The 55,159-nt window shown below is 53.1% G+C and carries 61 protein-coding genes and 2 tRNA genes (2 of these 63 only partly in view); 25 read left to right on the top strand and 38 right to left on the bottom strand.

Going from position 1 to position 55,159, the window contains the following annotated elements:
* From BMZ14_RS02335 to BMZ14_RS02240, 19 genes are all read right to left on the bottom strand, one after another.
* Positions 1-312 carry the start of a hypothetical protein gene (locus tag BMZ14_RS02335; protein ID WP_074794149.1) on the bottom strand. It extends 723 nt beyond the left edge of the window, so 312 of the gene's 1,035 nt are visible here — the first part of the coding sequence; its start codon is at positions 310-312; its stop codon lies off the left edge, out of view.
* The gene (locus BMZ14_RS02330) at positions 303-689 is read right to left on the bottom strand and encodes a hypothetical protein (RefSeq protein WP_074794147.1); all 387 of its coding nucleotides are present in this window, start codon (positions 687-689) and stop codon (positions 303-305) included. Before BMZ14_RS02330 ends, BMZ14_RS02335 begins: the two co-directional genes overlap by 10 nt.
* On the bottom strand, positions 689-1,816 hold the full coding sequence (locus BMZ14_RS02325; protein WP_143071858.1) for a phage major capsid protein: 1,128 nt from the start codon (positions 1,814-1,816) through the stop codon (positions 689-691). The genes BMZ14_RS02330 and BMZ14_RS02325 overlap by 1 nt, the downstream gene beginning before the upstream one ends.
* A 625-nt stretch (positions 1,817-2,441) precedes the next feature.
* Positions 2,442-2,714, bottom strand: coding sequence for a hypothetical protein (locus tag BMZ14_RS02315; protein ID WP_074794143.1), 273 nt, complete (start codon positions 2,712-2,714; stop codon positions 2,442-2,444).
* Positions 2,715-2,830: 116 nt separating this feature from the next.
* Positions 2,831-3,214 (bottom strand): hypothetical protein, encoded by a 384-nt coding sequence (locus BMZ14_RS02310; RefSeq protein WP_074794141.1) that lies wholly within the window; start codon positions 3,212-3,214, stop codon positions 2,831-2,833.
* Entirely contained in the window at positions 3,211-4,251 is a 1,041-nt protein-coding gene (locus BMZ14_RS02305) for an AAA family ATPase (protein WP_074794140.1), read from the bottom strand. Before BMZ14_RS02305 ends, BMZ14_RS02310 begins: the two co-directional genes overlap by 4 nt.
* Positions 4,251-4,673 carry a hypothetical protein gene (locus tag BMZ14_RS02300; RefSeq protein ID WP_074794138.1) on the bottom strand — a complete coding sequence of 141 codons (423 nt, stop codon included), beginning with the start codon at positions 4,671-4,673 and terminating at the stop codon, positions 4,251-4,253. Before BMZ14_RS02300 ends, BMZ14_RS02305 begins: the two co-directional genes overlap by 1 nt.
* Positions 4,673-4,888: a helix-turn-helix transcriptional regulator gene (locus tag BMZ14_RS02295; protein WP_074794136.1), complete on the bottom strand. Its 216-nt coding sequence runs from the start codon at positions 4,886-4,888 to the stop codon at positions 4,673-4,675. Before BMZ14_RS02295 ends, BMZ14_RS02300 begins: the two co-directional genes overlap by 1 nt.
* A 94-nt stretch (positions 4,889-4,982) precedes the next feature.
* Positions 4,983-5,717, bottom strand: coding sequence for a hypothetical protein (locus BMZ14_RS02290; protein WP_074794134.1), 735 nt, complete (start codon positions 5,715-5,717; stop codon positions 4,983-4,985).
* A 95-nt stretch (positions 5,718-5,812) separates the two neighbouring features.
* On the bottom strand, positions 5,813-6,064 hold the full coding sequence (locus tag BMZ14_RS02285; protein WP_143071857.1) for a hypothetical protein: 252 nt from the start codon (positions 6,062-6,064) through the stop codon (positions 5,813-5,815).
* Complete coding sequence (locus BMZ14_RS02280; protein ID WP_074794130.1) at positions 6,054-6,335, bottom strand: hypothetical protein; 282 nt, start codon at positions 6,333-6,335, stop codon at positions 6,054-6,056. Before BMZ14_RS02280 ends, BMZ14_RS02285 begins: the two co-directional genes overlap by 11 nt.
* Entirely contained in the window at positions 6,335-6,583 is a 249-nt protein-coding gene (locus BMZ14_RS02275) for a hypothetical protein (protein ID WP_074794128.1), read from the bottom strand. The genes BMZ14_RS02280 and BMZ14_RS02275 overlap by 1 nt, the downstream gene beginning before the upstream one ends.
* 87 nt (positions 6,584-6,670) lie before the next feature.
* Positions 6,671-7,918, bottom strand: a complete 1,248-nt coding sequence (locus BMZ14_RS02270; RefSeq protein ID WP_074794126.1) for a tyrosine-type recombinase/integrase — start codon at positions 7,916-7,918, stop codon at positions 6,671-6,673.
* A gap of 163 nt (positions 7,919-8,081) precedes the next feature.
* Positions 8,082-8,155: transfer RNA gene (locus BMZ14_RS02265), tRNA-Cys, on the bottom strand.
* A 137-nt stretch (positions 8,156-8,292) separates the two neighbouring features.
* A tRNA-Gly gene (locus tag BMZ14_RS02260) sits at positions 8,293-8,367 on the bottom strand.
* Positions 8,368-8,436: 69 nt separating this feature from the next.
* Positions 8,437-9,009: a CDP-diacylglycerol--glycerol-3-phosphate 3-phosphatidyltransferase gene (gene pgsA / locus BMZ14_RS02255; RefSeq protein ID WP_074794124.1), complete on the bottom strand. Its 573-nt coding sequence runs from the start codon at positions 9,007-9,009 to the stop codon at positions 8,437-8,439.
* Positions 9,010-9,198: 189 nt separating this feature from the next.
* Positions 9,199-11,016, bottom strand: a complete 1,818-nt coding sequence (gene uvrC, locus BMZ14_RS02250) for an excinuclease ABC subunit UvrC (RefSeq protein ID WP_074795466.1) — start codon at positions 11,014-11,016, stop codon at positions 9,199-9,201.
* 8 nt (positions 11,017-11,024) lie between these two features.
* Positions 11,025-11,213 (bottom strand): tautomerase family protein, encoded by a 189-nt coding sequence (locus tag BMZ14_RS02245; protein WP_074794122.1) that lies wholly within the window; start codon positions 11,211-11,213, stop codon positions 11,025-11,027.
* Positions 11,214-11,215: 2 nt separating this feature from the next.
* Positions 11,216-11,905 (bottom strand): uracil-DNA glycosylase, encoded by a 690-nt coding sequence (locus tag BMZ14_RS02240; RefSeq protein ID WP_074794120.1) that lies wholly within the window; start codon positions 11,903-11,905, stop codon positions 11,216-11,218.
* Between the two features lie 55 nt (positions 11,906-11,960).
* Here BMZ14_RS02240 and efp point away from each other — a divergent pair, with 55 nt between their 5' ends.
* Positions 11,961-12,530, top strand: coding sequence for an elongation factor P (gene efp, locus BMZ14_RS02235; RefSeq protein WP_256208326.1), 570 nt, complete (start codon positions 11,961-11,963; stop codon positions 12,528-12,530).
* 23 nt (positions 12,531-12,553) lie between these two features.
* Here the strand turns inward: efp and BMZ14_RS02230 are convergent, their stop codons facing one another.
* Complete coding sequence (locus BMZ14_RS02230; RefSeq protein WP_256208325.1) at positions 12,554-13,792, bottom strand: OprO/OprP family phosphate-selective porin; 1,239 nt, start codon at positions 13,790-13,792, stop codon at positions 12,554-12,556.
* Positions 13,793-13,882: 90 nt separating this feature from the next.
* Positions 13,883-14,017 (bottom strand): hypothetical protein, encoded by a 135-nt coding sequence (locus BMZ14_RS15345; protein ID WP_256208324.1) that lies wholly within the window; start codon positions 14,015-14,017, stop codon positions 13,883-13,885.
* A 42-nt stretch (positions 14,018-14,059) separates the two neighbouring features.
* On the opposite strand from BMZ14_RS15345, the gene BMZ14_RS02225 reads away from it, so the two are divergent.
* The 3 genes from BMZ14_RS02225 (at position 14,060) to BMZ14_RS02215 (ending at position 15,883) form a co-directional block, all read left to right on the top strand.
* Entirely contained in the window at positions 14,060-14,392 is a 333-nt protein-coding gene (locus tag BMZ14_RS02225) for a hypothetical protein (protein ID WP_074794114.1), read from the top strand.
* A gap of 252 nt (positions 14,393-14,644) precedes the next feature.
* A complete protein-coding gene (locus BMZ14_RS02220) occupies positions 14,645-15,028 on the top strand; it encodes a hypothetical protein (RefSeq protein WP_074794112.1) in 384 nt (127 codons plus the stop codon).
* A gap of 132 nt (positions 15,029-15,160) precedes the next feature.
* Positions 15,161-15,883 (top strand): Kazal-type serine protease inhibitor family protein, encoded by a 723-nt coding sequence (locus tag BMZ14_RS02215; protein WP_074794110.1) that lies wholly within the window; start codon positions 15,161-15,163, stop codon positions 15,881-15,883.
* Here BMZ14_RS02215 and BMZ14_RS02210 read toward each other — a convergent pair.
* On the bottom strand, positions 15,861-16,829 hold the full coding sequence (locus tag BMZ14_RS02210; protein ID WP_256208323.1) for a DMT family transporter: 969 nt from the start codon (positions 16,827-16,829) through the stop codon (positions 15,861-15,863). The two genes, BMZ14_RS02215 and BMZ14_RS02210, sit on opposite strands and share 23 nt — an antisense overlap.
* Positions 16,830-16,915: 86 nt before the next feature.
* Between BMZ14_RS02210 and BMZ14_RS02205 the strand changes: the two genes are divergently transcribed.
* The 3 genes from BMZ14_RS02205 (at position 16,916) to BMZ14_RS02195 (ending at position 19,720) form a co-directional block, all read left to right on the top strand.
* Positions 16,916-17,926, top strand: a complete 1,011-nt coding sequence (locus BMZ14_RS02205) for a tetratricopeptide repeat protein (protein WP_256208322.1) — start codon at positions 16,916-16,918, stop codon at positions 17,924-17,926.
* A 236-nt stretch (positions 17,927-18,162) separates the two neighbouring features.
* Positions 18,163-18,963: a PEP-CTERM sorting domain-containing protein gene (locus tag BMZ14_RS02200; protein ID WP_074794104.1), complete on the top strand. Its 801-nt coding sequence runs from the start codon at positions 18,163-18,165 to the stop codon at positions 18,961-18,963.
* 190 nt (positions 18,964-19,153) lie between these two features.
* Positions 19,154-19,720 (top strand): DNA-3-methyladenine glycosylase, encoded by a 567-nt coding sequence (locus BMZ14_RS02195; RefSeq protein ID WP_074794102.1) that lies wholly within the window; start codon positions 19,154-19,156, stop codon positions 19,718-19,720.
* A 93-nt stretch (positions 19,721-19,813) separates the two neighbouring features.
* Here the strand turns inward: BMZ14_RS02195 and BMZ14_RS02190 are convergent, their stop codons facing one another.
* Together BMZ14_RS02190 and BMZ14_RS02185 are read right to left on the bottom strand one after the other, a co-directional pair.
* On the bottom strand, positions 19,814-20,455 hold the full coding sequence (locus BMZ14_RS02190; protein WP_074794100.1) for a response regulator: 642 nt from the start codon (positions 20,453-20,455) through the stop codon (positions 19,814-19,816).
* An 18-nt stretch (positions 20,456-20,473) separates the two neighbouring features.
* Positions 20,474-21,850, bottom strand: a complete 1,377-nt coding sequence (locus tag BMZ14_RS02185) for a cache domain-containing protein (protein WP_074794098.1) — start codon at positions 21,848-21,850, stop codon at positions 20,474-20,476.
* A gap of 205 nt (positions 21,851-22,055) precedes the next feature.
* On the opposite strand from BMZ14_RS02185, the gene BMZ14_RS02180 reads away from it, so the two are divergent.
* The 3 genes from BMZ14_RS02180 (at position 22,056) to BMZ14_RS02170 (ending at position 25,401) form a co-directional block, all read left to right on the top strand.
* Positions 22,056-22,820: a glycine-rich domain-containing protein gene (locus BMZ14_RS02180; RefSeq protein WP_074794096.1), complete on the top strand. Its 765-nt coding sequence runs from the start codon at positions 22,056-22,058 to the stop codon at positions 22,818-22,820.
* 290 nt (positions 22,821-23,110) lie between these two features.
* Positions 23,111-25,186 (top strand): carbon starvation CstA family protein, encoded by a 2,076-nt coding sequence (locus tag BMZ14_RS02175; RefSeq protein ID WP_074794094.1) that lies wholly within the window; start codon positions 23,111-23,113, stop codon positions 25,184-25,186.
* A gap of 14 nt (positions 25,187-25,200) precedes the next feature.
* Positions 25,201-25,401 (top strand): YbdD/YjiX family protein, encoded by a 201-nt coding sequence (locus BMZ14_RS02170; protein WP_074794092.1) that lies wholly within the window; start codon positions 25,201-25,203, stop codon positions 25,399-25,401.
* A gap of 173 nt (positions 25,402-25,574) precedes the next feature.
* On the opposite strand, the gene BMZ14_RS02165 is transcribed toward BMZ14_RS02170, so the two are convergent.
* Positions 25,575-28,094: a TonB-dependent siderophore receptor gene (locus BMZ14_RS02165; RefSeq protein WP_256208321.1), complete on the bottom strand. Its 2,520-nt coding sequence runs from the start codon at positions 28,092-28,094 to the stop codon at positions 25,575-25,577.
* A gap of 646 nt (positions 28,095-28,740) precedes the next feature.
* On the opposite strand from BMZ14_RS02165, the gene BMZ14_RS02160 reads away from it, so the two are divergent.
* Positions 28,741-29,349 (top strand): PEP-CTERM sorting domain-containing protein, encoded by a 609-nt coding sequence (locus BMZ14_RS02160; RefSeq protein ID WP_074794090.1) that lies wholly within the window; start codon positions 28,741-28,743, stop codon positions 29,347-29,349.
* Between the two features lie 94 nt (positions 29,350-29,443).
* Here BMZ14_RS02160 and BMZ14_RS02155 read toward each other — a convergent pair whose 3' ends face one another.
* Positions 29,444-31,561 carry a TonB-dependent siderophore receptor gene (locus BMZ14_RS02155; protein WP_074795462.1) on the bottom strand — a complete coding sequence of 706 codons (2,118 nt, stop codon included), beginning with the start codon at positions 31,559-31,561 and terminating at the stop codon, positions 29,444-29,446.
* A gap of 118 nt (positions 31,562-31,679) precedes the next feature.
* On the opposite strand from BMZ14_RS02155, the gene BMZ14_RS15215 reads away from it, so the two are divergent.
* Complete coding sequence (locus BMZ14_RS15215; protein ID WP_074794088.1) at positions 31,680-31,871, top strand: hypothetical protein; 192 nt, start codon at positions 31,680-31,682, stop codon at positions 31,869-31,871.
* A gap of 87 nt (positions 31,872-31,958) precedes the next feature.
* Here BMZ14_RS15215 and alkB read toward each other — a convergent pair whose 3' ends face one another.
* From alkB to ada, 3 genes are read right to left on the bottom strand one after another with little or no spacing between them, the layout of a single operon-like run.
* Positions 31,959-32,621, bottom strand: a complete 663-nt coding sequence (alkB, locus tag BMZ14_RS02145; RefSeq protein ID WP_074794086.1) for a DNA oxidative demethylase AlkB — start codon at positions 32,619-32,621, stop codon at positions 31,959-31,961.
* Between the two features lie 5 nt (positions 32,622-32,626).
* On the bottom strand, positions 32,627-33,376 hold the full coding sequence (locus tag BMZ14_RS02140; protein ID WP_074794084.1) for a 2OG-Fe(II) oxygenase: 750 nt from the start codon (positions 33,374-33,376) through the stop codon (positions 32,627-32,629).
* A complete protein-coding gene (gene ada, locus BMZ14_RS02135) occupies positions 33,373-34,476 on the bottom strand; it encodes a bifunctional DNA-binding transcriptional regulator/O6-methylguanine-DNA methyltransferase Ada (RefSeq protein ID WP_074794082.1) in 1,104 nt (367 codons plus the stop codon). Before ada ends, BMZ14_RS02140 begins: the two co-directional genes overlap by 4 nt.
* 547 nt (positions 34,477-35,023) lie before the next feature.
* Between ada and BMZ14_RS02130 the strand changes: the two genes are divergently transcribed.
* The gene (locus tag BMZ14_RS02130; RefSeq protein WP_074794080.1) at positions 35,024-35,227 is read left to right on the top strand and encodes a hypothetical protein; all 204 of its coding nucleotides are present in this window, start codon (positions 35,024-35,026) and stop codon (positions 35,225-35,227) included.
* A gap of 148 nt (positions 35,228-35,375) precedes the next feature.
* On the opposite strand, the gene ahr is transcribed toward BMZ14_RS02130, so the two are convergent.
* Positions 35,376-36,383, bottom strand: coding sequence for an NADPH-dependent aldehyde reductase Ahr (gene ahr, locus BMZ14_RS02125; RefSeq protein WP_074794078.1), 1,008 nt, complete (start codon positions 36,381-36,383; stop codon positions 35,376-35,378).
* Between the two features lie 151 nt (positions 36,384-36,534).
* Between ahr and BMZ14_RS15340 the strand changes: the two genes are divergently transcribed.
* From BMZ14_RS15340 to BMZ14_RS02090, 8 genes are all read left to right on the top strand, one after another.
* Positions 36,535-36,666, top strand: coding sequence for a hypothetical protein (locus tag BMZ14_RS15340; protein WP_256208320.1), 132 nt, complete (start codon positions 36,535-36,537; stop codon positions 36,664-36,666).
* Positions 36,667-36,708: 42 nt separating this feature from the next.
* A complete protein-coding gene (locus tag BMZ14_RS02120) occupies positions 36,709-37,527 on the top strand; it encodes a c-type cytochrome (protein ID WP_074794076.1) in 819 nt (272 codons plus the stop codon).
* Positions 37,528-37,535: 8 nt separating this feature from the next.
* The gene (locus tag BMZ14_RS02115) at positions 37,536-38,927 is read left to right on the top strand and encodes a cbb3-type cytochrome c oxidase subunit I (RefSeq protein WP_074794074.1); all 1,392 of its coding nucleotides are present in this window, start codon (positions 37,536-37,538) and stop codon (positions 38,925-38,927) included.
* Positions 38,899-39,744 carry a CbbQ/NirQ/NorQ/GpvN family protein gene (locus BMZ14_RS02110; RefSeq protein WP_074794072.1) on the top strand — a complete coding sequence of 282 codons (846 nt, stop codon included), beginning with the start codon at positions 38,899-38,901 and terminating at the stop codon, positions 39,742-39,744. The genes BMZ14_RS02115 and BMZ14_RS02110 overlap by 29 nt, the downstream gene beginning before the upstream one ends.
* 127 nt (positions 39,745-39,871) lie before the next feature.
* Positions 39,872-41,920, top strand: a complete 2,049-nt coding sequence (locus tag BMZ14_RS02105; protein ID WP_074794070.1) for a nitric oxide reductase activation protein NorD — start codon at positions 39,872-39,874, stop codon at positions 41,918-41,920.
* A 16-nt stretch (positions 41,921-41,936) separates the two neighbouring features.
* Entirely contained in the window at positions 41,937-42,614 is a 678-nt protein-coding gene (locus BMZ14_RS02100) for a DNA-3-methyladenine glycosylase family protein (RefSeq protein ID WP_083396583.1), read from the top strand.
* A 216-nt stretch (positions 42,615-42,830) separates the two neighbouring features.
* Positions 42,831-44,288 (top strand): amino acid permease, encoded by a 1,458-nt coding sequence (locus BMZ14_RS02095; RefSeq protein WP_074794069.1) that lies wholly within the window; start codon positions 42,831-42,833, stop codon positions 44,286-44,288.
* A 41-nt stretch (positions 44,289-44,329) separates the two neighbouring features.
* Positions 44,330-44,830 carry a hypothetical protein gene (locus tag BMZ14_RS02090; RefSeq protein ID WP_074794068.1) on the top strand — a complete coding sequence of 167 codons (501 nt, stop codon included), beginning with the start codon at positions 44,330-44,332 and terminating at the stop codon, positions 44,828-44,830.
* A gap of 299 nt (positions 44,831-45,129) precedes the next feature.
* Here the strand turns inward: BMZ14_RS02090 and BMZ14_RS02085 are convergent, their stop codons facing one another.
* The 3 genes from BMZ14_RS02085 to BMZ14_RS02075 are packed head-to-tail and all read right to left on the bottom strand — an operon-like array spanning position 45,130 to position 47,827.
* Positions 45,130-46,050 carry a metal ABC transporter permease gene (locus tag BMZ14_RS02085; protein ID WP_074794067.1) on the bottom strand — a complete coding sequence of 307 codons (921 nt, stop codon included), beginning with the start codon at positions 46,048-46,050 and terminating at the stop codon, positions 45,130-45,132.
* On the bottom strand, positions 46,051-46,839 hold the full coding sequence (locus tag BMZ14_RS02080) for a metal ABC transporter ATP-binding protein (RefSeq protein ID WP_074795459.1): 789 nt from the start codon (positions 46,837-46,839) through the stop codon (positions 46,051-46,053).
* A 16-nt stretch (positions 46,840-46,855) separates the two neighbouring features.
* Entirely contained in the window at positions 46,856-47,827 is a 972-nt protein-coding gene (locus BMZ14_RS02075) for a metal ABC transporter substrate-binding protein (RefSeq protein WP_074794066.1), read from the bottom strand.
* 289 nt (positions 47,828-48,116) lie between these two features.
* Between BMZ14_RS02075 and BMZ14_RS02070 the strand changes: the two genes are divergently transcribed.
* The 4 genes from BMZ14_RS02070 (at position 48,117) to BMZ14_RS15330 (ending at position 51,664) form a co-directional block, all read left to right on the top strand.
* Positions 48,117-50,261 (top strand): TonB-dependent receptor, encoded by a 2,145-nt coding sequence (locus tag BMZ14_RS02070; protein WP_256208319.1) that lies wholly within the window; start codon positions 48,117-48,119, stop codon positions 50,259-50,261.
* Between the two features lie 162 nt (positions 50,262-50,423).
* Positions 50,424-50,885 (top strand): nickel-responsive transcriptional regulator NikR, encoded by a 462-nt coding sequence (nikR, locus tag BMZ14_RS02065; protein WP_074794062.1) that lies wholly within the window; start codon positions 50,424-50,426, stop codon positions 50,883-50,885.
* A gap of 30 nt (positions 50,886-50,915) precedes the next feature.
* Positions 50,916-51,194, top strand: a complete 279-nt coding sequence (locus BMZ14_RS15335; protein WP_256208317.1) for a carbonic anhydrase — start codon at positions 50,916-50,918, stop codon at positions 51,192-51,194.
* A 23-nt stretch (positions 51,195-51,217) separates the two neighbouring features.
* Positions 51,218-51,664, top strand: coding sequence for a carbonic anhydrase (locus BMZ14_RS15330; protein ID WP_256208316.1), 447 nt, complete (start codon positions 51,218-51,220; stop codon positions 51,662-51,664).
* Between the two features lie 107 nt (positions 51,665-51,771).
* On the opposite strand, the gene yut is transcribed toward BMZ14_RS15330, so the two are convergent.
* The 5 genes from yut to ureC all read right to left on the bottom strand — a co-directional run.
* Positions 51,772-52,731, bottom strand: a complete 960-nt coding sequence (yut, locus tag BMZ14_RS02055) for an urea transporter (protein ID WP_074794060.1) — start codon at positions 52,729-52,731, stop codon at positions 51,772-51,774.
* 114 nt (positions 52,732-52,845) lie between these two features.
* Positions 52,846-53,499, bottom strand: coding sequence for an urease accessory protein UreG (gene ureG / locus BMZ14_RS02050; RefSeq protein ID WP_074794058.1), 654 nt, complete (start codon positions 53,497-53,499; stop codon positions 52,846-52,848).
* Between the two features lie 21 nt (positions 53,500-53,520).
* Positions 53,521-54,198: an urease accessory protein UreF gene (locus tag BMZ14_RS02045; RefSeq protein ID WP_074794056.1), complete on the bottom strand. Its 678-nt coding sequence runs from the start codon at positions 54,196-54,198 to the stop codon at positions 53,521-53,523.
* Positions 54,199-54,215: 17 nt separating this feature from the next.
* Positions 54,216-54,752, bottom strand: a complete 537-nt coding sequence (ureE, locus tag BMZ14_RS02040) for an urease accessory protein UreE (protein ID WP_074794054.1) — start codon at positions 54,750-54,752, stop codon at positions 54,216-54,218.
* Positions 54,753-54,760: 8 nt separating this feature from the next.
* Positions 54,761-55,159 carry the end of an urease subunit alpha gene (ureC, locus tag BMZ14_RS02035; protein WP_074794052.1) on the bottom strand. 1,308 nt of this gene lie beyond the right edge of the window, so the window shows 399 of its 1,707 coding nt (coding positions 1,309-1,707); its start codon lies beyond the right edge, outside the window — the gene reads right to left on this strand; its stop codon occupies positions 54,761-54,763.

Below are 55,159 nucleotides of genomic sequence, written 5' to 3'. Positions count from 1 at the left end.
CGCATGGACGCAAACTAGGTGCTTATATTCATCATTCGCCCCGCTCTTGAATATGGCGACAATGTCTGATCCTACCTTGGATTTACCGTATACATACCGATGCGGCGCCTCACTCGCAATGCGGGTGATCGTTCGCTCTTGTAATGTGTTCAGGAAATCTTCTCGGGCCTGCGCTGCCTTACGCTTAGCTTTCTTGGCGGCTGATTTTTGCTGGACCGCGCCGAATACGGTTGTGCCGATGGAAAGGGCTATGGGGGCGGCCATTACGATCCCTCCAATGATTGCAGGCATTGCCACTATCATCATTGGCATTTAAAGATCCTCCTGTTCAGTTTTCTGTTTTGTGGAAATGAAAAAAAGTGTAGGCGCCCGGAACCGGTCCCGGCACCAGGTCTGGCGCCGCCTGCGTTCTTGCGCGGCCCGCCACTCTTACCTTTCACTCCTGCCATTTGCTGAATTCTTTTTGAAATATGGGATTTTTTGTCTGCGTGAGGAGGGGCGCGGTGTCCAGGCACTGCTTCTCCAAACAAAACAATACCCCCTGCTTGGTAAAAACCCCCGGCTGTTAGGCCGAGGGTCTCTTTTGCCTGCCGCGCAACCAATGGAATGAAATTGCCGCAGGCTGTTGTGGTTTTCGCACTGGCCAACTGATCGGGCGCACTTACTGAAACACGCCAATTGAATTTCATTAGCTGGCGGCAAACTTCATCAGCTTGATTGCGCGGAAATCCCGCATACCGCCACCCACACGCTTTGTCGTGTAAAACAGTACGTGAGGTTTTGCAGTGAACGGGTCGCGAAGCATCGAGGAGTTGCGATCAAGAATCACATAGCCACGCTGAAAGTCTCCGAACGCGATTGAGAGGCTGTTCGCGGCAATGTCCGGCATATTTTCATCCTCGAATACCGGGTAGCCCAACAGCGTACCGGGCTGGCCAGCTTCTATGCCCTGCTTCCAGATGTAATCGCCGGCGGTGTTTTTAAAGGTCCGGATTTGCTCGATTGTGTTTGTGTTCATGGACCATTTGGCATTGACGCGATACCGCGGCTTTACCGAATGAACCAGGCTGATGAGCTTGTCTGAAGGGTTGCTTGCTGCGAACGCTCCGGATGCTCCGGAAGCCACATACTGCAGCGCGTTTTCCGCACGGGCGCCGTCCGCAGTGCTGGCAATGTCGTAGGTCAAAATGCCGCGCGGCTTGTTAACTCCATTGCCGTTGACGAACGAATCCCCTTCGCCTTCACCGAACGCCTCTACAACCTCCTCAACCAGCCACTCCTCGAGACCGAAATTGTTGTCATCGAGCAGATTCTGGGTAATTGCAGGGCTGGCGTATATTTCCCCCATCGGAGGAATCAATTTTACGAACGTCGGATTCCCGGTCTCTGGCCTGGCGGACTTCTCGCCCACCCATGAGTAAGCTGTGCCGCCCACGCTATGTAGCATCGAGAATTCCCCGGTAGTTACCGGGATAACGCGGGCTAGTTGCCGCATCGGCGAGAGTTCGCGTAACGCTTTTGAAATCGTGCCGTCGATCTCTTCAGGCACCAGATAACCGCCGCTCGGATCGTTGTTAACCGACATGGATTTAGCCTCAAGGTCGCGATCCTTTCCTGAGCGCATATAACCCAAAAATGCTTTTTTGTGCTCCAGGTCCTCAGCAGAGCCACCGCCGCCAATGTTCGGACGTCCGGCCTTCTTTGCAAATTCGTTTAGTGCGCTCTCCAGGTTCTCGATACGTCCTCCCTGGACTCTCTTGAATTCTTCGAATGCGTCGCCCTGTTTTTCCAGTAGTTCTTTTATCTCGTAATCCAACTTGTTAACTCCTTATATATGTCATAGAATTACTCTAAAAATTAGAGTATGTCTAAGTATATAAAGGATAATTCCCTGATTGGGCGTATCAGAGAATTACTGGTTTAGATTTAATTTACACCAAGTGAGTTTGTTGCGAAGGGTCTTGAATGTGAGCTGCTGCCGGCCGGCTCGCGGGTGATGGTATGTGATTATTTCCCAGACTCGATCCACTTTCTCAACCGGGCTTGCCGCTGTACCGTGCATCCCACGGCGCACAGCTTCAAGCTCCAGTTCCTCTAAAAGCCGATCGAACGTGAGGGGGGCGTCGATCCTGCCTGTAACCTTCAGAAGATATGCTTTTAACGGACCCGGCCTCTTTCCGACCCTGTGATGTTTCTGGAATGAGAGCCCCAGGCGTACCAGGGTGATAAGCTGGTCACGCTCTGGGCTCGGTGGTAATGCGGTCTCCAGGTAGCTGGTTATGTTCACTTTCCGTTGTCCAGCTCCGAGACCATTCTCTTTGCTTTGGACCTCGAATACCCGAGTTCCTTAATAAGCTGCTGTTCGATCTTTCTTTTCCGCAGCGCTTCAGCCCGGTTGCCACCCTTTCGCATGGCTTGCACGTAAATGTTTCCTCGTCCGCTTAATGGCATGTCTTATCCTGCGGCCGATAGGTTAATAACGGCTGCCCTCCAACGGCGTTGTTTTGCTGATCAATGGCGAAGAGCTTTAACTCGACAGAGTCAGACTGGACGACCAGCCGGATCTGGTCAAGCTCCAGCAGATCGTCTACCTCATCAGCTACATCAGGATGAAACCGGCGCAAGGCAATCATCATTAGTTCGGATACCTGGGCGGATGTGCGTCTTGCGTTCTCCAGGGTGGCCAGAATGCTTTTATCTAATTTCGAGTCCATTTTTTCTCCTTAAATTGATGCGGCTAAAAAACCTGTTTTTCTGAACTGCACGTGCGAATAAATGACTACCTGCGCGGTCTCCAGAGCTGCAGGCTAAGGAATGCATCTCCCCCTGCTTACTCATCAAGTATCTCTGCCTTGATCGCACGGAAGCACGTTAGCGCGCTATCGCAATCAGCCAACGCTCGCGTTAATGCCTCGGTATGTTCCTCCTCAGTAAAGCCATACGCTTCACCACAGAAACGAACCAATCTAACCAGCTCAGATCGCGCAACATCCACCCCTTGTTTTTGGTGAGCTTGTTGCGCGTCTTTTGGTGAGCTTGTTGCGTGGTTGTTGCATAGCTTGTTGCGTGCTAGATCAAGCAATGAGGCTGGTATAGGGGTAGGCTGTTGCGTGGTTGTTGCATAGCTTGTTGCGTCATTTATAGGTGGTTGTTGCATTGTTGCTTTGCTAGGAAATGAAATATGCAACAAGCTCTCTGTTAACTGTGCATTCATTCCCCTTTACTCCTTTTCTGGTACTGATTGCGGCCTCTGGTTGTGGTCTTCGTTTCCAGTAATCCCGCATCATCTGCCTTGCGCCAAGCCCTTAATACAGTAGAGCGGTTGAGCTCTAGCTCGATGGCTATTTCACTCTGGGATAGCCCGTCATTTGCAAGAGTGACTACACGATCAAAGGTTGAATCAGCGACGGGGCGCCATGCCCATGTACTCATGCCATGAGAATCTACGGTCAATTGCGCTTCGATGGGATCGACATCATTGCCGGATAGATGTCTAGCTTTCTCGTAATGAATTTCAAAGCAGGCGCCGGCCGCAGGGTCATAATCGGCTGGCCTCCGGAGGGAGATAACCACATCCAACAAATCCTCCCGCTTTGAAGTGCCCCGTTGCTGCCCGTTCTTTCCGCTGTGATGGATAAAGAGAATGCTTCGCCCTGCTTGCCGCTGTAGGAGCGCCCATTCAGAGACGCTCAGCCAGCTTTCCGCGTCGTTCTCACGGCCTCCACCTCGCACTAGGCAGGATAGGTTGTCTATCACTATCAACTCGGCATTTACACGCTCTGCGACCTCGCTGATCGCTTCCTGGCCGTCGTGGGTAGAAAGGTCAGGCATAGCCCCGTTCTGTAGGTCAGGGGTAACGATAGAAAGGAAGCCGGGGCCGGGCTCAACGCCGTTCGATGCAATGATTGCAGCTAGTCGCTCCTGCAGTGCTGGAGCAGGCATTTCCCCATCTACAAGCAAAACCCTTCTCGGTTTTTCTGCCTTCCAATTAAGGAAGGTGCTACCACAAGCAAGTGCGTAGCTGATTCCCAAATTGACGTGAGTTTTGCCGACGCCTCGCCATCCGTAAATCATGTTCAGGCTCTGGGTCATCAGCCAGGGCGCCATCATCGTATCTCTTGGTGGCAACTCCATTCCTATGAAGTCATGGAGGCCCACTACCCGCAATTGTGGCTTCATCACCTTGGCTAAAGCGGTAAACGCTGCTTTCGCTTCAGGTGTTGCCTCTACGGTTTCCATAGCTTTAAGCATCACGCGGCCTCCGCTATTTCAAGGCTTTGGTACGGCTTAAGGATCGCCCAAGCGTTCCCAGTACCGGCAAAGTCATACGCAAACGTCGCAAGGAAGCAGGGATTAACCTTAGCTATCTCCTGCGCGACCGCATCCACTCGATGCGCGTCTTTGTTGCGGTAGGTTATTTGAACAGGCAGGCCGGCAAGGAATCTGAATTCAATCTCTGCCGGGGTTACATCAGCGGGAATGATGATTCTTGGATAGGCTTTGGCCAGATCCCAATCGAAAGAAACCATGACGGTTTTGGCGGGAATTTTGCCTGCTTCCCTAATAGCCATAAACTGCTTGCCGTATGGTGGCAGTCGTTTATAATTCCGGTTCAGTTTGGTATCAAATCTCGCCTCGGTTGCCGCCGGGGCGTTTTCTTTTGGAGGGTTCATTACGCCCCCTTTCTCGAGTCCAGCCATTCCCGAACGGCATTAACTTCCCATGCCGTGATTCGTTCAGATAACTTTACTGGTGCTGGAAACTCCCCTGTTTTTACCTTTCTCCATAACGTAGCTGAAGAGAACGGTACGATGTCCGGTATAAGTTGCGACTGGCGAATGTAACCGCCGATCGGTAACTTGCCGAAGTTTGAAAAATTGTTTGCCATTCGGAACGCTCCTTTTAAGTGGTGTGAAACGTCATGTCGTTTCATAGTCGAATAATGCAGTTTTAACGCGAAAAGAAAGAGCGAAACCGCTACGCTATTCTTCCCTGTATTTTTGCATGCGTTTGTTGAAGCTTGACATTGAGTCTGAGTGATCTCGTGCTTGCCTGAGCCAGTAATCGACCCTGTCAATATGAAGCCCCCCAAGCTGGAAGACGGCTCGCAAGCACTCAGCAGCAAAACCGTTATTTGATACGGTGAAGCTAAGGTTGTTTTCCCAAAACAACCGTTCAACAGCCATTGCCGTGGATAATTCTTTCGGCAGTGAGTACCAGGGATAATCTTTGCCTGAGGTATTAAGGGGATGCTGTGGAAGCTCGGAAGCGGATTTTCTTAGCCCTAATGAAAAGGCTGTGATAGCGGAAATATTTGCTTCGCGCCAAGAGACGGCCTCCGCAGCGGCTTTAAGTCCAGAAGGAAAATCATTTGGCGTTCCTAAGGTTTTTGACATCTCATCTTTCGCTCGCCATGCAATGAAGCCAAGAGCCGCTGAGTCGAGATTTTTCAATTGCTCAAGAGCTCCTTCTAGGTGCGCCGCTAATGACTCAATACGCTCTCGCCTTCGCTGCTGACTTTCGGGCTGAAATTGCTCATAAAGAGGAATTGCCGAGGCGTATTGTTCGAGGGTGCGCAGAATAACAGTGACCTCAAACTCAACTTCAGCAGGAGATAAGTTCCGGCCCTTATGCGCGTCCCTGAAGAGCTTCGTAAGCCTATCGCGGGTCGTTTTATCAAAGCACAAGCGAGGCGCGTAACCGCTTGAATCTTCCATCCATCACTCCTTCGAAGTGCCTTCATTAAGACGCCACCCCAGGCGGTGAAGGTTTCCGCTTTTTGCCCCGTCGGGCTAGGGGTGGCTTGAACAATTTAATTGAATCGCCCTTTCAATTCCTCGTTGGTTTGAAGAGGATCGCCAATTGCGCTCATAATTACGCTATTGAGTTGTGCGACTCGCTTCAGTACTTCTTTGGTTGCCCAAACGGTTTCCGTAGTTTCGTCATTATCGAGCGCGCTGCTTATCAGTGTCACTAAAGCCGAGATTCCCCAAGTTGCCTCTAGTGCGATAAGTCCCCGATCGGCATCCTTCATCGCTGTTGTGTTTTCAGTTTTAGTCGCCATGATTAGCGGCCCTCTCGCATTCATCCAGAAGAGACAGGGATCCCTCGATACGCTCAACCAAATTATTCAATACAACTAGCAAGCCCTCTGCCTCGCGATTATCGAACGTTACAGATTCGCCAGCATCTAACTGCTTTGAAATCGTGGAAGCTAAAAAATGAGCGATAAAACTGGTCTGACAGATCGCCCAATTGGCTTCAACAAATTTATCTTTGAGCAATGACGTTGCGGGTGCCAGTCTGACAACTGGTGAAGAATTGCCCTTAGCCATTACGCCACCTCTTTTTCTGCTGTGCCGATGTCGGCCTTGCATTCTTGTAGCAGCCGCTCGGCTTTTTTAATACGACTGATTAAATCGTGCATCACGAAGAAAAACCCCGATAACTCGCCGGCTTCGAGCTTTACATCAACATTAAGGGACATGTCCTTAATGAACTCGGCGACGTGACCTGCTTCCATGAGCAAGTCCTGCGCTTCAGTGAATTTTTGGGAAACGGGTGTAGAATTGGCGTTAGCCATGATGCTTACCTCCTATCAAGGTTGCGTTGTGGTCAGGGGTGTCTGGTGCTGATACACCTTTCACCCCGCTTTATTGCCTGAAGTCCGTCAGGCCACGGTGTAACTCCTTCCAGCCCTGAGCTCGTCCAAATAATCCGCCCAGGCTTGCATCATTTCTCTGCGCTTCGGTAAATGCTCAGCGTAGTTGTATGCCGCGCTTACCTTGTTGCGTTCGGCATGGGCTAATTGCCGCTCGATCGCTTCGTGGGGCCATCCCTGCTCATGCAAAATGGTTGATGCCATGCTTCTAAAGCCGTGCCCCGTCATCTCGTTTTTTTCGTACCCCAGGCGTCGTAGAGCCGCGTTAACGGTGTTCTCACTCATTGGCCTGGAATAGCTTCTGACGCTGGGGAAAACAAACCTCCCCTCCCCTGTGTGAGGATGCAGCTCACGTAATATGGTTAGAGCTTGGCTTGATAGAGGTACAAGGTGTACTGCCTTCATCTTCATCTTGCCCGCTGCTATGCGCCACTCGGCGGCATCAGAATCTATTTCAGACCACTCTGCGTGGCGCAATTCGACTGGTCTTACAAAGACTAGTGGAGCGATCCTCAGAGCAGATTTCGTAATGAAGGATCCATCATAGCCATCCAACGAAAGCAATAAACCCCTTATCTTTTTTGGATCTGTAATACTCGCGTGATGCTTTTCCTTGAACGGGGTCAATGCCCCTTTCAGAACTAAGCTAAGGTCTGCTTGGGCTCTTCCGGTAGCAATGGCATAACGGAATATCTGCCCGCAATACTGCATTGCCCGGTGAGCAGTCGAGACAGTGCCACGCTTTTCTATCTTTTGAATTGTGCTTAGAAGGTTAGCGGCTGTTACTTGTGCTATTGGAGTATTACCTATCGCCGGAAAGATATTACGGCGGAGTATGCTTAAGATTCTAGCGGCGGTCTTTGGCTCCAAGTTAGTGGACTGCTTTTCATGCCACTCTCGAGCAACGGATTCAAATGTACTGGCGGCGAGTTCTTTCTCCTCACGCTTTCTAGCCTGTTTTATTGTGCCCGGGTCTATCCTTTGGGCCAGAAGTTGGCGCGCCTCCTCCCGAAGCTCGCGCGCCCCCGTGACCTTTCGTGTCCTGCCAGTTTCTTCATCTTTTTCGACGCGAGTGGCCAGTGGAACATCAGGATAAACTCCAAATGCCAATGTCTTCCTCTTGCCAAGGTAGCGGTAATCATATCGCCAGTATTTGCCCGCACTGTTAACCAGCAGATAAAGCCCGTCACCGTCAGTAAGCTTATATGGCTTATCCGCGGGTTTCGCGTTGCGAACGGCAAGATCAGAAAGAGGCATGACGGTATCTAAATTAAACGGTATTAGCTCTACCGTTAAAGATACCGTCAAGTATAACGGTATGTCAAGATATTAATTGATACGGTATGAGAAGTCTCTTTCGCGATTTTCCCTGTATTTACGCCATTCCTGGCATGTCTTGATACGCTAAGAGACGCTTTATTGGAGGCGGGGGTCGGAATCGAACCGGCGTCCACGGCTTTGCAGGCCGCTGCATAACCACTCTGCCACCCCGCCTTTGCTCTGCAACCTGAAATGGTTGCATTGCATCGTTGCAATGCAATAGCAAAAACTAAAAAGGGAAAACGGATTTCAGCACAGGCGCCTGACTGCAAACAATGGCCTCATGCTAACGGATCCATTTTCCCAATAACTGGAGCGGGAAACGAGGCTCGAACTCGCGACCCCAACCTTGGCAAGGTTGTGCTCTACCACTGAGCTATTCCCGCAAAAAAGCAATCTGGCATTATAAGGATGCTGCTATCTTTGTCAAGAAAGCGCAATATTTAAAACCGGCTTCAGCCATGTTTAATTGCCTGTGGGATCGCCACTTTAAGATAGTAGGCCATCGACCATAACGTCAGTATGGCGGCCAGATAAATCAGCCAGGTTCCCACTTCCTGCGGGTTGAAGTTTTCCCCTATTTTCTCGTGATACAACAGCAGCGGGATGGCCGCCATTTGTGACGTCGTTTTCAGTTTTCCCAGAAACGAAACCGCGAGATTTTTTCCTTTGCCGATTTGCGCCATCCATTCGCGCAATGCTGATATGGTAATTTCCCGGCCGATAATGATAAAGGCAATGAGCGCATCGAGCCTGCTCAAGTAGACCAGGACGATCAGCGCTGCGGCGACCATCAGCTTGTCGGCCACCGGATCAAGAAATGCGCCGAAAGCCGAGGTCTGGTGGAGCACTCTCGCTAGATATCCATCCAGCCAGTCGGTGATGGCTGCAACGGTAAAGATAATGGTAGCAATCAGGTTCTGCTCTGATTGGGACAACCAAGTGGGAGGAAAATAGAAGATGCCTACAAAGAGCGGGATCGCAAGTATGCGCATCCAGGTAAGCACGTTGGGCAGGTTAAAAGGCATAAGGATCACGGTATGCCATAAAGGTGCTGGGTCAAATAGGTGCAAACCTCCGCTTTGGATCGACTGCTTACCCTGCCTCGCCCGCCTCTTTTGGACACTTCTTCGTACTTAGACAATATTCCCCTGCATATCCGTGGATCTTGGTCCACGCGTTATGTTGCACCGGGAATGGCATTGCGCCCCTTGCAATCAATGCAATTCCCGGTAGATTTTCTCCGCCAGCGCACGGCTTATGCCATCAGCCTGCTGCAATTCTTCAATGCTGGCTGTCTGTACGCCTTTTAATCCGCCAAACCTGGCCAGGAGACTTTGGCGGCGCTTCGCGCCGACACCCCCGATTTGCTCCAGACTTGAACTGGTGCGAGCCTTTCCAAGCTTTGCGCGATGCCCGTAAATGGCGAATCGATGAGCTTCATCGCGAATCTGCTGGATCAGATGCAACCCCGGATGGTCTCTTGACAATTGTAACGGCTTTTCCTCCCCCGGGAAAATCAATTGTTCCAGCCCGGGCTTGCGCTCCTCGCCTTTGGCTACGCCCAACAGATTCGCGTCGTTCAACCCGAGCTCGACCAGAACCTCCTCGGCGGCGTTAACCTGCCCTCTCCCGCCGTCGATCAGAATCAGATCGGGAAGGCTTCCCTCCCCCTCGGCGACTTTATGGTAACGCCGGGAAAGGACATCGCGCATGGCGGCATAATCATCGCCGGGTGTAATGCCGGTAATATTGTAGCGGCGGTATTCGCTGTTACGCATGGCAAAGTTGTCATAAACAACGCAGGACGCGATGGTGGCTTCGCCAAGCGTGTGGCTGATGTCAAAACACTCTATCCGGCCAAGTCCCGTCATATCCAGGGCTTGCTGCAAAGCCTGCAGCCGTTCCTCCTGGCTGGCTTGGCGGCTCAGCATCTGTTCCAGTGCAAGACGCGCATTCTGGGTCGCCATGTCCAGCCATATGCGGCGGTCGCCGATCGGATTGGCGTTGATAGTGACCTTATGGCCGGATTGTTCCGCGAGCAATTGCTGAAGCGTGTCCCGCTGAATTTTTTCGCCGACGATGACAAGATTCGGCACGCTTCGATTAAGGTAATGCTGGGTCAGAAAGGCCTCTACCACTTCCGGCGTATCATAACCTTCAGCGTTTTGCGGAAAAAAACTCTTGTCCCCTAGATGCCTCCCTCCCCTGACCATGGCAAGATTGACGCAGACTCTTCCATTACCTTTATTCTCGCTGACGCATGCAACCACATCCGCATCCAGGGCCTTGCCGCTATCCACGAACTGTTTTTCGCGGATTCTGCGCAGCGCCTGAATCTGGTCGCGAAATAACGCCGCTTGCTCATATTCCTGAGAATCCGCGGCTTCACGCATTTTTCTGCCGATGCTTTCCAGAACCTCCGTCTGCTTGCCCTGCAAGAAAAGCTCCGCATCTCTCACATCGTCCCGGTAGGCCTCGGCGGTGATCAAATCGACACACGGACCGCTGCAGCGCTTGATCTGATAAAGCAGGCAAGGCCGGGTACGGTTGCTGAACACGCTGTCTTCGCATGTGCGGATTCGAAACACCTTTTGCAGCAGCTGTATGCTTTCTCTTACCATCCCCGCATTCGGGAAAGGACCGAAGTAATGGTGCTTCTTGTCCAGGGTGCCACGGTAAAACCCAAGCCGAGGGAAGCGATGGCCGCTCAATAAAACATACGGATACGACTTGTCGTCACGGAACAGTATGTTATAGCGAGGAGTTAAGGCTTTTATTAAGTTATTTTCGAGTAGCAGCGCTTCCGCTTCAGAACGGGTTACAGTGGTTTCAACCCCGGCGATTTGCGATACCATTAATTTCGTGCGTGGACCCAGTCCATTTTTCTGAAAGTAGGAGGAAACGCGCTTCCTCAGGTCAATCGCTTTGCCGACGTAAATTGCCTGCCCCGCTGCATTCATCATGCGATAAACCCCTGGCTGCGAAGGTAGGCTGGAGCAAAATGACTTGGCGTCGAAACCAGATTCTGCCAGCAAGGCGATCAGTCCTCCTTGCCCAGCAGCTTGCCTCCTATCGCCCAGCTTTCGTGAGGCAACTCATCGAAAGCGATGTAGGTGTAGGATTTCGGCTTGTGTGCGACACGCTCCAGCGTATCGGTAATTTCCTGGGCAATCTGCTTCTTCTGTTCGCGGGTGAGCGAACCGGCAATGCGGATGTTGACGTAGGGCATGGTTAGTCTCCGGTTTTCTGATGAGTAGCCAAATCGGAACGAATTTTGGCAAATACCTGCTCGAACATGGCCGTGGTCAAGCGTCGAGTCTGTGTATTGTAGCGGCTGCAATGATAGCTGTCATATAGCGTCAAACCATTTGCTTTCAAGCCGCTAGGCGTCGAACCTGCTGACAGGGCATGAACGGCGCCATGACCAAAAGGATAATCCCTGTGCTTGAGTCCGAGTGCCAAAAGCCCTGCCTGATGAGCAATCGTGCCAAGGGCTAGTAGTGCAGTGCCGCCGCCACTCATGAAATCAGCAATCTCGGCTGCAAGATACCCGTTGCATTGGCGGATCTCGCGTGGCTCCGGCTTGTTTTCTGGCGGCAGGCATTTGACCGCGTTGGTAATGCGGCACTGGATGAGCTGTAGCTTGTCTTCCGGCGAAGCGGAGCCTTCATGGTTGGCAAAACCGAATTTATAGAGTGTCCGATATAACAAAATACCGGCAAAATCCCCGGTAAAAGGTCTGCCTGTCCGGTTCGCACCATGCATGCCAGGGGCCAGGCCAATAATGAGTAGCTTTGGCGAAATATCCCCGAAAGCGGGTACTGGACGGGCGTGATAATCAGGATAACGGGCCTTCACCTCATCCAGAAATCCAGCCAGTCGGCCACACTGGCGGCACTCCATGGAAAACCCTGGTTGCATGGGCTTATCCCCAGCTTTTTGTAGTAAGATGCGCGCTTCTTGATTCATTGGAAAAATGATGGCTAAAGTTCTTGCAACAGAAATCCGCGTCGGAAACCTGATCGAGTGGGACAAGCGCATCTGGCGCGTGTTGAAATGTTACCACGTCCATGTCGGAGGCCGGGGTGGCGCGTTCATGCAGGTAGAGATGAAGGATATTGAAGCAGGCACCAAAACCAATCAACGCATCCGTACAGAAGACAAGGTGGAACGCGCTTTCGTCGAGCCGCGGGATATGACCTTTCTCTATCAGGAAGGCGACAATTATATCTTCATGGACAAGGAAAATTATGAGCAATTGAGCCTGTCGCAGGAGTTCCTTGAAGGTCAGTATGAATACCTCTTGCCAAACACGGACGTCCAAGTCAATTTTCACAATGACCGTGCAATTGGCGTGCAGCTTCCGGCAAGCGTGGTGCTGACCATCGCCGACACCGAACCCAACCTCAAGGGAGCCACCGCCACCAGTTCCTATAAACCGGCCAAGATGGAGACCGGACTTGTTGTCATGGTTCCGCCATTCGTCCTGCAAGGCGAAAAGATCAAGATCAATACCGACAGCGGGGAATATATCGAGCGGATGTAGCACGGCAAGGACAGACCCCGCGTTTAAAAACTCATTTGAGTGCGGAAAGAAATTACCGAAGGACTGTCTGTGCGATTTGGTGTGGCAGACCCCGCGTTGCCGATCTCGGCTTCAGTAAGGTAGTAATTAAGCATGAAGCGTAAACCTTCCCGAACGTACCAGTTGGCGCCCAATGTTATTACCTGCACCTCGCATTTTGACGTACGGGTGCGGCAAGGATCCGCACCCGGACCTTGGGCCATGTTCTCCGCCAGATCGTACCGTGCGGCAAGTTCGAGCGCGCCCCATCTGCTGATTGGCTTGGGCTTGCCGAACGCGCCACGTTCCTTCTTGTAAATTGTTCTTTCGCCGGTTACAAACCAGCTGGCTTGCACATAGAATGCCTGCACGTGGGAATTCTTTTGTGCTCCCCCTACCGAATGCGTGTTATCAAGTTTTGCGTTCGCATACTCTCCCTGCAAGGTTACAGGGCCGATTGCGTAAGCAGCTTCAGCTGCAAACGTAGATTGACTATTTGCGCCGGATAAACGTGCGCTCGCGCCTGCGATACCCAGTGATTTACTGATACCCCTGCGTCCACCATATATATCCACTATTCTTGCTGGTAGAGATTTTGGGCTGGGGTCATCCACACTATAAGAAACTCCAAAATGGAGAGTGTCGCCCTCCTTGGCAAACGGTACCCAAAACACCCGCCCACCGTAGCTGATGCCTTCATAAGGCGTACCTGCGTTTGCCAGGCTCATCACATCGGCGGCATAACCAAGCTTATCCGCGATTATGCCTTTGTACCCCAGTCCTATCAAAAACTGCCGCCCCGCATAAATACCGGTGGATGAAGTCGAGGGACGCTCCATCATTGTAATCTCGTTTGAACTGGCCAGCTCTTCCATCCCACGGTAAGGCTTGAACTGGCCTAATGTAATCTGACCTGGCCCCAGTTTGGTCGAAATCCATGTTTCCCGGAGACTGCTGGGAAAACTGCCTGCCGCAAAATCATTCTCGAATTTAAAATTCAATCCGTAGATTTTTCCCGTGAGCGTAGTATAGGTTCGCCGCCAGTTGAAACCGCTGCGCTCCTCATCGGAGGGCAGTTGACTCCCGAAAAGAGGAAATTCCGTGTTTTCCCGGTCCCGATTGAAAGAATGCACATCCAGATGCGCACGCGCGTTGAATCCAATCTCAAAATTGCCATCTTCGCTTTTGATCTTGGGACCGCCCCTGGTTTCTATGTCAACAGCATGTACGGGGGCGAAGCTCATGCTCATGAGCAATGCCAACGTACAGCATTTCCAGATATTGTTTATGTCAATCGACGTAGAGCGGATTTGATGATGTGGCTTATTGTCACGCTAGAGTCCTATACCTGCAACGACATGGATGAATTTTCCGTGCATCTGCGCTGTTGCCTGTTGGCCCTGTACGTCCAGTTTGACGCAGTATTCGTGCGATAGCGCACTGAACAATAACGAAACGAGGACTACCATCGCCGCCACAGCAATGTTGCTGGATCGATAAAAGGAACGATCATGAAATCTTCTTCGATTTTAACCGCAAAATCGTTGGTGTTGGCTAGCGTGCTGATATTTAGCACCGCCGGCATCGTGCACGCGCAGGGTTATTCAGATAAGGACGACTCAATGCAAAGCCCCGGTGGTTCCATGCAACAGCCGGGTACTTCAGGCGGCTCTGATTATGGCACCAGCGGAACGGACCAACGAAACCGGTATGACCGCCCTCGCGATTCGGGCAACGGTCAGTACGACCAATCCTATCAGGGTTACACCAGGGATGTGGGTGATGACATGTACGACTGGTCGAGCACCGACGGTACCGGCCCCAAGATCAGGGGCAGATATTAATATCAAGATTCGAGGGGGAGCTTCCGGAGAGCAATACTGGAACCCCTCATCTCAGCCGTGCACAGTCGCACGCTCCTAACGAGGGGGTGTCGGGTGGTTTCGCTATCCGCTACATCCCGACCTTTTTCTGATCTGAAACCTCGGGGTTATCAGAAAAAATGAGCTTCGTGTGCTACCGCACTGAAGAGTGGGAGAGCGGTACGTAATCTTTCTAACACAGCAATATCGCTGGATCAATAAGAAGGAACAGCCATGAAATTACTTTCTATGTCAGTCAAACAGTCGCTGGCAACCACATTGGCCCTTGCCAGCACTGCGGTCTTTAGCGTGGCGGGTGTGGCCTATGCCCAGTACGGCGATAACACTTCAGATCAGGGCAGCTCTGCGGGACAAAGCGGCCAAAGTGCCGGCCAGGGTAGTTCCCAAAAACCTCAAGATGGAGGTCCATTCCCGTACGACATCCTTGAAGAACCAGTGGATACGGGATATGTGGATCAAGAAAAAAGGAACAAACGCAATATAGATCCGGCATCGCCAAGCAAAGAGGACCATGTGCCGGACTTCCCTGTGGATAAAGAAGGCAAACCGCTTAAGGATCCAAAATATGAGCAAGGGGGACCGATCGGACCCAATTAGTCCGGTACGAATAAATGTAGCCGCGGCATTGAATGTTGACGCACAAATTGCCGCGGCTTCCCTCAGCAAGCAGGCACGCTCGCCACCTGCTTCTATTCCTTTTTTGCGCCCTCGCCATATAGATCGAGAAAAATGAATAAGCTGATTTATTTTTTTCTGATCACGTCAGGCCTCTTAGTGAACACCTCCTCTGTTGGGCAAGATGGTATTGCCAACCGTGGCGTTAATATCAGAATTGGCAGCACCAGCGGCAGCGTGGATAACACAGCCGTGCGGATGGTCCGCGAAGTGGTTGGAAATGCTATCGCCTCCGATACCGTCGACATATTCGACGTTTATAACCCGAGAGTGGATGGACCTGCCTCAACCGATTTTGGCTTATCCGCATGTGCGGAAGCGGGCGTTAACGCAACACCCCGAAAATTCGATGACTTCGTTAAACAGCTGCGTTCTATTCGTCCGAGAGAAGGCACTTTTCTTAATGTTGAGCTTGCGGAGCGTTGCACTGAAATGGCGCCGCTTGAACCATTGGATTGTGGCGGAGTTCTCGGAACGCCATGTCCTCAAGCCCAATACTGTGAAGTCGGCGCGGGTCAATGCAAGGTGAAAGATGCGCAAGGAACATGCAAGGCTATACCCAGCAACTGCACCAGTGAGCACAGACCCGTTTGTGGTTGCAACGGCGGGACCTACGATAATGCATGCGAGGCTGCGCGGGCGGGGGTTTCCATTGATTACCACGAGAAATGCAAAATACTCGAAGAGTTGGCATACCGGGGAGTCAGAGCCGAAACAGATAACAAATCCCGCGGTGTGTCCTGCCTATTCTCACTCATGGTCCTGGCGCCGTATTGATGCTATTGGCAGGGGTAATGGATTGGCGCAACCTTGCAGCGGCAATACCTGCCACCGCGATCAGGCCCATGCCAAGCAGTCCCAGTCCTGTGACAAGATCGTTGAACAGCAGCACACCATAGAAGTAGGACCACAGGATACTCAAGTACTGCAGGCTTCCGTTCACAAGCATGCGGCCAATGGCATAAGCGCGGGTCATCAGTAACTGCGCGAGTGTCGCGAGCAAGCCCACCGCAAGTAACATACTTAGACCCTTCAAAGTATGAACATGCCATCCGCTGACAAGTGAGGTAACCAGAGCGCCTGCGCCAATGCTGCACAGGGAGAAATAAAATACCACACGCCCCTCCGGTTCACCCGCCTTGCCAAGTGCGGACACCTGCAGATAAGCCATTGCTGTAAGTAGTCCCGATAACAGGCCCATCAGCCCGGCCCATAGCTGATTGTGCTCCATCGTGGGCTGGAGGATGCAAACCACGCCCGCAAAACCCAGGAGTACCGTGCACGCCAGGCGAACGTCCACTCCACGGCCACCAAGAAAAGCCGAACCGCCCAAAAGCATCAAAGCCATCCAGATCGGGGACATGTAATTCAGTGTTACCGCCGTGGAGAGCGGCAACTCCCCTATCGCATAAAACCAGAGGCCGAGCGCGGAGACTCCCGTTATGCTCCTCGAGAAATGGAGGGATGGCAGACTGGTGCGAAGCGTCAGTCCGTGCGTTCGCGTCAGCACCAGCATTATTGCTGCCCCCACAAGCCCACGATAAAACACGATTTCACTCGTACTGTACTCCGCGGAAGCAAATTTGACACACATACCCATGGTGGCGAAAAGAAAAGTCGCCGCCACCATCAGCACAGGCGCCGGTAATTTTTCCTTCCTCTCCCTGTTCAAAATTCTATCTGCCCGCATTTGTATGACCTTCGGTCCCCGAGAAGAACTCATGCATTGATTTACGTAATAATGTATCGACCTCTCCCTGTAAGATATTACAGCTATTCATGCTTTCCATTCCCTAGTTAAATATCCCGTTGAGCAAACAGTTCACCGGTCGGTTGCTATTGTGCGGAGGTAATGTGAAGCCGGATACGCCAGAGAACCACGTGCGCTCCACCATGGAAGCAGAGAACGCTCTGCAGGCCTCGGAGCAGGCCTTGGGTCCGGATCATCTTGAAGTGGCTATCGCACGCAACAATTTAGCCGTGCTGTATTATGCCGAGGGGAAATATACTGAAGCCGAAACGCTCCTGGAACAAGCGCTGTTGTTCTGGAAGCAGAAACACGGCGCATATGACCTTGATCTGGCTGCAAGCCTGAACAATTTGGCGGAGATACATCGCGCCCGCGGTCATCTCGAACTGGCTGCGCCGCTTTTCATGCGTGCATTGGGAATTTGCGAAAAAGTACAAGGTCCCGATCATCCTGATGTTGCCACTTGCCTCCATAACCTGGCGACACTCTATCGCGATCAGGCGCGGTATGCGCAAGCGGAGCATCTACTCCAGCGAGCCCTCGAAATTTCAGAGAAGGCCTGCGGTTCCCATCATCCCACTGTGGCAACATGTTTGAATAATCTGGCCGAAATACAGCGCGCGCAGGGCCGGCTTGAAGAAGCCGCCGCTCTTCTCGTACAGGCTTTGGCCATTGGCGAGGAAACCCTGGGCCTGAACCATCCGGACATAGCAACGAATCTGAATAATCTTGCATTGCTCCATCTCGCTCGCCAGCAGTATGCCGACGCAGAGCCACTTCTTCAACGTGCGCTCAAGATTTCCCAAAAGGGATTGGGGCCCGATCATCCCGATGTTGCAACCACGCTGCACAACCTGGGCGCACTTTACGCAGGCCTGGCGAAATATACTCAAGCCGAGCGGTTTTATAAACGCGCCCTGAGAATAAATGAAAAAAACCTCGGGCCAAATCACCCCAGCATAGCCATAACTCTCAAAAGTCTCGCAACCCTGCATCGAGATATGCATCATCCGGAAAAAGCAGAGCCGCTCGAGAAACGCGCATCGGCAATTTCGGCAAAAAATCCGTAGATCTCACATTCGGTCTCCGGCCAATTCCCCTTGCTGTGCTACTAACGAGCGTCACATGCGGTAGCGAAGGCTGCAGCGGTAGGTCGGATCAGCGCAGCGTAATCAGACGCTGTCTTTGGCGCCCATTTCTCTATTACCTGCCATTTGGTCTATATTTAGCTTGCAGCTTCTTAAAGCGTTGCACACCAAAAGATAATGCGGAAAGTCAAATATAATCGCACCCAACGGAGGTTTACATGAACCTGCTTAAAGGAGGTCTTTTCGTAATGGCGTGTTCAGTCGCGGCTGGATTCAACCAATCCGCGATTGCATCGGAGGGGACAGCTTTTCTCGATTGGAGCCAGCTTCAAGTATCTGTTACCGGCGCTGGCGGGTCGACCCCAACAGTGATATTAACTGATCAAATCACAAACCTGACCTCGTCTGCCTCAATACCCGGCCGAACGTCGGTAAACGATAGTACATCGCTACTTGGCTGGACATCGCCCGAGGAAACTCATGCCCGGACAGGAAATACATTTTCCAACACGCTGTCGTCCCAGCAGTTTCTCTCGGGAAATGTGGAAGCGACTCGGGAGCCCACGGAACCCGAGCATGCGCATCATCCGGCAGAGGCGTTATCCCAGGGAAGCCGAAGTGCGGATTTTTCGCTGGATGGCCCAGGTGTCCTTACAGTGTCCGTTCCTTATACGCTCAGCATTGCTGGCGGGCGGCCTTTCAGTTTCTTCGACGCCATTTCCGCCAGTGTGAGTGGAAAATCATCATTTAATGATTCCATAAATAACGATGTCGTTTTTTCGCTGACTTCTTTTGAGGAAGGCTCCTCTCCCGGGACACAATCCGGAAACTTGCTAATCGATATTGTTGCCGGGACAGCGGGTACAGGAACGTTCGAGCTAGGGTTTACCCTCTCCTCTCAAGCTCCGGTTATCCCGATTCCCGAGCCGGAATCATACGCCATGCTGCTGGCTGGCTTAGGTTTAATCAGTGCAATCATCCGGCGGAAAAGCATGACAAACGTTGGACGGCTTGGCTGACATTCAGAGCGGGCGCTCAATTGGAGATATTGATGCGGCCTCTTGCAGAGGCCGCTTTCTTACTGTGCTTTACCTTAAGGTACTAAAGGAAAAAGAACGAGTAGCGCGCCTAAAACTACTAAAATCAACTGATCTGATCCACTAGCCAGGCAGTTTCAGCAACCCTGTCTTCCGTATTAGAATTACTGACATGAGTGCAACTTCGCCCCCTATAGATTTTTCAGCCTCCTCCGTTGAGGTGGCTCGTTCCCTCATTGGCGCAACTTTGTTGATGGACGGGGTTGGAGGCCGTATTGTAGAGACAGAAGCTTACGACCATGCTGACCCTGCTTCCCATAGTTTCCCGGGCCCCAACCGGCGTAACAGGGTAATGTTCGGTCCGCCCTGCCGCGCCTATATCTACCGTTCTTATGGAATCCATTGGTGCCTCAACTTCGTCTGCCGCCCGGACGGGCATGGCGCGGGTGTATTGATTCGCGCGATCGAGCCGCTTGCCGGATTGGATGCCATGCGTGCCCGACGCGGACTAGACGATGCGCGCCTCCTTTGTTCTGGACCCGGACGAGTCTGTCAGGCTCTCGGCATCACGGATAAGCATAGCGGTAAACCGATCGATGCGCCGCCATTTCAACTCATACCGCCCACGGAACGGGCTGATGTCGTGGCGGGACCCCGCATCGGGATTTCCAAGGCAAAAGATATCCCTTGGCGTTTCGGGCTTGCCGGGTCCCGCTTCCTGAGCCGTCCATTTCGTTAAAAAGTCACCCGGGGGCGGCTGGTGAAGGCTTAAAACGCGTTTCCCCCACCCTTGCTCCAACATGAATTTGCGAGCAGTGCCGAGCCACAGCACTTACCGCCCTCCACGATCGTCCGGATTACCGTAACGCCCTATAGCCTCCCTTTCCAATTCATGCGAGCCGCTAAGGTAGAGCTTCGACATGATATTTCGCTTGTGTGTTTTTACAGTAGATTCGGCCAACTCAAGCTCGAAAGCAAGTTGTTTGGTAGTCTTCCATTCAGAGATAAGCCGTAACACCTTTTCTTCCGTCGGCGTCAAGGGGTCCAGTTCCTGTTGGGTCGGCCTGGGCAATTTCACGTCCAGGTAAATGCTGCCTTCCATGACTATGCCGATCGCTGATCTGATTTTTCCGATATCCGAACCTTTGAGCAAATAGCCGCGCGCACCTGCCCGTAAAGCCCGGCGCACGAACTCAACATGTTTCTCGTCACTGAAAATCAAGATGGCTGGATTCTCGATACCGGCACTGAACTCCTTGGTAAGTTCAATGCCATTGGTCGAAGATTGCAGACGGATATCCATTATTACCAGGTCAATTTTACGGTTTTTCACATGGAATCGCGCCTCCTCCGCATTTCCGGCCTCAGCAACCACACTAAATGTGGGCGTGGCTTCGAGCACCTGGCGTAGTCCATGGATGACTATTGGAAGATCATCCACGATCATGATTCTGACAATCGATTCTTCTGTCATAAAATTAGGTTAATTGGATCAGGTAAGGGGAATAATGGCAAGCACAGTTGTACCGCTGGATGATGATTTGATTTCCAATCTTCCACCGACAGACTCCGCGCGCAGTTCCATATTACGTAGACCGAAACCGCGGTCTGGATCACCCTGGACACGATCTACATCAAAGCCTCTCCCGTCGTCCTCGATAGTGAGCCTGGCCTCGCGCGAATCGCATTTCAATTGCACCGCCACATTCGCAGCAGCCGCGTGCCGTACGATATTATGCAATGCTGTTTGCGCAACCCGGAACAGGGATGTTTTGAAGGTGATTGGCAGGTGCTCTATTTCACCTACCGCAGAGAACTCGATCGCTGTCGAGCCGCGCCTCATATTTACGGCAAGCCGATTCATTGCTTCCACCAAGCCGAGACGCTCAAGATCGATAGGAATAATATCGCGTATGACACGGTCAAGCTCTTCCAGTGTATCCATTACGAGATCCGTTGCTTCCTTGAAAACGTTTTGTGGCGGGAACGCTTGCCGAATTTTTCCATGCAATCTTTCAATACCAACCTCAACTTTCATCTTGATGACCACAAGCATGGGTTTAATACCGTCATGCAGATCGCTTCCGATTCTCGAACGCTCTTCCTCCTGGGCATGGATAAACCGCTGCGCGAGCCCGCGTAGTTTTTTTTCCGCCACCCCGAGCCTGGCATCCGCTTCGTCACGCTTTCTGATATTCAGCATCAATCCCCATACTATCGCCGCCACACTCAGGAACGCGATAACCATAATCCAGAGCATTGTGTCAAAGATATTGGCCGAAACCTGGAAGTCGACCTTGGCCAGGGCGGCATCGACATCGTCCAGATAGACGCCTGTCCCCAATACCCAGTTCCAGTCTTTCAAAACAACCACGTAGGCGCGTTTGCGCTCGGAAACGCTGCGCTGGCTGGAAGGCTTTCTCCACATATAATCTTCAAAGCCGCCCCCTTTGATGGCACGGCTGACCAGTTTCTGAATAGCGGGATCGCCATTGTCATCCCTCAGATCCCAGAGATTTTTACCGACCAGTTCCGGTTGGCGTGCGTGCATCAGCACCTCGCCGTCGAGGTTGAACAGGAAGAAGTAACCATCTGGGCCGTAATTCAGCCCGGCCAGAATGGCTTTTGCCTCCTTTATCGCAGCGGCATCTTTTCGACCTGAATCGTAAAGGTGAGCAATGGACTGCTCGGCCAGGGCAACGTAACTTTTCAGCTCGGTGTCTCTAGTAGCTCTGTACGCCTTCTCGATGGTCGCATGCTGCAATTGTCCCAATAACGTCGCCTGATACTGCACTGTGAATGCAATCGCAAAGAGCGCCAGCAAGAGCGGCGCAATTGCGTACAGGATGATTTTATTTTGTAAGTTCATGAGAGTGACTATACGGAGCAGTTCGTGGACTGGCCTCATCCAAAAGTTTAGTCCGGTTCGTCTTTACGCCGTTGTGCAAATAACCGCCCTGTTGATAATTTATCCACCGGCAAAAGCAATTCATATGTGGCAGAGAAAAATCTTGCACCGCATAAATGAATGTCTATCGGGATGCTTTTTTTTAACGCGACTTCGGGAGAATGAAATGGACATGCGTGATGATACAACGATGAAAGAGGCGATTTTCCTGGGCCCGACTTCAGTCAAACCAGGAGTACCTTCTTTTGGTAAAAAAATGATGCACTGGTTGACGATATGCGGGATTACAGGCGTCATTATATTTTATATAACTCAATCCTTGACGCAGGAACCGGGCTTGTCTTTTTTCGTCTCCGCCCTGGCGTCGGTTTCTATAGTGGGAAGCATTTGGAGTCACTGGATAGCAACGACTCGGCACGAACAGCGCGTCGCCTTCATCGATGCGTACCAGTTCCCCGCCCGGGTCAAAGAGCGAGTCGGATGGCATTATCCCCACTTGTCAGATGACCAGTTGTCGTTGATTATGCAGGGGCTCCGGCAATACCTTCAGTTTTGCAATACATCAATTCGCGAAACCGTCTCGATGCCATCGCGGGCAGTCGATATAGCCTGGCATGAATTCATTCTATTCACCCGGGATTACAACCAATTTTGCGAACGTGGAATAGGCCGCTTTCTGCATCATCTGCCGGCGGGGGGAACAGTCTCGCCGGGCATGATCGAGGATGGGTTGAGAAAAGCATGGCTTCTCGCTTGCGAATGGGAAGGAATCGATCAAAAGTCGCCTTGCAGGCTGCCTTTTCTGTTTGCGATCGATGCGGCACTGAATATTCCAGATGGCTTTCCGCACTCACTCGATAATGACTACGCTACCAAAGGCGGCACAGCTTGCGGTGGCGGGGGCTGCGGCGGATGTGGAGGCGGCTGTTAAGAGCCGCGTCGCGGCAAGAGCTGATGGGGCTCAGGCTGGTCAATCTTCTGAAACCCTCGTCATCACGAAGCGGTGAAGCGGTGAACCGGTGGGCGGTCCACCTGAGCAATTGCCCGGATTCAGGTTAAAAGTACCGTGGATGAAGATCATGATTCGCCAGTAAAATACGTATAAACGAAAATGTATCCATGACTGACAGCCATGTTTCCGCAAGTCCGGGTAGGCGGTAAGCGGGCAAACGGATAGCAGCAAGCCATCAGTGCAGGGTAAAAAACTATTTGGGAGAAAGAATGAGTAGCCTAACCAGTAAACTCGGCTGGACCGTGTTTGCCACCGTCGGCGCCGTTGCATTCGCCGTAATCGCCTTGCAGCGGGGCGAGCCCATCGGCGCCATCTGGATCGTCATCGCCACTGTCTGTGTCTATACCATTGCCTATCGCTTCTATAGCCAGTTCATTGCCAGCCGCGTGTTGCGCCTGGATCCGACCCGCATGACGCCGGCCTACAAGTTCAACGACGGCCTGGACTACGTGCCCACCAATAAATATGTATTGTTCGGGCATCACTTCGCCGCGATTGCTGGCGCCGGTCCTCTTGTCGGCCCAATACTTGCCGCACAGATGGGTTACATGCCGGGCATGCTCTGGCTCCTCGCTGGTGTGGTCTTTGCCGGCGCAGTGCAGGATTTCATTGTGCTATTCATTTCCACCCGGCGGGACGGACGCTCTTTGGGTGATCTGATCAAATCCGAACTGGGGCAGATACCCGGCATGATCGCGCTGTTTGGCACCTTCTTCATCATGCTGATCCTATTGGCGGTGCTGGCGTTGATCGTGGTCAAAGCACTCGCCGAGTCTCCCTGGGGAACCTTCACCGTCGCCGCCACCATTCCTATCGCCTTGTTCATGGGGGTCTACGCGCGCTATCTCCGCCCGGGCTCTATTGGCGAAGTTTCCCTGATCGGCTTTGTATTATTGATGCTGGCTATCGTCGGCGGACAATACGTGCAGGAAATCCCGGCGCTCGCGGCCCTGTTTACCCTGACCGGCGAGCAGTTGACCTGGCTGCTGGTCGGCTACGGCTTCATCGCTTCCGTCTTGCCGGTCTGGCTATTGCTGGCGCCCCGCGACTATTTGTCCACCTTCCTGAAAATCGGCACCATTGTCGGTCTGGCGGTCGGCGTCATATTCGTGTCGCCGGAACTCAAAATGCCGGCCTTTACGCAGTTTGTAGATGGCTCCGGCCCAGTCTGGTCGGGCAGCCTGTTCCCTTTCCTGTTCATTACGATCGCGTGTGGGGCGGTATCCGGTTTCCATTCGCTCATATCATCCGGCACGACGCCCAAAATGATCAGGAACGAGCGTGACGCGCGTTTCATCGGCTACGGTGCCATGCTGATGGAATCATTTGTTGCCGTCATGGCGCTGGTTGCGGCGTCCATCATCGAGCCGGGCGTCTACTTCGCCATGAACAGCCCGGCTGCGATCATAGGCAGCACAGCGGAGTCCGCAACTCAAGCCATATCGCAATGGGGCTTTTATGTCACCCCGGAAATGATCACTCAAACAGCGAGCGACGTGGGAGAGCACACCATCATTTCACGTACCGGGGGCGCGCCAACCCTCGCCGTAGGCATGGCCCAAATTCTATCGAATGTGGTTGGCGGCCGAAGCATGATGGCTTTCTGGTATCACTTCGCAATTCTGTTCGAGGCGCTCTTCATCCTCACGGCGGTCGACGCGGGCACCCGCGCCGGACGCTTCATGCTGCAGGATTTGCTGGGCACATTTATCCCATCCATGAAGCGCACCGATTCCCTGGTTGCCAGCCTGATCGCTACCGCTATTTGCGTAGCCGGCTGGGGCTATTTTCTGTACCAGGGGGTGGTTGATCCACTGGGAGGTATTAACACTTTATGGCCATTGTTCGGCATTTCCAATCAGATGCTGGCGGGTATTGCGCTGATCCTCTGCACGGGCGTATTGTTCAAGATGAAGCACGACCGTTTTGCCTGGGTCACGATCATGCCAGCCATATGGGTGCTCGTTTGCACGCTGACCGCCGCGTGGCAGAAGATATTTGACGCCAATCCGCGCATCGGCTTTCTGACGCATGCCAACAAATATAAGGAAGCAGTCGCGGACGGCATGGTCCTCGCTCCGGCCAAATCCCTTGGCCAGATGCAACAGGTGATTCTTAATGATTATGTGAATGCGTCGCTGTCCGCCCTGTTCATGCTGGTACTGATCAGTGTACTGGTGTTTGGCGTCAGGGCAGTGCTGCGCGCCCGCGCTCTGGGCGCGCCGAGCGCAAAAGAGGCGCCGTTTGAATTACTGCCTGTTGAAGCAGCGTCAAGGACGGGATAAATGGAAGGTGGATCGTGTTGACTAAAATTGCCAGAATGAGGCGCTATTTGGGGCAGAGCATGCGGTTGATGGTCGGCGTGCCCGAATACAGCACTTACGTGGACCACATGAGACGCACCCATCCTGGTCAACCTGTCATGTCTTATGAGGAATTCTTCAGAGAGCGACAGGAAGCACGGTATGGCGGCAAGGGAAAGATCACCCGCTGCTGCTGACCAAACATGAGGGGATCGGTGATTTCGGTTCACTTCCAATACTTCTTTCCATCCTGAACTCCTGCCGCAGCGTGTCTTTGCCTGAAAAATGGCGCCCGCCATTACAACTATTACCCATGACCCTTGCAAAGGCCATGGGTGAAATGCTGAATTTACTCTTTCCCGGAGAAAACTCAAAAATTGGCAATCGCAGTCACGCGGAAGATGCGCGGCGCGCCGGGCAAAATGTTGTTGTTGTTGTGCGCGGACGCAATATAGTCCACGTTGGCGATGTTTTCGATATTTGCCTGGACACGCAACGTTCTGTTTAGCCGGACGAACATTGCTGCATCCAGTCGCGTAAAGCCCGGTAAAAGCACGGTGTTGTCGAGTGCGGCGTACATGCTGCTGCGATGAATCACCCCAAGCCCGAGTCCCAGAAACGGCGTGAAATCGTAGCGGTTCCACATGGAAACGGTATGCTTCGGAACCTGCGCCACGACCGCGCCAGCCTGTGCATTGCTGATCGTGCGAGTAATCTCGGCATCGGTATAGGCATAGCCCCCCATGACACTCCATTGCGGGGTTATGCGACCCATCAAGCCTACCTCTGCTCCTCTGGCTCGCTGGCCATCGACCAGCGTTGTTCGGGTAGGATCGTTGGGAACCGGGGCAATTACGTTGCTGCGATCAAGTTGATATAACGCGGCGGTAAGCGAGAGATCGGGGCGGATATCCCATTTCGCCCCCAGCTCCAGGTTCATGAAACTCTCCGGTTTAAGGGCCGCGTTGGTTAGTGACAGTGAGGTAAGCTGGTCACCAGCCCGGGGCACGTAAGACAGGCTATAGTTGCCATAAACAGACATCGTTTCGATTGGCTTATAAATCAGCCCCACCCTTGGCGAAATCAATCCATCGTTGGTATGGAGTAGTTGGCCAGTGTTGTGGTTGCGAAATTTTAAATCGAAATTATCGTAGCGTATACCCAGCACAGCCTTAAGCTTGGGATGGAGCGTGACCTGATCCTGCAAATATATCCCTACCACTTCAACTACGCCGTGATTATTGGCGGTGGCAGAACCCCCACTAGCGTCGCCGGTTGGATCGGGCCGGAATGTCAGAGGAATGAGGCTAAGCGGATTGAGAAACGCTACGCTTGAAGTTCTGCCGGAACTCGTAAAATTGTTATTAAAATAGCCGTTATTGCGGAAATTATCCGTAACCTGGCGGCCATACTCCACACCACCCATGAGTTCATGCTTTATCGATCCTGTATCCAGGGCATACAGGAAATCGGTCTGATTGAAAATATTTTCGCGCTGCGTCGCATCGTTATAGGCCTGGACATTTACCCGTCCGGAGGCATCCTGAGCCGTGGCGGGTCCGCTGGCAAATACGTTCTGATAAAACTTGTCGTAATTGGCGTAACGCGTACGGTTACGCACCTTGAGATTGTTTTCGAAAGCGTGCTCGATCAGCGAGTTCAACGCCCCGACATCCGTATGGGTCGGGCTGTTGGCTGCATTTCCAAAAAAAGTCGATCGATGCGTATCCGCGGGGCGGCCGGAATCCACAACACCGGACATGGTTCCGAAGGAGGGTATGCCGCGATCCGCAATACGGTTGTCGGTAAAGTATTCTCCGCTCAGAACAATCTTTGTTTGTCCGGTGGGCTTGATGGTGAGAGTGGGATTGACGCCGCCCCGCTCCAGTTCAACGCCGTTACGGTAGCTGTTCGAGTGTTCGTACATCGCGTTGAGACGGAAAGCCACCACGTCGTTGATCGGCTGGCCGATATCCACCGCGATACGCTTATGGCTAAAGGACCCATACTGTGCCGAGATTTCACGAATCGGGGTCCAGCCTGCTTCCTTGGTGACACGGTTGATCACGCCACCCGCGCCCCCCCGCCCAAAAATCATTCCGTTGGACCCTTTTAGGACCTCAACCCGATCAATATTGTAGAGATCGCGGAAGTACTGGACGTCATCGCGCAATCCGTCGACATAAAAATCTCCCGTGGAATTGTTACCGCGAAAAATCACCGCATCACGATTACCTTCTCCTTGAGAGATGCCCACACCCGGAACATAGCGCACCACGTCGGCCATATTCTGCATGGTCTGGTCCCTGATCATCTCCTGCGTAACAACGGTGATGGACTGAGGCACATCCCGCAACGGAGTATCGGTTCTGGTTGCACTGAAACTTTTCATGGCCATATAACCGTCCGTCGAACCGGTTATCGTGCTCGCCGATACTTTAATGGGAGGTAACGTTGCCGGCGGGTCAGCGACTGCGGCAGAAGACTTCCTTACCACATACCCATCGGCCTGCTGCACCGCGTGTAGCTCGCTGCCAGCCAATAAACGCTCCAGCCCGTCCCGCACAGAAAATTTGCCTTTCAGACCTTGAGTCTTGGCGTCTTTCACCTCAGCTGGAGCAAAAGAAATCGTAATCCCTGTCTGCTGTGCAAAACGGTTAAGCGCCTCCTCCAGCGAACCCTCGGGAATGTTATAGGTAAGCTCGGATACCTGAGCGACGAGGACGGATTCCGCAAAAACGGCTTGAGACAGGGCCATCGAGCTTAATCCAAAGCCGATCAGCGCATAACGTACAGCCACTGTGATGGAGGACAGGGGCAAGTTGCGTGTTATTCCCTCGAAACCCGCTGCACTGTCTGAAATGGTGCGTTCTACATTTTTATTTTTCATAGCCAGCATTCTCCGGAAAAAACGGATAAAGAAATTGGCTGGCTTGCCCAGGATGGGCTGGCTGGCTATGAAACCGCTGGTTCAGGCGCTGTGTTCTGCCATACCAGCGGCAATGGATACGTTGTATTCTGCCTTTTCAATCAACGCCAGAATACGGCATGTTGCTTTGAATTTTTTTATAATTTTACTGAATGATAACCTTTGTATCCTATTTCAAATATAAGAAAAAAGCAATAATCTCAGCAGGGATATACTTGCTGCTCCAATGGCGTCACGGGGAGGAGGGTTCGCTACGGGCAGACTTAGAGGCAGATTCAACTAACGCTAGCCACTGAAATGATAAGACCTTGTCTCTATTTAGAGACATCCAAATCGGTTTTATTTTCAGTGAGTTATAGCTCAGCAGGAAAAATCCTTTGTCGCCCGGAAGCGACAGTAGATATATGTGCCGTCCGGCTTATCCACAATAAGTTTCTGTTTATTAACACTAAATTGTTATCCCTGATTCGGCACGATAAATGCTTGCCTACTTATGCCGTGTATTCTCCAGCCTCATCTCGGACATCACACTCCTGATCCGTGGGATATATGGCATACAGAAGGCGATTTAAAAACGGAAGCATAGCTAATCATTAGGAGAAAAGAAATGAATAAAATGTCTAAGGTAGTTATAGCCGCATTAGCCTTTGGAGGCTCTATCTCCACCGCATCCGCCGCAGGCGTTATTACCGATGTAACCGCTAGCGGGGGAGGAACGTTCAACCTCATTAGTAACACCACCGATCCCAACGTACTTGATCTTTCCAAAACCTTTAACAGCCTTGACCCTATGGTCCTGACTTTCACGGTCGGACACATTGACGGCGATCCGGGCAACCCCTATACCGTGACCGAGGCAATCACCAACAACACCGGTCAGTCATGGGTCGATTTTCACTTCAGTATTCAGGAACCGGACCAGGGGCAGGGGGTGGTGTTCACCGAACACAACAATTCTACACTTTCCAGCTTCACCCTTGATCCAGAGCCATCAACGGGCTCGCGTAACCTCAACTTTACCGGAAATCTGGCGAATGACGGGATAGCCAATGCATCCTTTATGCTGAGCCCATTCGACCCGGGTGCCGGAAATACCACAACGTTCACCTTGACACAGGTTCCGACTATCCCTGAACCGGAAACCTACGCCATGCTGCTCGCGGGACTGGGTTTGATGGGTGTTATCGCAAGACGCAGGAACAATAAGCAAAGTTAGTTAATCTGTATCAGCGGATGCACCCGCCCCCGCCCGATCCTGGGCGGGGTTTTTTTTCCCTTTGCCCTGTTTAACAACCCTCCGGGACTGTCATTCAGAATTCTACCCGGGCCACGGTCTTCACCATGACAGGAGCGCCGACGCCAAGCAGCCCATTGCCTGCGGTACTCCAGTAATTACTGTTGGTCGCATTATCCACTACCGCCTGGAACATGGTACGTTTACCTGCAATGCGAGTTGCATAGCGCGCACTCAAGGACAATATCACGTAATCATCCACAAAAGCCTGGTTTGCTGTGTTGACAGGCCGTCTGCCCACATAATAGACGCCGCTGCCAAGCGCGAGTCCAGGTATGAACGGCAACCGGTATTCCGCGAACACGCTCGCGGTACGCTCCGGCGTGTTGTCCGGTATCTTGCCGAAAGTCTCCGCATTGCCTCTATTCAACTGTTTCGCCTCCATGAACAAGGCCGACGCGATAAGCGACAGATTCTTCGTTATTTCCCCGGAGGCTGCCAGCTCAAAGCCGCTATATTGCGCCATGCCGTTCAGGACAAAGCGATTGGACGCGTCGACCGTAGTCGAGGCGCGCTTTATGTCAAAGTATGCGACCTGCAGCAATATCCCTTGGGCAACTATTGCCTTTACCCCGACTTCCTTTTGCTTTGACACGGCAGGCGCCAGAATCTCCCCGTTATTGGCGCGATTGGCCGGCGCCTGCCCGCTTTCCTCAACCCCTTCGATGTAACTTGCGTATATCGACACATTGTCGACGGGCTTATACATCAGCGACAGCGAAGGATTGATATTCTCCGCCTTGTAATGTGTGGTGGCCCCGACGCTCTCATAGAAGCTGCTGCGTACTCCCAGCATTGCCTGCAACCGGCCGCCAATAAGGATTCGATCCGATACATACAAGCCCCAGTCCGTTATTTTCGACCGATTTGGACCGAATGGCACGGTGGGTGAGCGCCTCGCGATATCAACCGGATTGAACAGATTCTGAGTGGTATCGAATGTTGATGAGGTGCGGGGGTCCTGGCTGCGTTCGTTACCGGTAAAGCCCAGCGATACCTCATGCGTGATGAACTGGCCCGGCAGCCGCCCGAATACTTCGGCCCGGATATTCTCGTTATCCCAACGCTGGCCACGGTTGAAAAAAGTGCGTAGCGTTCCCTCCCCCGTGCTGAGATCATAATTTTGAAATTGCGAGAAATTGCGGTCCCGTCTGGTCTGCGCCTTGCCTAACTCGAACAGCAGTCCCCAGTTGTCGCTTATGGCGTAATCGGCACGGAGCAGGAGGTTGGTGGCTTCCGCATCATATTTCTGCCATTCTCCAGCGAGATTACGACGGGCATTGGGAACAGGAGGCAGCGTTATCACGCCGTTGACCGCGGCAGGGGCCTGAATTGCTGCTTGCTCGGAAACCTCCTTGCGATAATGTTCCACATCGAACTTGAGGGAAAGCTTATCGTTGACCCGCCAGTCGAAGGCCCCCGACATCAGCGCACGGTGACCGGAAAAATTGTGGATACCGATATCTTCGCGCCCTGCTAGAAGATTGATGCGTGCCCCGAATTGCTGCTCACTGCCGAAACGCCGCCCCGCATCGATATGGGTATTCGCCCCACCATAGATATTCGCCATCACCGAGACATTCAGGATAGGATCCTTGCTGGCGCGCTTGGTCACCATATTAACGATGCCGGATGGAGGCACGAAACCATAATATAGCGATGAAGCGCCTTTGAGCACTTCAACGCGTTCCTTGTTTTCCATCGGAATATCGATCAGGTTGATGACCGGCAAGGAGCCATTGAGCCGGTAATTGCTGCGATTCTCTACCAGAATGCCCCGGATCGCGATATTGTCGTAGGTCGAACCATTCAACTGCGAACGTGTGACGCCGGCGGTATTGCGCAAGGCGCCGAACAGGCTGGTCGTCGCTTGCGCATCAAGCACCTCTCGAGTAATCACATTACTGGTTTGGGGTACATCGATCGGCGCCATATCACGGAATGTCCCGACCTGAACCGTGTCCGACTTGTAACTTCCCACCCGTTCGCCCGTCACGGTCACAGCTGGAAGCTTCTTGCTCGGCTCCGCCTGGTTTGGAGTCTGGGCATCTGCATGCCGAGTCCAGAATGCCAGTAATATACATACCGTTGCAACCGGTATGACGGAAAGATTTTCCCGCAGCGAGGGTTGCATCCGGCGCCATTCTGGCACCGAAATCTTATTTTTTTTATTTTTCACAGCATATACCCGGAAATGGGTAGTAAATCAACTGCCTTGCTCAAGATGGGCTGGCGAGTTCTCGAATAAAAATATGGCTGGCTTGCCCTGGATGGGCTGGCGGGCTAAAAAGCCGCTGGGAAAGGAGAACCCAGCAGCAACGGATAACTTATACCTGGTTTTTAAGCTGATTCAATATCTCTACTTGTATGCCATCAAGAGAGTACGCGTTCCAAATATTTTTTCGAAAGCATTACGTTACTCGTCTTTGGCAGGCCATCAATAATGATTCTCATTATACTTAATAAAGATGGAGACGCAAGGACTTTTAATGCCGATTTGGGGCAGTTTGCCATTCTCTAACCTGTTCCACCTAGACGGCTCTGCGAAAGGTCAGGTTTATACGATATCCGCCTGTCAAAGGATGGTAGCCTTGATTGAGCGGAAGCACGCCGTGATAACGCAATCTTGCGGGTCCGCCCCATACCATGACATCTCCATGAACCAGTCCCACTCGCTCGGGCTTGTCCTTCCGCCGCAGACCGCCCCACAGGAAAACGGCCGGAATGCCTAGCGAGACCGAGACGATGGGCGCATCGAACCCGCGTTCGTTCTTGTCCTGGTGCAATGTGAGGCGTGCCCCCGGTTCATATCGATTGACGAGGCAGGCATCGGGTTCGAAATTTTCGAAGCCAGCGCTGGCCGCAGCGTCCTGTGCAAGCTTCATGAACACGGGAGGCATACGGGGCCAGGGCTTGCCGCTTTCCGGATCGATCGCATCATAACGATATCCGGTATTATCCGATACCCAGCCACGGGTGCCGCAATTTGTCATCGCGACCGACATAAGGAAGCCACCCGGTGTGATCAAATGGCGGAACGGCGCATTCATTGTGATATGGGGCAATGCCTCGAAAATCGCTACCTCATGCGGAACCGCAAAACCGCGTAATATAGCTGCGCCTGGGCAGAGATCCTCTCGCCATTGCCCGGGTAGCGCTACATTCTGAAATAAATCTGATGTCGTGTAACTCATCGTTTTCAGTTTGCGTCGTGGAAAATAATGCCCAACGTGTGGCGATGTCCAGAGCGGAGACGGCTCACGCCGTGCCGTAGATTCACCCGGTACACTCCGCGTGTGCCCTGCACGGGCCGATGGTGCACGGCAAACAACACGCCATCTCCCTGTCTGAGGGGTACGACTTCGACGCGCGATTGCATGCGAGGCCGCTGTTCGGTCAACACGAATTCTCCCCCCGTGAAGTTCCGGGCCGGTTCGGACAGCAATATGGTGAGCTGGATCGGGAACACATGCTCCCCATACAAATCCTGATGCAGGCAGTTGTAATCACCGGGCCCGTATTGCAACAGCAGCGGAGTCGGGCGAAGCTGGCCTGCATCATGACAGCGTTTGATGAAATCCACATGTATTTCAGGATAGCGCACGGGAACGCCCATTGCCTCATTCCAACGGTTGGCAATCGGCGCCAGCCGGGGGTATATCGACGTTCGCAATTCCGAGATGACGACGGGAAGCGGATAGCTGAAATACTTGTATTCTCCCCGGCCGAAACCGTGGCGCTCCATCACGACGCGGCTGCGAAAAATCTCGTCTTTCGGGTAAAGCCCGGCCAAGGTATCGCATTCCTCAGGAGTAACAAGTTTTTTGATCACCGCGCACCCTTGCGTATCAAGGTCATCCGATACCTGCCCCCAATCAAACCCTTTCACTCGGTCGGTAATATACGAAAGCGATTGTGTTTCTCGTGCTTCCTTGGCCATCCTGTTCATGCCGACGGTTCCCCACCCGTTTCCGCACCCTCCTCTTTCTCAAGAAGGGCGCGCTTGCGCTCAACACCCCAGCGGTAGCCTGCCAGAGCGCCGTCATTGCGCACCACTCTATGACAAGGAATAGCAACCGCCAGCTTGTTTGCTGCGCATGCCTGCGCAACCGCCCGCACCGAGTTCGGCGAACCAATACGCCCGGCAATCTCGGTGTAGCTTGTGGTTTCACCTGCCGGGATCTCCCGAAGCGTCTTCCACACGCGCTGTTGGAACGCAGTCCCGCGCACATCCAGCGGCAGATCAAGACCGATACCCGGCGCCTCGACAAAGCCAACCACTCTGGCGACGAGTTGCTCGAAATCAGCATCGCCTCCGATCACATTGGCGCGGGGAAAGCTGTCCTGCAGGTCGCGCGCAAGCTTGTCCGGGTCATCACCGAGGAGGATGGCGCAAATACCGCGATCGCTTTGAGCTACAAGGATAGATCCCAAGGAGCATTCCCCAATGGCAAACCGGATTTCGATATCGGCCCCACCGGCTCGATAGTTGCTCGGCGTCATGCCCAGGATACTATTTGAATTCTCATAGAAACGGCTATTGGAGTTGTAGCCAGCGTCGAAAATAGCTGCCGTCACAGTGTTGCCACCGCCAAGCCCTTCGCGAACCTTTTTCTCGCGCTGCGCCGCCGCGTATTGCCTCGGCGTCAATCCGGTAAGCTGCTTGAACACGCGGTGGAAGTGATACGGGCTCATATCTGAACGGCTCGCCAGGTCTTCAAGCACAGGTGTGGTCTCGGATTCTTCTATGAGGCGGCAGGCCTGGGTGACTTTTGCCGCATACCGCTCGACCAACGGAGGCTGGTCCGGCCGGCAGCGTTTGCAGGGCCTGAAGCCTGCCTCCTCCGCTTCCTCGCGGGTCGTGTAAAAATAGACATTTTCCGGCCGCGCACGACGAGCCGCGCATGAAGGATGGCAGTACACGCCTGTCGTCTTGACTCCGCAATAAAACCTGCCGTCGAATTCATGGTCACGTGCCACGACGGCAGCCCAACGGGGATCATCGGTCGTTTCGGCAGCACGTCTTTCCTTTTTTGCCAACGTAATCATATTGTGCTCCCCTTAACAGTTTGCAGAGTTGGTAACGTTACCAATTTATCAACGTTAGCAATCTGCCGCACTCGGGGTCTTGCTTTTGAATTTTAATTTCGCTGATAGCTCGATAGACACCGTGATCGGCTCGGTAATCCATGCGTTCGTCCTCCACACTCAAACAACGCGCTCCTATAAAAATTATTGACTACTCTATCCGTCTTTAATTCTGTATCGCACTGCTCCACTGGTCAGCAATCATCGCCAAGCGCACAGGCGCTCATGGGCCAAAAACGGGTTCCTTTTGCTGCGACAAAAAAACAGTACGGCAAATTGCTTTTCACGCCTTATCATTTAGCTACTTCGACACTTGCTGTGTGGTGGTTCGCTGTGGAGCATTGAGAGCAAAACCTGCCGTACTGTAGCGCCTCTCAATCTACGGACGCTGAAAATGTGTATGTGCGGTATCGAACATATTCCTTGCTTGAAGATTGGCAAAATGCGCCCAATCCTGAAGCCCTGTGCTTTTTTTGACTGATTGTTTCTCACGGCCGGAAGAATTGTTATGAAGAAACTAAGATACCTTGACCTGTACGGTTACACGCAGGATGAGTTTGACCGCTGGTTGGAAAGCGGTATTAACAAAAAGCTTCGCTATGCGGGAAAGGCCAGGCGGGAACTGGACAGAGGCACTGTCTTTACGGTCTATAAAGATGAAACTCGCAAACTCCCTCGTCGCAGACTCCGGGAAATACGTATTGCCGCCTGATCTCCAGCATCTGGACCTTATAAGAGCAGTCTGTCGCACTGTCCGTAACGTTGCATCGGAGCAAAACTGCGTCGCCTAACTTGTTTTAACGGACTTCTGCCGCTTCGAAGCTTGAGGCAAGGGAGTAAACCCTTTCAAACCAGGCTTTTCAGGCAACGTCCAGCACAACCCGATAACGCGCCTTCCCCGCTGCAAGATGCTCGATCGCACCGTTCACCTTGCTCAGGGGGAAGTGCTCCACTTGCGGTGCGATATTGTGTCGAGCAGCAAAATCCAGCATGGTTGATATTGTCGCAGGTCCCCCTGTCGGCGATCCGGAAACACTTTTCTGCCCCATGATGAGGTCGAAAGCGGGAATTGACATGGGCTCGAGCACCGCGCCTACGACATGCATGCGGCCGTTCGGCTTCAATGTCTTGAGCAGCGAAGCCCAATCAAGCGATATATTTACCGTGATGAGCAGAAAATCAAGCGAATTGGCGGCCTGGAGAATTTCGGCGCTATCACGGCTTGACACTATGCGATGCGCCCCAAACTTCCGTGCTTCGTCAGCCTTCGATGGGTTCGACGTAAAAGCGGTTACTTCGCAGCCCCATGCATTGGCGAACTGAAGAGCGAGATGGCCGAGGCCGCCGATACCGACCACACCAACCCGGTCTGTTGGCTTGACCCCAAATGTAATCAGCGGCGCAAACGCAGTAACACCCCCGCACAGCAATGGGCCGGCGGAAGAAATATCGAGCGCATCAGGTAGCGGAATCGCCCACAACCAATGCGCGCGAATCCGGTCAGCAAAACCGCCGTGGTGCCCCACAATTGTCGGCGCTGCTTCCAGGCAGAGATTGTTATTGCCGGTCATGCACTCGTGGCAGTGCATGCAGCTATCGGCGTTCCAACCGACGCCTACTCGCTGACCAACCTGCAATCCCTTGACGTGATCCCCTGCTGCCACTACCTGGCCCACTGCCTCATGTCCTGGTATGACAGGATATCTGGATAACCCCCAGTCGTTGTTGAGAATGGAAATGTCGGAATGGCAGAGTCCGCAAAACTCGACAGCAATCTCCACCTCCTCAGGTCCAAGGAGACCGGCATCGTAGCTGAATGGTTCGAGTTTCCGTTTGGCGCCATGTGCTGCCCATCCCTGAATCTTCATTATTTATCCTCTTTAGTTGATGTGCGTCAACAATCTTACACAATTCGGTCTTTGTCAAAAACCTTTTATCCGGCTTGCACTCTGTGAAATATGGTCTAACTTGTTAAAGAAGGCCCAACTGCAGGCACTGCGTACACAATCGGAGCTGTCTATGCAAGATCGCACTTCCCGTTATTTCACTACCTTCAAGGCCGTCGGCACGATCGTGCTCATAGCCATCGCGCTGGCAATCATTTACGCAGCGGTGATTTCAATCAAAAACTGGACCGGCATCAGCGTCTAGAATTGCTGTCCTGAAACTCGTCTAAATAAAGAGGTGCCGACGATGACTAAACGACAGGGGCGGCTTTTTTTTATCATCTGCACATTCCTGACGGCAGCAGCGTTTATCGGCATGACGATCCACAGCCACAGCCGCTTTGCCGAACTCACCAATGAAGACAAGCTCACGCCAGCTGTCATTAGCGGCAAAGACATCTGGCACAAGAACAATTGCATCAACTGCCACACCCTTCTTGGCGAGGGTGGCTATTACGCGCCGGATCTTACCAAGATAACACAGCAGCGCGGCACACCTTACCTCACGGCGTTTCTGAAAGACCCGTCGCAGTTTTATTCTGAAGAAAAGCATCGGCGCCTGATGCCGAATCCCAATCTCGGCGATACGGAAATCAGCGATGTGATCGCGTTCCTGGACTGGGTCAGCCATATCGACAATCAGGGCTGGCCACCCCGGCCCATCATTGTTTCCGGCACAACGATTCCTGGCACGGATGTCGGTCAACCCGCAACACAGGCTTCGGTATCGTCAGATCCCGTCGCCCAGGGTGAAGCGTTATTCCGCTCCTCGCCGCCCGCGTGCAACGCCTGCCATTCGGTTGTGCCCGGCACGAACCTGGCGGGGCCGACGCTGGCAGGGCTTGTAACCCGTGCTACGGCAATTATTGCATCCCCCGAATACAAGGGCGAGGCGAAGACCCCCGCCGAGTATATTCGTGAATCGATTACCCATCCGAGCGCTTATCTGGTTCCGGGTGCAATGTACTCCGCCAATAACCAGTCCTTCATGCCCGACAATTTCATAACCGATCTCGAACCAGGGCAGATCGATAGCCTCGTTGCCTACCTCGAAACCCTGAAATAGGAGTTGCCATGCGCTACCGCTCACAGTCCGTCGCATACTGGTATTTTGCTGTCGCCATGTGCCTGTTCGGCTTGCAACTGGTATTCGGCCTGCTTTCCGCGAGCAAATACCTTGGGCCAGATCCGTTGCTGGACTTTCTTCCGTTCGACAAGACCAAGGCAATTCATACCAATCTACTGATCGTATGGGTGCTGACCGGTTTCATGGGAGCAACCTACTACGTGGTCCCGGAGGAATCACGAGGCGAAATTTACAGCATCAAATTAGCATATGCACAACTGGTCGCGTGGACACTGATGGGGGTGACCGCGATTGTGGGCTACATGTTCGGCTGGACGGCAGGCAACAAAATGCTGGAACAACCATTTCCATTGAAGATCGTGATTGTCGTTGTCATGCTGATGTTCCTGTTCAATATTCTGATGACGATCAAGCGCGCCGGGCGATGGACCGTCACCGAAGGCGTGCTGGTAGCGGGTCTTGTATTGGCGGCAGTGCTGTATCTGCCTGCGCTCATCGAATACGACAATTACACCGTCAGCATATTCTATCGATGGTGGACGATTCATCTCTGGGTTGAGGGGGTTTGGGAAATGATACAGGGCGGGCTGTTGGCATATTTGTTGATCCGCTTGTCCGGGGCCGACCGTGAAGTCATGGAAAAGTGGTTATACGTCATTGTCGGCCTTGTTTTCCTGGCGGGTATTCTGGGAACAGCCCATCATTACTACTGGGTAGGGGTGCCATACTACTGGCTTCCAATCGGAGGGTTGTTCAGTGCGCTGGAACCGCTGGCGTTACTTGGCATGGCGATGTACGCATATTTTGCGATGCGCCGCTCCGGGCTTTCTCATCCCAATTCGCTGGCGGTGCATTGGACCATCGGCAGTGCTGTATTTACGGTTTTTGGCGCGGGGCTGCTCGGCTTTGCTCACACGTGGCCCAGCGTCAACAAATGGACACATGGCACGCTGGTTACGGCGATGCACGGGCATGGCGCGTTCTACGGCGCCTACGCCATGATCGTCATGGCGATAATCAGCTACACTTTGCCGAGCCTCACTGAGAATCGCAAGGTGGAGGGCAACAACATTGGGTACTGGGCGTTCTGGATGCAGGTAATGGGCATGTTCGGGATGACTCTCTCCTTTGGCACCGCAGGGATAGGCCAGGTGTATCTGGAACGGATTCTGGGTTTGGGCTATCTTGATACGCAGCTCAAACTGCAGGTGCATTTTCTGATGCTGATCGCGACCGCGTCGGTTTTCGCTATCGGCGCCGCTTTTTTTATCTGGGATTTTTTCCGTAATGCGCCCAAATCCATCAGCGATTCGAGGATATCGGAGTTCGGCCCGGTGATTGACAGTAATAATGGAGGACTTCTTTATCAAAAGCGGTGATTGCGGAGAACAACTCGAGGGCGTCCGGTACCCGGATAGCGTTGAACCTTATTACCTTTCCGTAGGGGAGGAAGTCAGCGTTTTCGAGCAATGCCACCAGCGAAGCCTGGCCGTTATGCTGAAAGGCCCCACCGGATGCGGCAAAACGCGATTCGTTGAGCATATGGCTTGGCGTCTCAAACGCCCCCTGGTAGTCATATCCTGCCACGACGATTTATCGGCCGCTGATCTGGTCGGGCGTTTTTTAATCCACCATAACGGTACAGTGTGGCAGGATGGGCCCCTTACACGCGCGGTTCGCCTGGGGGCAATCTGCTATCTCGACGAAGTCGTCGAAGCGCGTGCGGACGCAGTTGTTGTCATTCATCCATTAACAGACTACCGCCGTGTTTTGCCGATCGACAAGACGGGGGAGTTGATAGAGGCCGCGCCCGGTTTTCAACTCGTGGTTTCTTACAATCCCGGTTACCAGCACGTATCGAAAGATCTCAAGCCGAGCACGCGCCAGCGATTTGTTGCTCTGGATTTCGATTTTCCCCCGCCGGAACGCGAGGCCGAAATCATAATTCATGAAAGCGGAGCGGAACGCGCGGTAGTGCACGACCTGGTTGGACTTGCGGGCCGCATTCGTGGTTTGGCAAACCGGGGACTGGCCGAAGTGCCAAGCCCTCGCCTGCTGGTGGCAACCGCGCGCCTCATTGCCAACGGCATCACACCGCAATTGGCCTGCTATGTAGGGCTTGTGTCTCCGCTAACTGATGATCCCGGCTTGACGGCGGCGATGCGCGATCTGGTGGATGCAATAATGGTGGAATAAGAGAACCGCCGCTTCGGCGAATAAATGGATTTTTGGGCCCTCGACCCCACCTCCCGCCTTTATGAATTCATTCTTGAAGTGCTCTTGAATTTCAATTGAACCGGCGCTGTATGTCAAATCATTAATCATGGCAGAGCCTGAAGAAATCATCATTGACGCAGCGCGTCATGCAACAGCGTTCATATCGCGCTTGTGGCATAGTGGCGATCCGCACAAGGACGATAACCCTGCGTTGACCGCCTATAAAAACCGCCTTGAATTGCTGCTTGCGGCGGTGCACGGATATGATATTCCGGTCCACGCAGCCCAACCACCTGCGTCTCCGTCGGCACTCTCGCGCCTCTTCGAGCGCACCCCTTTCCACCTCATGGAACCGTACGCACTGCCCGCTAACGATGCTACCCGAATTTTCCTGCCGATGCGGCTCCCATCCGACGGTCCGCCTCCACTGCAACTGTTCCGGATACTTGCCGTGCAGCAGGCGGCGCGAGCCCGGCGAAGAGTCTTGCATACGTATCCCGCAGAGAACGCATTTCCGGGGGATGGACTGGTGCAGGACCTTTTTTACATAAGTGAAGCCATAGCGGTTGATCATGCGCTCGCTCTCGAGCTTCCCGGGCTCACGCCAGACCTTATCGCCTTGCGCCGCGCTACCTTGCCCGACCGGCCGCAACCGCGGCTGCTGAATATGCCTGAACGTGCAATTGAAGAGCTTTATTGCCAGGTACTCCGCGCTCATCCGGCCAACATTCCATCTCCTCTGATTCTCGCACGGATACCGGGCGATTCAATTACGTGGGCAATCGCAACGGCGGAACAGATGTTGGCGGAAATCCCGGCCAGGATAGCAAGGAAAAAAATACGTCATCGCGGGATCCGCAAAGGCCTCTGGCTCGGCAGGACGCTTCCTGCGGTGGCGCAGCGGGGGTCGTGCAGCATCGAGCCCACTGCCGATGGACCAGATACGCTCCCTCGCCCGCAGCGCAATTCGCAGCTTGCGCGCAGCCCCGAAGTGCGGGAGAAAAAGATGGATGAAGACGATCGCTCCCAAGGCATGTGGATGCTGCAAATGGATGACCCGCAGCAACATGTGGAAGACCCGGCGGGGATGCAACGTCCTACCGATCGCGACGATAATGCCGACGCGGGAGACCTTGCCGATTCGTTATCCGAACTGCCCGAAGCCAGCCTTATCGCTTCTCCAAAACCTGCACAAGAGGTGTTGCTTTCCGAAAATCCGGTGAGCGGGCGCACTTTGCTACCCGCCGGCTCCAGGCGCACAATGGCCGGCATTCCCTATCCGGAATGGGATTTTCGCATCTCCGGCTACCGTGAACATGGCGCAGTTGTTCGACTTCGGTCGCCGCTTTTGGGCGAAGCAGCATGGGCCGAGTCCTTGCTTGCCAGGCACCGTGCCTTATTACGCGAGATTCAGCGTCGCTTCGAGGGCATGCAGCCGCGCCGCATCCGACGACGCCGACAGCCGGACGGAGATGACATCGACATTAGCGCCTACGTTAGCGCATATGCGGAGCAGCACGCTGGCCTGCCGCTACAGGATCGCTTGTACCAAACGGCAAGGCGTGCCCGCGGCGATATTGCCATAGCATTGCTGATCGATATCAGTGCCTCGACGGATGGCTGGGTTTCCAATGACTTACGCATCATCGATGTGGAAAAGGAAGCGCTGTTGCTGGTGCACCAGGCACTGATGGCTCTGGGCGACCCATTTTGCATTCAGGCGTTCTCGGGCGAGAGCGCACAAAATGTAGACTTGTGGACGCTAAAAGATTTCGATGAAACGGGCGGGAGCCTCGCACAACGCCGCATCGCCGCGCTGGAACCTCAGCGATACACGCGAGCCGGCGCGGCTATCCGTCATACGGCGTCCTTGCTCGCCACTTGCGCTGCCGAACATCGTTTGCTAATTTTGCTATCAGATGGCAAACCGAACGATGTCGATCAGTATGAAGGCCGATATGGCGTGGAAGATATGCGTCAAGCCGTTGCTGAAGCCGCACTTCAGTCTATCCACCCTTTTTGCATAACTGTCGATCGGCACGCGCCACAATACCTTGCAGGTATATTTGGACCTGGACGCTACGCTGTGCTACAACACGCTCAACTCCTGCCGGTCGTGCTGGTAGACATCCTCCGGAAATTAATAAGGGCATGAATCGGGTTTTACCCTCATGACAGATACTGCGATAACGTATATGGATCAGACCGATACATATAAACACGCCATTGACCATCTCACTTCGATCGATGAGGATTGGGCGAGGCTGGTAGCAATTGTGGGGCCATGTACGCACCGGCCGGCGCCTGAGCGGGAACCCTACGAGGCTTTGATAAGGGCTGTCGCATATCAGCAACTGCATGCGCGAGCCGCTGATGCGATTGTCGCCAGGTTCCTGAATATGTATCCCGGAAACGTATTTCCGCGCCCGGCGCAAATTTTGGCAACACAGTCTGACGGTTTTCGTGCCTGCGGATTCTCGGCACGCAAGATCAGCACCATAAGACACATTGCAGAAGGTGCGCTCAGCGGCGTGGTGCCATCTCGCCATATCGCGGAGCAAATGCCCGACGATGAGCTCATTGCCCGGCTAGTGGAGCTACCCGGTATCGGCCGCTGGACAGTCGAAATGCTGCTCATCTACACGCTGATGCGAACAGATGTCATGCCAGCTGATGATTTCGGCATACGAGCGGGATACCGTTTTATCAAATCTCTCGACAGCATCCCAGATTCCAGGGAAATGCAAAAAGCGGGTTTACCTTGCAGCCCTTATCGAACCATCGCATCCTGGTATCTATGGCGCGTTCCATCGTTGCCGGGCTACGTGAAGAAGACAAGGGGAAGCTAGCATTTTCTCTGCGCCGTCAACGGCCACCTGAGCGAGCGGGCGTTGGCGCCGCCGCGCTTTTTTATCGTACTTTGGATAGTTTCCCGCGCTCCCACGCAAGCATTCTTATCGCACCGCCTCCCGCTGGTTTAGAATGCCGTCTTTGCCTAAAAATGCCGATGCACTTGAGCATAAGCACGAGCAGCTCCGTTTGGCGCTTTTTACCGGAGAAAACAGATGTTGTTTGAGCGGGTTAAATCGCTGGATCATATCCTTGAGTCGGCACGAACAAGGGGGCTCAAGCGGCAGCTGGGGGCATTTGACCTGACCATGCTTGGTATCGGGGCCGTCATCGGCACCGGCATTTTCGTGCTGACGTCGGTTGCCGCGGACAAGGCCGGACCAGGCATGATGTTTTCGTTCGTCATCGCTGGTTTCGTGTGTGGGCTGGCGGCCCTGGTATATTCCGAGCTCGCCGCCATTGTGCCGGTTGCGGGCTCAGCCTATACCTACTCTTATGCGGTATTTGGCGAACTGACTGCATGGATGGTGGGATGGGCGCTTATACTGGAATATGCGATAGCTGCGGCGGCGGTAGCTGTTGGATGGTCCGGCTACATCAATGGCTTCCTGCATGAGATAGGTTATGGATTGCCCCTGACTTTAACTGCGGGTCCACTCGACACCATCGTGCTGACGGATGGCACCATCGCTGCGGGAGGCTTCAACCTGCTGGCGTTTCTGGTCTCGCTCTTCGTCACTTTTCTGCTGGTCATAGGCACCGCAAAAAGTGCCAGATTCACCGCCATTCTCGTCGTCGTAAAGGTTATCGCACTCACGGCGTTTATCATTCTCGCCCTCCCCGCCGTCAATTCCGTCAACTTTGAACCCATGCTGCCCAATGGCTGGGGTACGCCGTTTTCCGGCGTCGGAATACTTGGAGCCGCCGCTTCCATCTTTTTTGCCTATGTCGGGTTTGACGCCGTCTCGACTGCGGCGGAAGAAACTGCCAACCCCAACCGTAATGTGCCCATCGGACTAATAGGTTCGTTGACGATTTGCACGGTTTTTTACCTGATTGTTGCCTTCGCGGCGGTAGGGGCTGTCGGCGCACAACCCGGGGGCGCGCTATCCTTATCCAAAGAACCTCTGGCCTTTGTGCTGCGGGAAGTGGGATACCCCAACATCGGCAACTGGGTGGCTTCGGCCGCCATCATCGCCCTGCCCTCTGTGGTGCTCATGATGCTGTACGGGCAAACCCGCGTCTTGTTCACCATGTCGCATGACGGGCTCATGCCCAAGTTTTTCTCCCGCGTGCATGATCGATATCACACCCCGCATGTGGTTACGTTGGTGACAGGTGTCGCCGTGGCCTTCTTCTCCGCGGTTTTCCCTGTCGGAATGCTTGCAGATATCTCGAATTCCGGTACGCTTTTCGCATTCTTCATGGTGGCGTTGGGCGTCATGGTGCTGCGCCGCCGCGAACCTGACAGGCATCGGCCTTTCAAAACGCCGATGATCTGGATCGTCGGCCCGTCCGCTATGGCCGGGTGCGCCTTGCTATTCGTAAGCCTAGGCTGGAGCACAATAAGATTGTTCCTGTACTGGGCCGTAATCGGTTTGATTGTTTATTTCGGCTACGCCCGGAAGCATAGCCATATAGGAAAACAGCAGGCAGGCGAGGTAGTAAACTGATCGGGGTTTATCAAAATTTCTATATTACAAAAGGACCATTCATGAAAATTTCCGGCTTTTCAAAGCACATCGTCATTTCCGCTATCCTTCTTACAGCAATGGTTTCACCATCTGCCGCCTTGTCAGGAGAGAAAACCGACATGCCGCTCAAGGCAAGCCTGGTGACTCAGGAACAGGCCAGCTTTACCCCCGATTGCCCCTCCAAGTTTGGCGGCACTGTCACCGGCACAGGCAAAAGTACGCACTTGGGCAAGGTTTCACTCACAGCTGCCGATTGCATTACGCCGATGGAAAATCATTTCACTTTTAAAGGTACATTCACGCTTACGGCGGCGAATGGCGACAAGCTGACCGGCGATTACATCGGCTCGTTCGTTCCAAAGGATGCTGCACCCATGTATAGCTATTCCGATGCCAAATTCAAGATAACGGGGGGAACAGGACGCTTTGCCCAGGCAACTGGTAGTGCAGAGCTACAGGGAGATCAGAACATACAGACGGGTAAAGGAAAACTTGAAGTGAACGGGTCGATTTCATATTAAAGCCGAGCAGCATCTATCGTTGCCCGGTTACTGCGCAACATCCACAACCTTTGGCGCCGCCTTTAAAGGACCCGGCCCTTCAGGCGTGACGCCGAGAAACAGATACAAGCCAGGGGGCCTCTTGCGCCAGCTAGGAGAAATCTTCGGATGCCCCTGTCAATGGCGCAACATCCTGGAGCTGATCAATCAATCCTGCTATAACAACGGCGAGCATGGTTTGAACGCCATTTTTCTGTTCAAAGCCATTTCACACCCTTCAAGGCGGAAAATTGCCGCGAGATGCTGATGAAATTTGCTGGCTAGCGTGGCTCATGGTGTTGGGCATCATGCTTGTGCTCATGCACGTGGTCATGCAAGTGAGAGTGAACGAGATTCCCGTGACGATGGAGATGGGTATGCATGGTGAGCTTCTTGCGTACAAGGCTGGCAAATAACGCCAGGCAGAATAATGAAGCGCCAAATAACACAATTGTTGCGCCCGAAGCGGCGTTGAAAATATAACTCAGGTAAATACCTGTGATTCCGGTTATTCCGCCTATGATAAGAGAATAGATCAACATCCTGCTGAAACTATCGGTCAGAATTCGGGCCGTTGCCGCGGGGGTAATAAGTGTGGCGGCAATCATGGTGACGCCCACCACATTCATCGAGGCGATGATTGAAAGTGTCAGGAGGCAGGAAAATATCAACTGTACCGCTTCCGTCCTGATGCCGAATACCTGCGCCGCCTCATTGTCAAAGGTGGAAAAAAGCAAAGGTCTATACATGAAGAAGATCATGATCATGGTCGAAATAGTGACGAGCCCGATCACCAGCAAGTCCTCGCCGGTAATACCGAGAATATTGCCGAACAGAGCCGCTTCAAAGCTTTGGCTAAAGGTGCGCACCTGACTGATAATGGCTACGCCCAACGCGAACATGGCAGTCGTAACAATACCTATCGCCGCATCCGGTTTGATCCTGCCGTTCCTGGTAATCCGATTGATCAATAGTGCGGCAAGCAGGCCCATCGCGCCCGCACCGGCATAAAAATTGAGGTTAAGCGTAAAGCCAACCACAGCGCCGCCAAACGCGGCATGTGATAAGCCGTGGCCGACATAGCTCATGCTGCGGAGTATTATGTACACGCCGATCACGCCGCATAGCGAACCCACCAGCAGCGCGGCAAGCAGACCGTGCCGGAAGAACTCATATGCCAGCGGTTCGAGGAGAAATTCCACTTACGGCTGGTCGACCATGACGTGTAAAGGCCTGCTGTTGGCGATCAGAAAATGGCCTTCGTGTCTGACTATGACGATGTCCCCACCGTATGTTCTGGTCAGGATCTCGTTGGTAAAAATATCGCAAGGCTCGCCTTGTGCGACGACGCCGTTGTTGAAGCAGATAACCCAGGGCAGGTGCGATGCGACTGCGTTGAGATCGTGAGTCGTCAGCAAAATGGTAACGCCCTCATCGTTGATATCGCCCAGCAGATGCAATACCTCATGCTGCGTCTTGATATCGACGCCCGATGTCGGCTCGTCCAGCACCAGAAGTTCCGGACTGTTGATTAGCGCTCGCGCGAGAAAAGCGCGCTGGCGCTGTCCACCGGAGGTATTGACGATATGATGACGGAGGATCTCATAAATGCCGAGCCTGTGAGCCAGATCTTGAACGCGCTCGCGTTCTCCCTTGCTGGGCCACGGCAAGACGCGCTTGCCGGTGTACAAGCCCATCATGATCACCTCCTCCACCGTGACGGGAAAAGCCCAGTCTATACTGCCCAGCTGGGGCACATAACCAATCGACTTCCGCCGCACCTTATCCAGTGGATGTCCATGCAGAAGTACATCGCCCGAAAAAATGGGCTGCATGCCCAAAATGGTTTTGAGCAGCGTGGTCTTTCCGCAACCGGTGGGGCCGACAATCCCTGCAAACCGCCCGACCGGAATTTCCAGCGATAATCGGGTGAACACGATGTTGTGTTCATAACCAGCGGTAACGTCGTTCAGGCTAATTGCGGAATTCATCCTCTCCGTCCTGCCTTCAAATTCCAGGTACGGCATTGCTTGTGTCGATGCCTGCCATGCAACGCGGCTTCCCACCGAGCGCCTCGGTCATCAGCGCAACATTGTTCGCCATCATGCCGATAAAAGAGTTGTTGGGCGGAGCGGGCAATTCGTCATCCGAAAGCTGATCTATGAATTTGACGCTGGTTTCACGCGCGATTTGTTCCATGACCTTGCTGGGAAAAACTTCCGAACCAAAAACGGCAGGCACCTTTTCCCGCTTTATCTGCTTGATGACGCGGATTACCTCTTGCGGACCAGGCTCGGAAAAATCAGATGGCTGAATAGCTGCGATGACCTTCATGCCATAGCGCGGAGCGAAATAGGCGAAGGAGTCGTGGTAGGTGACCAGTTTGCGGTTCGTCGGTGGGATGGTTTTGACGCAATCAAAGATGGCGTCATCCAACTTTCTTAGCTTGGCTATATAAGTTTCCGCATTTGCGATATAGCCTTTGCGCCGCGTGGGATCGAAAGCAACGAGGTCGTCCCGAACGATTTCCGCGTATCGGATGGCCAATGCAATATTGGGCCATAAGTGCGGATTGGGATGCCCCTGCTCCCGTGGAAAGCTGAAATCATAGCGCCAGTCTTCCTTGCGCAGTGTGCGATCGCCAAGCCGCAAAATAACTGTTGTGGCTTTTTTGACCTTTTCCGCCAGCTTCACCGTAGGCAGTTCAAGATCAAGGCCATTTACGATAATCATGTCCGCGGCTCCCAGTATCTTCGCATCCGCAGGGACGGGCTCAAAGGTGTGGGAATCGGTCCCGTCCGGAACGATTCCGATCACCTTAGCCAGCCCTGCGCCGACATTCTGGACAATATTGGTAATAGGGGCGACCGTGGTGACAATGATTATCTTTCTAGGGGAGTCTGCGGAATGGGCAACGCCGGGCAATGGCAAAGCCAGCAGAAGCAATAAGAACAGGATGGGAGGCCGGACAGCTTTCATGGTTTTCTATAGGTGGGGGTCCATATGAGGTTCGACTTGCAAGCTGGGAACCCTTTACCTCGCGATTAGTTGACGATAGCTTTGCATCAGTTCACCTTGAGGCAGCAAAGATATTATAAAATGTATGAAGAATTTACTTATCTTCATACATCACCTTGAGAGTATCAAGCTATTCCCATCCTGCTTGTTTCGGCAATGAGTATGACGAATTGGAAATATCTCATACTATACAGAAATTGAGTAGCGTGGCCTTGGTTCCCTAAGGATATTTTATAACCAGGGCCAAAGGATGGAACGACTCGCCGCATTGCTACCGGACCACAGGCCCGCATTAAAACGCGGGGGTTTTGCTGCTTCAGCCGCCCGAGCATCACGAATGCCGCGCCCGTCACTCGTCATCAGTATCGCATTGGTATTGACGGGAATCGGACCATCGCTTAATGCAGCAGGAGTACCGACGCTTCAGGAGGTGGTGGTAAAAGCCAAGGGCAATAATCATAATTTGATCGGAGCCGCCGAATCGGCGAATCAGGGGACTGTTCTCAAACAACAGATAGACCAGCGCACGGTTTACCGCCCGGGAGAATTGCTCGAAAGTGTACCGGGCTTGATCGTCACGCAGCACAGCGGAGAGGGCAAGGCCAATCAGTATTTCGCGCGCGGCTTCAATCTTGATCACGGCACGGACCTCAGAATATCCGTGGAGGGCATGCTTGTTAACCAGCGCAGCCACGGACATGGGCAGGGTTATTCCGACCTCAATTTTCTGATACCCGAGCTCGCTTCCTCTCTCCAATATCGGAAGGGCCCTTATTATGCGGATCAAGGTGACTTCTCATCAGCCGGCGCGGTCGATATTGGCTACGTCAATAAATTGCCCGCGGGGATCGCGAATTTCAGTGTAGGCAACCAGGGATTCATGCGGGGACTGGCCGCAAACTCTCACGGGGCAGGCGGAGGCACTATCCTCTATGCCTTTGAGTTAAATACAAAGGATGGACCGTGGCTCAGGAAGGAAAATTACAGGAAATTCAACGCGGTGTTACGGTATAGCCAGAGTTACGGAGACACCCGCTTCAATATCACCGCGATGGGTTACGGAGCCAACTGGAACGCCACGGACCAGATTCCCCAACGCGCTGTCCAAGCCGGTTCGATTTCACCTCTTGGCAGCATCGACCCCAGCGATGGGGGTGAATCACATCGTTTCAGCCTGTCTAGCGCATTGCAGCACAAGAGTAAGCTCGGGATTACCAGAATCAATCTCTATACCATCCATAGCAACCTTGCCCTGTTTTCAAACTTCACATACTTTCTGGACGACCCTGTCAACGGCGATCAATTTTCACAGGTCGACAAGCGGTTCCAATCGGCATTGAATCTAAGCCACGCCTGGGTGAATAACCTTGGCGGTTTCGCGTTTGAAAATACGGTGGGTGCGCAATTCCAGAATGACGTGATCGATAATGGCCTGTTGCATACCAGGCAACGGCAGAGCCTATTCACCACTCGCAAAGACCATGTGCTCGAAAACAGCATGGGGCTTTATTATCAGAATAGCGTCCAGTGGATGGACAAATTCCGGAGCGTGGCTGGAGTGCGCAGCGATTTTTACTGGTTCGATGTCCACAGTGACAATAGCCTCAACTCCGGCGAACAATATGACAGCATAACCAATCCCAAGCTGAGCCTGATCTTCGGGCCGTGGGCCAAGACGGAATACTACTTCAACTACGGCAGCGGCTTTCACAGCAATGACGCTCGCGGCGCCACGGCCACCGTAGACCCTAAGTCCGGCGAAGCGATAAGCAGAGTCAATCCTCTCGTCCGCTCTACCGGATATGAAGCAGGGCTGCGAACAGCGATCCTTCCCGGGCTGCAGGCATCGCTTACATTTTTCCGGCTGGATCTTGCCTCTGAACTGTTATTCGTCGGGGATGCGGGCACTACCGAAGCAAGCCGGCCGAGCAAACGCGAAGGGTTCGAAGTATCAGCTTTTTATATGCCGAATCACTGGCTGACCGTAGACCTGGATTACGCGCTGGCCAAAGCGCGCTTCACCGGCTGGGACCCGGCAGGTAATCACATCCCCGGCGCAATTCAGGGTGTGGGAAAAGCAAGTATCGCAGTGGATAATCTCGGCCCTTTCTTCGGCAGCATGCAATTCCGCTATTTCGGAAAACGGGCGCTGGTGGAAGATAATAGCCAGCAGTCGGATAACACGATGACCCTTAATGGTCAGATTGGCTTCAAGCTAAGCAAGAAGTTTCGCGTAGCACTGCAGGGCTTCAACCTGCTAGGTACAAAGGCCCATGCAATCGACTATTTCTATACGTCGAGACTACCGGGAGAACCGGCCTCCGGCGTGCCGGACAGACACTTCCATCCTATCGAATCTCGTTCGTTCCGCGTCAGCCTCACAGGGAATTTTTGATCTTCGGCAACTTTCGTAAAGTCAATCTTCAACTGCCTTGAATGGTGATTTTGAGTGGCAATTGCAATAAAGCGCTCACAATTGCCATCCCCATCCTTGTGATAGCTCGTGTCAGCTTGTGGTAAGCTATTAATCCAACGTCTTCTTCCTGAGAGGGAAATCTTGGAACGCCTTACCATTTCACTTGATAATCAGCTTTCCGATCAGTTCGATGCGTTTATACACGCACGTGGCTATACCAATCGTTCCGAAGCAATGCGCGACTTGATACGAGAGCAACTGGAAGCCTCCCGTTTGGAAAAAGAGGAGTCCGGCCATTGCGTCGCGACGCTCAGCTATATTTACAATCATCATGAAAGCGACCTGGCAACTCGCGTTACTTCGGTGCAGCATGACCATCACGAGCTTACTTTATCCAGTATGCATGTGCATATGGATCATGACAACTGCCTTGAGGTAGTTATCCTGCGCGGCACGATCAAGAGTGTTAAAGACTTTGCCAATCTCGTCATGGCGACTCGCGGTGTCCGCCATGGCAGCTTGCACATGGTACCGGTAGAGATCAGGCAAGAGCAACATTCAACCACCTCTTTTCCGCATTCTCATAGCAATCCGCTTACCTGATTATCCGATTCAGGCAAGGCAGCTTTCAATATGTGCGGCACAAACAAGAAAAACAGGGATTCCGAAGAAAACCCGGGCAAGCGCCTTTTCCTGAAACTGGCTGCCGCTTCCGCTCTCGGTCTCGGGTTTGCCGCAACAACAGGAAGAGCGGCATCCGCCATCGAAGCAAAAGCGCCGCCCCTGCCGGAAAATGTAGTGACGGCTGATGCCGCCTTGGAACGGTTGATGGCAGGCAATGCGCGCTACGTGGCCGGTCAGTCGACACTTCTGGATTTTAGCGACGAGCGGGGCGCCCTGGTTACCGGTTAGAATCCTTATGCGAGCATCCTAAGTTGTCCGATTCAAGGGTAAGTCCCGAATTCTGCTTCGACGAGCAGCGTGGCGATCTATTTGTAGCTCGCGTGGCCGTCAATTATTTAACCACCGACTGTGTGGCCACCCTTGAGTATGCCGCTGCGGTGTTGCATACGCCATTGATCATGGCGCTCGGCCATGAAAGTTGTGGAGCGGTCGGGGCCGCTATCGATGCAGTGGATAAAAACAGGCAATTTCCGGGTCACATTCAATCAATGGCAAGTGCACTGGCCCCGGCGGTCAGGGCTGCGAAAACACTGCCGGGCGAACGTTTCGAGAATGTGGTTAGAATGAACGTCATTCGCAATGTAGACAAGCTGCGAAAACAACCGCCGATTTTGAGCAAGCTAGTCGAAGAGAGGAAAATTCTCGTGGTGGGTGGCGTTTACAGCCTGAAAACGGGAGAGGTTACACTGGTGGCCTGACCACCGCACATCAAATTCCTTAATATTGCGCCGTGCCGGATCTCCACTGTCTATTAAAATCACGCCACTGGTCGCATGGGGAACTTATCCATGCCGTCGGCTTGCTTTCATTTGGCGGCAGGACCTGACCAATATTTTGATTTCCCCGCCGCGAACAGGAACATCCACATTACCAGAACAAACGGGAATGTAAGGGTTGGCAAGCCTATAGGTGTGAGAAAACTTGCCAGACCAGCCTGACACACCACGGTTAAAATGCCAGCCAAGATAGCCAATACAGCGCTTTTGCCGGAAGGTTTGAGAAAGACCCAGCCCAACGCCATCATTGTCAAAACTGGATTGAATGCATAAAGTCCCATTTCGATCAAGTTCTGGTTTGCCCCGAAAAGCATGGGTACGATAACGCCAACAAACGCGCCGGAGAGCGCCATCAGCGCACCCCGCCATGAAACAATCGCGATACCGGTTAAAAACAGAATGCCGACCACGACGCTATCGGCAAACATTACCTCGCCAATGCCTTTGGTCAGCGCCGTGAACCATACCTCGGCTGGAATCGCTCCAACACCCGTCACCACCGTGGGAATACCGGGCGGCGGCAAAATCGGACCCCGCGTAAAGCTGTCGAACGCATACACTGCAACCAGAAACATCCAGCAGGTCAGGACAAACGGAGATGTCGAAGCAGGAACATTATAAGGGTGAAGAATTCGCATCAGGGCGGCCAGCACAATGCTCGACAATATCGAAGCAAGCACGACATAAAGCCAGAGTTGAGGAGAATGCTCCAGGAACAGAAACAGGCAGGGGCCTACCAAGGTGCCATTAAAGCCGTACAACCCCGCATCGATATCATCTTCCGAAAACCCCAGAAGGTAAGCTGCAACGGTACTGCTTATCACTCCCACCGTTGCGGCAGCCCCCGCAGTCACGCTCCCGATGAAAAGCGCTACGAGGAAAATCAATCCGGTCACCGCGTTACAGCAAAAAAATACCTGTCCGACACCTCGCAGAATTATGCGTAGAGGCCGAGGAAGCGCTTTATCGATCGTTAATGACCAATTCATGATACTCAGCTCCTGGGTTTTTTATATACGATCTTTCTTATGCCGGGCAGCACAAGCGGGCCTCTTGAATTTTCCTGCTGCAAGTAGCCGGGAGCCAGTTTTCTCCTATCCTGATTAAACCTGGGAACGTGCGTCGACGGCTTGCGCCTTGATTTCGTCCAGTAGACCTTGTTTCGCAATGAAATCGACGATGCGGTCAACGCCCTCGCCGGTGTGCAAATTGGTAAACACGAATGGTCTTTCACCACGCATTCTTTTTGCGTCGCGTGCCATTACATCCAGATTCGCTCCCACATGAGGCGCAAGGTCGATCTTGTTGATGACAAGCAACGCCGAGCGTGTAATGCCAGGACCGCCCTTCCGCGGTATTTTCTCCCCGGCAGCTACGTCGATGACATAGATGGTGAGGTCGGAAAGTTCCGGGCTGAAAGTCGATGCAAGGTTATCCCCGCCGGATTCGATCAGGATGAGATCCAGATCAGGGAAGTCCGCTGTCATGCGCGCAATTGCCTCCAGGTTGATCGACGCGTCCTCCCGGATCGCTGTGTGAGGGCAACCGCCGGTTTCCACGCCCATCAGGCGCTCAGCCGGGAGCGCATCGGCACGCAACAGAATTTCCATATCTTCTTTGGTATAGATATCGTTCGTAATAACCGCCATATCGTATCGATCGCGCATTTTCTTGCTGAGCGCTTCACACAAAGCGGTCTTTCCCGAGCCTACTGGCCCGCCTATTCCGACGCGTAGAGGATTTGATAATTTTTTCATGGATATCCCGTATGAATAAATTCAGGATCGGTAGATCCTGCTGTATTGAACTTCATGTTGCATTGATAATAACGATAACCCCGGTGCCCAGCTTGATAGCTCATCATCTGCCAGCAGCTGCGCGCGTTGCGATGCCGCTTCAATTTCGGGATGCAGGGAAAAAAGAAGCCGCTGGCCAGATACCTGCCCAAGGGGCACCGATTTCACGCAAGCCAGCGTCTGATTTTCGATAGTGGAAAACAGCGAGCCAAGCAGAGCTTCGTGATGGGGCACAGCCAATGCCGTCGCAGCACAGGCAAACGCTGTCGGCAACGGTATTTCATGCTGGTCCGCGAGTATCTCCAGCAGCGTATCGTCCGCAATCTTCAGGTCAGCCACCAGCTTGCCGAGCGAATATCCCATTTGAATGGTCTCCGCACGGAATTCGGCGGTATCGCGCGCTGCAACGAAACGTTCCGTCCAATACGTGACGGCTGCCAAGTCTCGCGCCGAAAAAGCCTTCAACAGACGCCAAAGTACCGGCGCTTCAAAATCGGCGACTATACCCAGCGATTCGATAATCCAGGCTCGGGCCGAGCTTTCATCGTTGACAATGCCTGTCTCGATAGCCGACTCCAGACCCTGCGAATAGGTATATGCGCCAATGGGAAGCGACGGGCTCGCCAATTGCAGCAGGCGTAGCAAGGAAGTGGCGTGCATGGCTGTCACCTCATGTTCTACCGTTGCTGATCCGAGGGCCGGTGAATCTTTTGATGGGCCGGAATGGGAGCCAATGGCCCATGATCATGAGAATGAGCGTGACCGTCGCTCCCATGATGATGATGGCCGCTCCCCCTGCTGTAGGCGCCGGCTTCCGGCTCGAATTGCGCATTTTCTTCGACCACCGTCGCGCCCAGGCCCTCGAGCATTTCCTTCAATACGGTGTCCTGGTAGATGCGCAGAAAACCTTCTTCCACCTGGGTCTGCGTATGACGATTACCGACATGAAACGCGCAGCGCAACAAATCTCGCGAGGTAGCGCAGGTAATCCGGTACGTGAGTTCTTTCGCCGCGACGATTTGAATCACCCGGCCGTCATTGCCCTTGAGCAAATCGTTGTTGCGCAGCACCGTACCCCGCTCAGTAAAAATTGCAACCTCCTCTCCCGAGGCAAGCGTAGTGCGCAAGCGGCTGTTTTCACGCAATTCATAAGGCAGGACAAGCTGCGCGAAAATGGATTCCGCGTGTTCTATCTTGGTATTCAAGGTAAGCATTTATGGCCTCAAAACAAAAAGTATCGCTGCGCCATCGGTAAAACATCTTCTGCTCCGCACGTCAACAGTTGTCCGTCGGCGCGCACTTCATAGGTTTCGGGATCAATTTCCATTTTAGGAGTCGCACCATTATGAATCATGTCCTTCTTGCGCAAATTGCGCGTGTTCTTGACCGCAATCAGGTTCTTGTCCAGCTTCAGATTATCAACCAGTCCTGCATTCAGCGCTGCCTGCGAGGTAAAAGTGAAACAGGATATTTTGATTGCTCCGCCGTATCCGCCGAACATGTACCGGTAATGCACAGGCTGCGGGGTCGGGATAGACGCATTCGGATCGCCCATCAGCGCGGCGGCGATCATTCCGCCTTTCAGGATCATGGATGGCTTGACGCCGAAGAATGCGGGCCT

It is taken from the genome of Nitrosospira briensis (assembly GCF_900115125.1).
GTDB classification, from domain to species: domain Bacteria; phylum Pseudomonadota; class Gammaproteobacteria; order Burkholderiales; family Nitrosomonadaceae; genus Nitrosospira; species Nitrosospira briensis_A.
Note: the sequence above shows the minus strand (reverse complement) of the source record. Positions and strands in the feature narration are given on the sequence as shown.

Bases quoted from the DNA above. Each gene is read 5' to 3' on its own strand.
- BMZ14_RS02140 (WP_074794084.1), bottom strand. From the start codon at position 33,376: ATGAACAGGATGGCCAAGGAAGCACGAGAAACACAATCGCTTTCGTAT.
- BMZ14_RS15335 (WP_256208317.1), top strand. From the start codon at position 50,916: ATGTGCGGCACAAACAAGAAAAACAGGGATTCCGAAGAAAACCCGGGC.
- yut (WP_074794060.1), bottom strand. From the start codon at position 52,731: ATGAATTGGTCATTAACGATCGATAAAGCGCTTCCTCGGCCTCTACGC.
- BMZ14_RS02315 (WP_074794143.1), bottom strand. From the start codon at position 2,714: ATGGACTCGAAATTAGATAAAAGCATTCTGGCCACCCTGGAGAACGCA.
- BMZ14_RS02225 (WP_074794114.1), top strand. From the start codon at position 14,060: ATGAAATCTTCTTCGATTTTAACCGCAAAATCGTTGGTGTTGGCTAGC.
- BMZ14_RS02285 (WP_143071857.1), bottom strand. From the start codon at position 6,064: ATGGCGACTAAAACTGAAAACACAACAGCGATGAAGGATGCCGATCGG.
- BMZ14_RS02270 (WP_074794126.1), bottom strand. From the start codon at position 7,918: ATGCCTCTTTCTGATCTTGCCGTTCGCAACGCGAAACCCGCGGATAAG.
- BMZ14_RS02220 (WP_074794112.1), top strand. From the start codon at position 14,645: ATGAAATTACTTTCTATGTCAGTCAAACAGTCGCTGGCAACCACATTG.
- ureE (WP_074794054.1), bottom strand. From the start codon at position 54,752: ATGCTTACCTTGAATACCAAGATAGAACACGCGGAATCCATTTTCGCG.
- BMZ14_RS02100 (WP_083396583.1), top strand. From the start codon at position 41,937: ATGACAGATACTGCGATAACGTATATGGATCAGACCGATACATATAAA.
- BMZ14_RS02215 (WP_074794110.1), top strand. From the start codon at position 15,161: ATGAATAAGCTGATTTATTTTTTTCTGATCACGTCAGGCCTCTTAGTG.
- BMZ14_RS02110 (WP_074794072.1), top strand. From the start codon at position 38,899: ATGGAGGACTTCTTTATCAAAAGCGGTGATTGCGGAGAACAACTCGAG.
- BMZ14_RS02175 (WP_074794094.1), top strand. From the start codon at position 23,111: ATGAGTAGCCTAACCAGTAAACTCGGCTGGACCGTGTTTGCCACCGTC.
- BMZ14_RS02090 (WP_074794068.1), top strand. From the start codon at position 44,330: ATGAAAATTTCCGGCTTTTCAAAGCACATCGTCATTTCCGCTATCCTT.
- BMZ14_RS02070 (WP_256208319.1), top strand. From the start codon at position 48,117: ATGGAACGACTCGCCGCATTGCTACCGGACCACAGGCCCGCATTAAAA.
- BMZ14_RS02165 (WP_256208321.1), bottom strand. From the start codon at position 28,094: ATGAAAAATAAAAATGTAGAACGCACCATTTCAGACAGTGCAGCGGGT.
- BMZ14_RS02190 (WP_074794100.1), bottom strand. From the start codon at position 20,455: ATGACAGAAGAATCGATTGTCAGAATCATGATCGTGGATGATCTTCCA.
- BMZ14_RS02280 (WP_074794130.1), bottom strand. From the start codon at position 6,335: ATGGCTAAGGGCAATTCTTCACCAGTTGTCAGACTGGCACCCGCAACG.
- BMZ14_RS02160 (WP_074794090.1), top strand. From the start codon at position 28,741: ATGAATAAAATGTCTAAGGTAGTTATAGCCGCATTAGCCTTTGGAGGC.
- BMZ14_RS02155 (WP_074795462.1), bottom strand. From the start codon at position 31,561: ATGCAACCCTCGCTGCGGGAAAATCTTTCCGTCATACCGGTTGCAACG.
- efp (WP_256208326.1), top strand. From the start codon at position 11,961: ATGATGGCTAAAGTTCTTGCAACAGAAATCCGCGTCGGAAACCTGATC.
- BMZ14_RS15215 (WP_074794088.1), top strand. From the start codon at position 31,680: ATGGCTGGCTTGCCCTGGATGGGCTGGCGGGCTAAAAAGCCGCTGGGA.
- pgsA (WP_074794124.1), bottom strand. From the start codon at position 9,009: ATGCCTTTTAACCTGCCCAACGTGCTTACCTGGATGCGCATACTTGCG.
- BMZ14_RS02210 (WP_256208323.1), bottom strand. From the start codon at position 16,829: ATGAGTTCTTCTCGGGGACCGAAGGTCATACAAATGCGGGCAGATAGA.
- BMZ14_RS02305 (WP_074794140.1), bottom strand. From the start codon at position 4,251: ATGCTTAAAGCTATGGAAACCGTAGAGGCAACACCTGAAGCGAAAGCA.
- BMZ14_RS02195 (WP_074794102.1), top strand. From the start codon at position 19,154: ATGAGTGCAACTTCGCCCCCTATAGATTTTTCAGCCTCCTCCGTTGAG.
- BMZ14_RS02045 (WP_074794056.1), bottom strand. From the start codon at position 54,198: ATGCACGCCACTTCCTTGCTACGCCTGCTGCAATTGGCGAGCCCGTCG.
- BMZ14_RS02290 (WP_074794134.1), bottom strand. From the start codon at position 5,717: ATGGAAGATTCAAGCGGTTACGCGCCTCGCTTGTGCTTTGATAAAACG.
- BMZ14_RS02075 (WP_074794066.1), bottom strand. From the start codon at position 47,827: ATGAAAGCTGTCCGGCCTCCCATCCTGTTCTTATTGCTTCTGCTGGCT.
- BMZ14_RS02115 (WP_074794074.1), top strand. From the start codon at position 37,536: ATGCGCTACCGCTCACAGTCCGTCGCATACTGGTATTTTGCTGTCGCC.
- BMZ14_RS02300 (WP_074794138.1), bottom strand. From the start codon at position 4,673: ATGAACCCTCCAAAAGAAAACGCCCCGGCGGCAACCGAGGCGAGATTT.
- BMZ14_RS02245 (WP_074794122.1), bottom strand. From the start codon at position 11,213: ATGCCCTACGTCAACATCCGCATTGCCGGTTCGCTCACCCGCGAACAG.
- alkB (WP_074794086.1), bottom strand. From the start codon at position 32,621: ATGAGTTACACGACATCAGATTTATTTCAGAATGTAGCGCTACCCGGG.
- BMZ14_RS02240 (WP_074794120.1), bottom strand. From the start codon at position 11,905: ATGCAACCAGGGTTTTCCATGGAGTGCCGCCAGTGTGGCCGACTGGCT.
- BMZ14_RS02130 (WP_074794080.1), top strand. From the start codon at position 35,024: ATGAAGAAACTAAGATACCTTGACCTGTACGGTTACACGCAGGATGAG.
- BMZ14_RS02080 (WP_074795459.1), bottom strand. From the start codon at position 46,839: ATGAATTCCGCAATTAGCCTGAACGACGTTACCGCTGGTTATGAACAC.
- BMZ14_RS02330 (WP_074794147.1), bottom strand. From the start codon at position 689: ATGAAATTCAATTGGCGTGTTTCAGTAAGTGCGCCCGATCAGTTGGCC.
- BMZ14_RS02200 (WP_074794104.1), top strand. From the start codon at position 18,163: ATGAACCTGCTTAAAGGAGGTCTTTTCGTAATGGCGTGTTCAGTCGCG.
- ada (WP_074794082.1), bottom strand. From the start codon at position 34,476: ATGATTACGTTGGCAAAAAAGGAAAGACGTGCTGCCGAAACGACCGAT.
- BMZ14_RS02120 (WP_074794076.1), top strand. From the start codon at position 36,709: ATGACTAAACGACAGGGGCGGCTTTTTTTTATCATCTGCACATTCCTG.
- BMZ14_RS02105 (WP_074794070.1), top strand. From the start codon at position 39,872: ATGGCAGAGCCTGAAGAAATCATCATTGACGCAGCGCGTCATGCAACA.
- ahr (WP_074794078.1), bottom strand. From the start codon at position 36,383: ATGAAGATTCAGGGATGGGCAGCACATGGCGCCAAACGGAAACTCGAA.
- BMZ14_RS02295 (WP_074794136.1), bottom strand. From the start codon at position 4,888: ATGGCAAACAATTTTTCAAACTTCGGCAAGTTACCGATCGGCGGTTAC.
- BMZ14_RS02185 (WP_074794098.1), bottom strand. From the start codon at position 21,850: ATGAACTTACAAAATAAAATCATCCTGTACGCAATTGCGCCGCTCTTG.
- BMZ14_RS02230 (WP_256208325.1), bottom strand. From the start codon at position 13,792: ATGAGCTTCGCCCCCGTACATGCTGTTGACATAGAAACCAGGGGCGGT.
- BMZ14_RS02275 (WP_074794128.1), bottom strand. From the start codon at position 6,583: ATGGCTAACGCCAATTCTACACCCGTTTCCCAAAAATTCACTGAAGCG.
- BMZ14_RS15345 (WP_256208324.1), bottom strand. From the start codon at position 14,017: ATGGTAGTCCTCGTTTCGTTATTGTTCAGTGCGCTATCGCACGAATAC.
- BMZ14_RS02180 (WP_074794096.1), top strand. From the start codon at position 22,056: ATGGACATGCGTGATGATACAACGATGAAAGAGGCGATTTTCCTGGGC.
- BMZ14_RS02095 (WP_074794069.1), top strand. From the start codon at position 42,831: ATGTTGTTTGAGCGGGTTAAATCGCTGGATCATATCCTTGAGTCGGCA.
- BMZ14_RS15340 (WP_256208320.1), top strand. From the start codon at position 36,535: ATGCAAGATCGCACTTCCCGTTATTTCACTACCTTCAAGGCCGTCGGC.
- ureG (WP_074794058.1), bottom strand. From the start codon at position 53,499: ATGAAAAAATTATCAAATCCTCTACGCGTCGGAATAGGCGGGCCAGTA.
- BMZ14_RS02310 (WP_074794141.1), bottom strand. From the start codon at position 3,214: ATGAATGCACAGTTAACAGAGAGCTTGTTGCATATTTCATTTCCTAGC.